The organism is Cupriavidus sp. USMAA2-4 (assembly GCF_001854305.1).
GTDB classification, from domain to species: Bacteria; Pseudomonadota; Gammaproteobacteria; order Burkholderiales; family Burkholderiaceae; genus Cupriavidus; species Cupriavidus malaysiensis.
The window spans coordinates 3,098,125-3,153,685 of sequence record NZ_CP017748.1 but is presented as its reverse complement, the minus strand read 5'-3'; the positions used below and the strand labels follow the sequence as shown (position 1 = coordinate 3,153,685).

General features: G+C 68.0%; 54 protein-coding genes (1 of these 54 cut by a window edge). 29 read left to right on the top strand and 25 right to left on the bottom strand.

Annotated features, from left to right (window positions below; genetic code table 11):
• From holA to BKK79_RS13945, 5 genes are all read right to left on the bottom strand, one after another.
• Positions 1–965 carry the 5' portion of a DNA polymerase III subunit delta gene (gene holA / locus BKK79_RS13965; protein ID WP_071037898.1) on the bottom strand. Its footprint begins 85 nt before the window's first position, so the window shows 965 of its 1,050 coding nt (coding positions 1–965); it begins with the start codon at positions 963–965; the stop codon falls past the left edge of the window.
• 28 nt (positions 966–993) lie between these two features.
• The gene (locus BKK79_RS13960) at positions 994–1,509 is read right to left on the bottom strand and encodes an LPS-assembly lipoprotein LptE (protein ID WP_071015408.1); all 516 of its coding nucleotides are present in this window, start codon (positions 1,507–1,509) and stop codon (positions 994–996) included.
• 35 nt (positions 1,510–1,544) lie between these two features.
• Positions 1,545–4,163 (bottom strand): leucine--tRNA ligase, encoded by a 2,619-nt coding sequence (leuS, locus tag BKK79_RS13955; protein WP_071037897.1) that lies wholly within the window; start codon positions 4,161–4,163, stop codon positions 1,545–1,547.
• A 184-nt stretch (positions 4,164–4,347) separates the two neighbouring features.
• Positions 4,348–5,145: a 4-hydroxy-tetrahydrodipicolinate reductase gene (gene dapB, locus BKK79_RS13950; protein WP_071037896.1), complete on the bottom strand. Its 798-nt coding sequence runs from the start codon at positions 5,143–5,145 to the stop codon at positions 4,348–4,350.
• A 113-nt stretch (positions 5,146–5,258) separates the two neighbouring features.
• Entirely contained in the window at positions 5,259–5,873 is a 615-nt protein-coding gene (locus BKK79_RS13945) for an outer membrane protein assembly factor BamE (RefSeq protein WP_071015416.1), read from the bottom strand.
• Between the two features lie 186 nt (positions 5,874–6,059).
• Here BKK79_RS13945 and fur point away from each other — a divergent pair, with 186 nt between their 5' ends.
• Positions 6,060–6,491 carry a ferric iron uptake transcriptional regulator gene (gene fur / locus BKK79_RS13940; RefSeq protein WP_071015419.1) on the top strand — a complete coding sequence of 144 codons (432 nt, stop codon included), beginning with the start codon at positions 6,060–6,062 and terminating at the stop codon, positions 6,489–6,491.
• A gap of 103 nt (positions 6,492–6,594) precedes the next feature.
• On the opposite strand, the gene BKK79_RS13935 is transcribed toward fur, so the two are convergent.
• A complete protein-coding gene (locus BKK79_RS13935; RefSeq protein ID WP_071015421.1) occupies positions 6,595–7,575 on the bottom strand; it encodes a LysR family transcriptional regulator in 981 nt (326 codons plus the stop codon).
• A gap of 298 nt (positions 7,576–7,873) precedes the next feature.
• On the opposite strand from BKK79_RS13935, the gene BKK79_RS13930 reads away from it, so the two are divergent.
• Complete coding sequence (locus tag BKK79_RS13930) at positions 7,874–8,476, top strand: flavin reductase family protein (protein ID WP_071015424.1); 603 nt, start codon at positions 7,874–7,876, stop codon at positions 8,474–8,476.
• A gap of 94 nt (positions 8,477–8,570) precedes the next feature.
• Here the strand turns inward: BKK79_RS13930 and gap are convergent, their stop codons facing one another.
• Together gap and tkt are read right to left on the bottom strand one after the other, a co-directional pair.
• Complete coding sequence (gap, locus tag BKK79_RS13925; RefSeq protein ID WP_071015427.1) at positions 8,571–9,569, bottom strand: type I glyceraldehyde-3-phosphate dehydrogenase; 999 nt, start codon at positions 9,567–9,569, stop codon at positions 8,571–8,573.
• A gap of 100 nt (positions 9,570–9,669) precedes the next feature.
• The gene (gene tkt, locus BKK79_RS13920; protein ID WP_083384145.1) at positions 9,670–11,703 is read right to left on the bottom strand and encodes a transketolase; all 2,034 of its coding nucleotides are present in this window, start codon (positions 11,701–11,703) and stop codon (positions 9,670–9,672) included.
• Positions 11,704–12,143: 440 nt separating this feature from the next.
• Between tkt and BKK79_RS13915 the strand changes: the two genes are divergently transcribed.
• The 3 genes from BKK79_RS13915 to BKK79_RS13905 are packed head-to-tail and all read left to right on the top strand — an operon-like array spanning position 12,144 to position 13,939.
• Positions 12,144–12,566, top strand: a complete 423-nt coding sequence (locus BKK79_RS13915) for a VOC family protein (RefSeq protein WP_071016579.1) — start codon at positions 12,144–12,146, stop codon at positions 12,564–12,566.
• Positions 12,566–13,306 (top strand): 16S rRNA (uracil(1498)-N(3))-methyltransferase, encoded by a 741-nt coding sequence (locus tag BKK79_RS13910; RefSeq protein WP_071037895.1) that lies wholly within the window; start codon positions 12,566–12,568, stop codon positions 13,304–13,306. Before BKK79_RS13915 ends, BKK79_RS13910 begins: the two co-directional genes overlap by 1 nt.
• A 42-nt stretch (positions 13,307–13,348) precedes the next feature.
• Positions 13,349–13,939, top strand: a complete 591-nt coding sequence (locus BKK79_RS13905; protein WP_071015434.1) for a YidB family protein — start codon at positions 13,349–13,351, stop codon at positions 13,937–13,939.
• A gap of 84 nt (positions 13,940–14,023) precedes the next feature.
• Here the strand turns inward: BKK79_RS13905 and BKK79_RS13900 are convergent, their stop codons facing one another.
• The 3 genes from BKK79_RS13900 to BKK79_RS13890 form a co-directional block, all read right to left on the bottom strand.
• A complete protein-coding gene (locus BKK79_RS13900; RefSeq protein ID WP_071037894.1) occupies positions 14,024–14,644 on the bottom strand; it encodes a barstar family protein in 621 nt (206 codons plus the stop codon).
• On the bottom strand, positions 14,641–15,021 hold the full coding sequence (locus tag BKK79_RS13895; RefSeq protein WP_071016581.1) for a ribonuclease domain-containing protein: 381 nt from the start codon (positions 15,019–15,021) through the stop codon (positions 14,641–14,643). The genes BKK79_RS13900 and BKK79_RS13895 overlap by 4 nt, the downstream gene beginning before the upstream one ends.
• A 329-nt stretch (positions 15,022–15,350) precedes the next feature.
• A complete protein-coding gene (locus BKK79_RS13890) occupies positions 15,351–17,675 on the bottom strand; it encodes an NADP-dependent malic enzyme (protein ID WP_071015439.1) in 2,325 nt (774 codons plus the stop codon).
• A gap of 396 nt (positions 17,676–18,071) precedes the next feature.
• Between BKK79_RS13890 and thiL the strand changes: the two genes are divergently transcribed.
• The 3 genes from thiL to BKK79_RS13875 all read left to right on the top strand — a co-directional run bounded on the left by thiL (position 18,072) and on the right by BKK79_RS13875 (position 20,338).
• Positions 18,072–19,052, top strand: coding sequence for a thiamine-phosphate kinase (thiL, locus tag BKK79_RS13885; RefSeq protein WP_071015441.1), 981 nt, complete (start codon positions 18,072–18,074; stop codon positions 19,050–19,052).
• A 130-nt stretch (positions 19,053–19,182) separates the two neighbouring features.
• Positions 19,183–19,749, top strand: coding sequence for a phosphatidylglycerophosphatase A family protein (locus BKK79_RS13880; protein ID WP_071037893.1), 567 nt, complete (start codon positions 19,183–19,185; stop codon positions 19,747–19,749).
• Between the two features lie 91 nt (positions 19,750–19,840).
• Positions 19,841–20,338, top strand: a complete 498-nt coding sequence (locus tag BKK79_RS13875) for a CinA family protein (RefSeq protein ID WP_071015446.1) — start codon at positions 19,841–19,843, stop codon at positions 20,336–20,338.
• 27 nt (positions 20,339–20,365) lie between these two features.
• Here the strand turns inward: BKK79_RS13875 and pyrF are convergent, their stop codons facing one another.
• On the bottom strand, positions 20,366–21,184 hold the full coding sequence (gene pyrF, locus BKK79_RS13870) for an orotidine-5'-phosphate decarboxylase (RefSeq protein WP_071016583.1): 819 nt from the start codon (positions 21,182–21,184) through the stop codon (positions 20,366–20,368).
• Between the two features lie 191 nt (positions 21,185–21,375).
• Here pyrF and BKK79_RS13865 point away from each other — a divergent pair, with 191 nt between their 5' ends.
• Both BKK79_RS13865 and corA read left to right on the top strand, forming a co-directional pair.
• Positions 21,376–22,260, top strand: coding sequence for a DMT family transporter (locus BKK79_RS13865; protein ID WP_071015449.1), 885 nt, complete (start codon positions 21,376–21,378; stop codon positions 22,258–22,260).
• Positions 22,261–22,699: 439 nt separating this feature from the next.
• Complete coding sequence (corA, locus tag BKK79_RS13860; protein ID WP_071015451.1) at positions 22,700–23,662, top strand: magnesium/cobalt transporter CorA; 963 nt, start codon at positions 22,700–22,702, stop codon at positions 23,660–23,662.
• Between the two features lie 21 nt (positions 23,663–23,683).
• Here corA and mtgA read toward each other — a convergent pair whose 3' ends face one another.
• From mtgA to mpl, 8 genes are all read right to left on the bottom strand, one after another.
• Positions 23,684–24,385 carry a monofunctional biosynthetic peptidoglycan transglycosylase gene (gene mtgA / locus BKK79_RS13855; RefSeq protein WP_071016585.1) on the bottom strand — a complete coding sequence of 234 codons (702 nt, stop codon included), beginning with the start codon at positions 24,383–24,385 and terminating at the stop codon, positions 23,684–23,686.
• Between the two features lie 71 nt (positions 24,386–24,456).
• Positions 24,457–25,356 (bottom strand): shikimate dehydrogenase, encoded by a 900-nt coding sequence (gene aroE / locus BKK79_RS13850; protein WP_071015453.1) that lies wholly within the window; start codon positions 25,354–25,356, stop codon positions 24,457–24,459.
• Entirely contained in the window at positions 25,356–26,225 is an 870-nt protein-coding gene (locus BKK79_RS13845) for an energy transducer TonB (protein ID WP_071015457.1), read from the bottom strand. The genes aroE and BKK79_RS13845 overlap by 1 nt, the downstream gene beginning before the upstream one ends.
• 251 nt (positions 26,226–26,476) lie before the next feature.
• Positions 26,477–28,591: a ribonuclease catalytic domain-containing protein gene (locus BKK79_RS13840; protein ID WP_071037892.1), complete on the bottom strand. Its 2,115-nt coding sequence runs from the start codon at positions 28,589–28,591 to the stop codon at positions 26,477–26,479.
• 197 nt (positions 28,592–28,788) lie between these two features.
• The gene (fabG, locus tag BKK79_RS13835; protein WP_071015461.1) at positions 28,789–29,529 is read right to left on the bottom strand and encodes a 3-oxoacyl-ACP reductase FabG; all 741 of its coding nucleotides are present in this window, start codon (positions 29,527–29,529) and stop codon (positions 28,789–28,791) included.
• Between the two features lie 31 nt (positions 29,530–29,560).
• Entirely contained in the window at positions 29,561–30,166 is a 606-nt protein-coding gene (locus tag BKK79_RS13830) for a chorismate--pyruvate lyase family protein (RefSeq protein ID WP_071037891.1), read from the bottom strand.
• A complete protein-coding gene (locus tag BKK79_RS13825; RefSeq protein WP_071037890.1) occupies positions 30,163–30,768 on the bottom strand; it encodes a YqiA/YcfP family alpha/beta fold hydrolase in 606 nt (201 codons plus the stop codon). The genes BKK79_RS13830 and BKK79_RS13825 overlap by 4 nt, the downstream gene beginning before the upstream one ends.
• Positions 30,769–30,784: 16 nt before the next feature.
• The gene (gene mpl / locus BKK79_RS13820; RefSeq protein ID WP_418235866.1) at positions 30,785–32,251 is read right to left on the bottom strand and encodes a UDP-N-acetylmuramate:L-alanyl-gamma-D-glutamyl-meso-diaminopimelate ligase; all 1,467 of its coding nucleotides are present in this window, start codon (positions 32,249–32,251) and stop codon (positions 30,785–30,787) included.
• A gap of 70 nt (positions 32,252–32,321) precedes the next feature.
• Between mpl and BKK79_RS13815 the strand changes: the two genes are divergently transcribed.
• The 10 genes from BKK79_RS13815 to BKK79_RS13770 all read left to right on the top strand — a co-directional run bounded on the left by BKK79_RS13815 (position 32,322) and on the right by BKK79_RS13770 (position 40,959).
• Entirely contained in the window at positions 32,322–33,029 is a 708-nt protein-coding gene (locus tag BKK79_RS13815; protein ID WP_071037888.1) for a UDP-N-acetylmuramate--alanine ligase, read from the top strand.
• A gap of 40 nt (positions 33,030–33,069) precedes the next feature.
• On the top strand, positions 33,070–33,612 hold the full coding sequence (locus BKK79_RS13810; protein ID WP_071037887.1) for a TlpA family protein disulfide reductase: 543 nt from the start codon (positions 33,070–33,072) through the stop codon (positions 33,610–33,612).
• A 206-nt stretch (positions 33,613–33,818) separates the two neighbouring features.
• Positions 33,819–34,304: a type II 3-dehydroquinate dehydratase gene (gene aroQ / locus BKK79_RS13805; protein WP_071037886.1), complete on the top strand. Its 486-nt coding sequence runs from the start codon at positions 33,819–33,821 to the stop codon at positions 34,302–34,304.
• A gap of 148 nt (positions 34,305–34,452) precedes the next feature.
• Positions 34,453–34,908 (top strand): acetyl-CoA carboxylase biotin carboxyl carrier protein, encoded by a 456-nt coding sequence (gene accB / locus BKK79_RS13800; RefSeq protein ID WP_071015478.1) that lies wholly within the window; start codon positions 34,453–34,455, stop codon positions 34,906–34,908.
• A gap of 168 nt (positions 34,909–35,076) precedes the next feature.
• Positions 35,077–36,444, top strand: coding sequence for an acetyl-CoA carboxylase biotin carboxylase subunit (gene accC, locus BKK79_RS13795; RefSeq protein WP_071015481.1), 1,368 nt, complete (start codon positions 35,077–35,079; stop codon positions 36,442–36,444).
• Positions 36,445–36,638: 194 nt separating this feature from the next.
• Complete coding sequence (gene prmA / locus BKK79_RS13790) at positions 36,639–37,532, top strand: 50S ribosomal protein L11 methyltransferase (RefSeq protein WP_071015483.1); 894 nt, start codon at positions 36,639–36,641, stop codon at positions 37,530–37,532.
• Positions 37,533–37,542: 10 nt separating this feature from the next.
• Positions 37,543–38,880, top strand: coding sequence for a DUF3426 domain-containing protein (locus BKK79_RS13785; protein WP_071037885.1), 1,338 nt, complete (start codon positions 37,543–37,545; stop codon positions 38,878–38,880).
• A 69-nt stretch (positions 38,881–38,949) separates the two neighbouring features.
• Entirely contained in the window at positions 38,950–39,450 is a 501-nt protein-coding gene (gene tpx / locus BKK79_RS13780; protein WP_071015488.1) for a thiol peroxidase, read from the top strand.
• A 73-nt stretch (positions 39,451–39,523) separates the two neighbouring features.
• Complete coding sequence (locus tag BKK79_RS13775) at positions 39,524–40,471, top strand: carbohydrate kinase family protein (protein WP_071015491.1); 948 nt, start codon at positions 39,524–39,526, stop codon at positions 40,469–40,471.
• A 20-nt stretch (positions 40,472–40,491) separates the two neighbouring features.
• Positions 40,492–40,959: a hypothetical protein gene (locus BKK79_RS13770; protein WP_071015493.1), complete on the top strand. Its 468-nt coding sequence runs from the start codon at positions 40,492–40,494 to the stop codon at positions 40,957–40,959.
• Positions 40,960–41,243: 284 nt separating this feature from the next.
• On the opposite strand, the gene BKK79_RS13765 is transcribed toward BKK79_RS13770, so the two are convergent.
• Together BKK79_RS13765 and BKK79_RS41540 are read right to left on the bottom strand one after the other, a co-directional pair.
• On the bottom strand, positions 41,244–41,945 hold the full coding sequence (locus tag BKK79_RS13765) for a histone H1-like DNA-binding protein (RefSeq protein WP_071037884.1): 702 nt from the start codon (positions 41,943–41,945) through the stop codon (positions 41,244–41,246).
• Between the two features lie 1,282 nt (positions 41,946–43,227).
• Entirely contained in the window at positions 43,228–43,614 is a 387-nt protein-coding gene (locus tag BKK79_RS41540) for a hypothetical protein (protein WP_157128427.1), read from the bottom strand.
• Positions 43,615–43,928: 314 nt separating this feature from the next.
• Between BKK79_RS41540 and BKK79_RS13755 the strand changes: the two genes are divergently transcribed.
• The 3 genes from BKK79_RS13755 (at position 43,929) to BKK79_RS13745 (ending at position 46,142) form a co-directional block, all read left to right on the top strand.
• Positions 43,929–44,399 carry a DUF2147 domain-containing protein gene (locus BKK79_RS13755; protein WP_071015496.1) on the top strand — a complete coding sequence of 157 codons (471 nt, stop codon included), beginning with the start codon at positions 43,929–43,931 and terminating at the stop codon, positions 44,397–44,399.
• 193 nt (positions 44,400–44,592) lie between these two features.
• Positions 44,593–45,576 carry a Bug family tripartite tricarboxylate transporter substrate binding protein gene (locus BKK79_RS13750; RefSeq protein ID WP_071015498.1) on the top strand — a complete coding sequence of 328 codons (984 nt, stop codon included), beginning with the start codon at positions 44,593–44,595 and terminating at the stop codon, positions 45,574–45,576.
• Between the two features lie 371 nt (positions 45,577–45,947).
• A complete protein-coding gene (locus BKK79_RS13745; RefSeq protein ID WP_071037882.1) occupies positions 45,948–46,142 on the top strand; it encodes a hypothetical protein in 195 nt (64 codons plus the stop codon).
• On the opposite strand, the gene BKK79_RS13740 is transcribed toward BKK79_RS13745, so the two are convergent.
• Positions 46,139–47,325, bottom strand: a protein-coding gene (locus tag BKK79_RS13740; protein ID WP_085960481.1) for an IS3-like element ISRme13 family transposase whose coding sequence is annotated in 2 segments (ribosomal slippage) — positions 46,139–47,070 and positions 47,070–47,325 — 1,188 coding nt in all. Because the reading frame shifts where the segments join, the coding sequence is not laid out codon by codon here. The two genes, BKK79_RS13745 and BKK79_RS13740, sit on opposite strands and share 4 nt — an antisense overlap.
• Before the next feature lie 63 nt (positions 47,326–47,388).
• On the opposite strand from BKK79_RS13740, the gene BKK79_RS13735 reads away from it, so the two are divergent.
• Together BKK79_RS13735 and BKK79_RS13730 are read left to right on the top strand one after the other, a co-directional pair.
• Positions 47,389–49,506 carry a TonB-dependent receptor gene (locus BKK79_RS13735; RefSeq protein ID WP_198173280.1) on the top strand — a complete coding sequence of 706 codons (2,118 nt, stop codon included), beginning with the start codon at positions 47,389–47,391 and terminating at the stop codon, positions 49,504–49,506.
• 86 nt (positions 49,507–49,592) lie between these two features.
• Positions 49,593–50,279, top strand: coding sequence for a Fe2+-dependent dioxygenase (locus BKK79_RS13730; RefSeq protein ID WP_071015502.1), 687 nt, complete (start codon positions 49,593–49,595; stop codon positions 50,277–50,279).
• A 58-nt stretch (positions 50,280–50,337) separates the two neighbouring features.
• On the opposite strand, the gene BKK79_RS13725 is transcribed toward BKK79_RS13730, so the two are convergent.
• Positions 50,338–51,249: a LysR family transcriptional regulator gene (locus BKK79_RS13725; RefSeq protein WP_071037881.1), complete on the bottom strand. Its 912-nt coding sequence runs from the start codon at positions 51,247–51,249 to the stop codon at positions 50,338–50,340.
• A 133-nt stretch (positions 51,250–51,382) separates the two neighbouring features.
• Here BKK79_RS13725 and BKK79_RS13720 point away from each other — a divergent pair, with 133 nt between their 5' ends.
• Both BKK79_RS13720 and BKK79_RS13715 read left to right on the top strand, forming a co-directional pair.
• A complete protein-coding gene (locus BKK79_RS13720) occupies positions 51,383–51,775 on the top strand; it encodes a tautomerase family protein (protein WP_071015506.1) in 393 nt (130 codons plus the stop codon).
• Positions 51,776–51,876: 101 nt separating this feature from the next.
• Positions 51,877–52,710 (top strand): aldo/keto reductase, encoded by an 834-nt coding sequence (locus BKK79_RS13715; protein ID WP_071037880.1) that lies wholly within the window; start codon positions 51,877–51,879, stop codon positions 52,708–52,710.
• 71 nt (positions 52,711–52,781) lie between these two features.
• Here BKK79_RS13715 and BKK79_RS13710 read toward each other — a convergent pair whose 3' ends face one another.
• Positions 52,782–53,189, bottom strand: a complete 408-nt coding sequence (locus BKK79_RS13710; protein WP_071015510.1) for a hypothetical protein — start codon at positions 53,187–53,189, stop codon at positions 52,782–52,784.
• 428 nt (positions 53,190–53,617) lie between these two features.
• Between BKK79_RS13710 and BKK79_RS13705 the strand changes: the two genes are divergently transcribed.
• Together BKK79_RS13705 and BKK79_RS13700 are read left to right on the top strand one after the other, a co-directional pair.
• Positions 53,618–54,202 (top strand): BPSL1445 family SYLF domain-containing lipoprotein, encoded by a 585-nt coding sequence (locus tag BKK79_RS13705; protein ID WP_071015512.1) that lies wholly within the window; start codon positions 53,618–53,620, stop codon positions 54,200–54,202.
• A gap of 107 nt (positions 54,203–54,309) precedes the next feature.
• Entirely contained in the window at positions 54,310–55,209 is a 900-nt protein-coding gene (locus tag BKK79_RS13700) for a recombination-associated protein RdgC (RefSeq protein ID WP_071015514.1), read from the top strand.
• Positions 55,210–55,561 lie beyond the last annotated feature (352 nt).

Below are 55,561 nucleotides of genomic sequence, written 5' to 3'. Positions count from 1 at the left end.
TTGACCTGGCGGTCCAGCCGCGCGGCCAGCGCCAGCGCCGCCTCCAGCCGGGCCATCGATAACCGTTGTGCGGCCTGCGGCGCGAGCTTCTCGCGCGCACCCCAGATGCGCAGCTCGCGTGCCAGCACGGCGGCGGGCTTGCCTGCCGCCAGTCCTTGCCGGAGCTTGGATAATACGCGAATTTCCTCGGCCAGCGCCCATAGCACCAGCACCGTCGCCTCGCCCTCGCCGCGCAGCCCTTCGAGCATGCGCACCAGGCGCGGCACATCGCCGGCCAGCATGGCCTCGGACAACTTGAAGACGTCGTAGCGCGCCACATTGAGCACGGCGTCGTGGACCTGCTCGAAGCTCAGCTCACCGGCCGGATAGAGCAGGCCCAGCTTCTGGATCTCCTGGTGGGCCGCCAGCAGGTTGCCTTCGACCTTGTCGGCGATGAACTGCAGCGCGCGCCGGCCGGGTTCGCCGCCCTCCACCCGCTGCTGCTGCAAGGCCAGCCGTTCACCGATCCAGGCCGGCAGGCGCGCGCGGTCCACCATGTCGACCTTGACCGAGACGCCGGCGCCTTCGAGCGCCTGGAACCAGGCCGACTTGGCCGCGGCGAAATCCAGGCGCGGCAGCGTCACCAGCAGCAGCACATCCGGCGACGACTGGGCCGCGACCGCGCGCAAGGCCTCGCCACCGTCCTTGCCCGGCTTGCCGGACGGGATGCGCAGCTCGACCACCTTGCGGTCGCCGAACAGCGACATCGACTGCTGCGCCTCGGTCAGCTGGCTCCAGTGGAAACCGCGCTCGGCCACCAGCACGTCGCGCTCGGTGAAGCCGCTCTCGCGCGCAGCGCGGCGCAGCCGGTCCACGGCCTCGAGCACCAGCAGGTGCTCGTCGCCGTGCACCACGTAGAGCGGGGCCAGCCCCTTGCTCTTGGCCTGGCGCAGGTGCGCTTCGAGGGCGTCTGGCTTGATCTGCATGCCTTGCGTGCGCCGCGGACGGCCCCGCTCAGAGCGACTTGACCGACGCCAGGCGGCGGATCAGCTGCTGCACGATATCGCTCTGCATGTCGCGGTAGAGCTGCTGCTCCTCGTAGTCCTTGGCCAGCGTGTTCGCCTCGTTGTAGGTCAGGTCGCGCGTCAACATCATCTGCGAGGGCGCGATCAGTTCCTTGCCGTCGGCGCCGCGCAGGCGGAAGGTGAAGCGCTGCGTCAGGCGGTATTCGCGCACCACGCCGGCGGTGGTCAGCGACAGCACGGTCTTGACGCGCGAGTCCTGCAGCACGTCGAGCAGGGCGTCGGCCTGCTTCGGATCGTCGACGACGACGGTGTCGGAGCCACCGCGGATGGTGCGACGCAGCTCTGCGCCCATCGGCGAATTGGCCGGAATCCCTACGTACAGCCGCTTGAAGGCGAAATCGCTCTGGCCGCGCAGGTGGAAGCCGCAGCCGCCCAGCAGGCCGGCAGCAGCGCCGGCGAGGATCAGGGCGAGCGCCTTGCGGCGGGACGGGCTCGGGCTATCCATGTCGTTGACGTTCCTTGGAAGATAGGCGGCGCCGCTTACAGCACCACGTTGACCAGGCGGCCCGGCACCACGACGATCTTCTTCGGCGCGGCACCGGCGGCGAACTTCGCCACCGTCTCGCTGGCTGCCGCGGCCGCCTCGATGGCGGCGCGATCGGCACCTGCCGGCACCACGATGCTGCCGCGGACCTTGCCGTTGACCTGCAGGACCAGTTCGATCTCGCTCAGCACCAGCGCCGACTCGTCGACCTGCGGCCAGGGTGCATCGAGCAGGTCGCCGGCGGACGCGGCGTAGCCCAGTTCCTGCCACAGCACATGGGTGACGTGGGGCACCACCGGATAGAGCGCGCGCAGCAGGATGCCGAAGCACTCGCGGCGCGCCGCGGGCGAAGCCACCTTGGCGTCCTCCAGTGCGTTCAGCATCTTCATGGTGGCGGACACCACGGTGTTGTACTGGATGCGCTGGTAATCGTAGTTGGCCTGCTTGAGCACGCTGTGGATCTCGCGGCGCAGCGCGCGGTCGGCTTCCGCCGTCTCCCTGCCGCCGGCGCGGATGGCCTCGGCATGCGCATGGCCGTAGGCCCAGACGCGGCGCAGGAAGCGCGATGCGCCTTCCACGCCGGAGCCGCTCCATTCGAGCTGCTGCTCGGGAGGTGCGGCGAACATCACGAACAGGCGCGCGGTATCGGCGCCATACTGGTCGATCAGTGCCTGCGGGTCGATGCCGTTGTTCTTCGACTTCGACATCTTCTCCACGCCACCGATCACCACCGGCTGGCCGTCGGCCTTCAGCGTGGCGCCGAGCGGGCGACCGCGCTCGTCGGTCTGCAGGTCGACGTCGGCGGGGTTGTACCAGGTCTTCTTGCCGGACGCATCCTCGCGGTAGAAGGTCTCGTTGAGCACCATGCCCTGGGTCAGCAGGTTGGTGAACGGCTCGTCGAACTTGACCAGGCCCAGGTCACGCATGACCTTGGTCCAGAAGCGCGCGTACAGCAGGTGCAGGATCGCGTGCTCGATGCCGCCGATGTACTGGTCCATCGGCATCCAGTAATCGTTGCGCGCGTCGACCATGGTGGCTGCGTCCGGGCAGGTGTAGCGCATGTAGTACCAGCACGAGTCGATGAAGGTGTCCATCGTGTCGGTCTCGCGCCGCGCCGGCTTGCCGCAGGACGGGCAACTGCAGTTGAGGAAGCGCGGGTCCTTGGCCAGCGGATTGCCGCTGCCGTCCGGCACCAGGTCTTCCGGCAGCACCACCGGCAGGTCCTGCTCGGGCACCGGCACCACGCCGCAGCTCTCGCAGTGGATCAGCGGGATCGGCGTGCCCCAGTAGCGCTGGCGCGAGATGCCCCAGTCGCGCAGGCGCCAGGTGATCTTCTTCTCGCCCAGGCCCTGCGCCGCCAGGTCGGCCGCGATGGCGTCGACGGCGGCTTCGTAGCCCAGGCCGTCGTACTTGCCGCTGTGGATGCAGCGGCCATGTTCCTTGTCGCCGTACCACTCGGCCCAGGCCTCGGTCGAATACGCCTGGGCCTTGACGTCGATCACCTGCTTGATCGGCAGGCCGTACTTGCGCGCGAAGGCGAAATCGCGCTCATCGTGCGCCGGCACGCCCATCACGGCACCGTCGCCATAGCTCATCAGCACGTAGTTGCCGACCCAGACGTCGACCGGCTCGCCGGTCAGCGGGTGGGTGACCTGCAGGCCGGTCGGCATGCCCTTCTTTTCCATGGTCGCCATGTCGGCTTCCATCACCGAGCCGCGCTTGCACTCCTCGATGAACGCCGCCAGCTCGGGATTGCCCGCGGCGGCATGGGTCGCCAGCGGGTGCTCAGCGGCCACCGCGCAGAAGGTCACGCCCATGATGGTGTCGGCGCGCGTGGTGAACACGTACAACTTGCCGTCATTGATAGGCTTGCCGTCGTCGCCGGGGATGCTGTGCGGGAAGGCAAAGCGCACGCCGGAGCTCTTGCCGATCCAGTTCTGCTGCATCAGCTTGACGCGCTCGGGCCAGCCCAGGTCGTCCAGGTCGCTCAGCAGTTCCTGCGCGTAGTCGGTGATGCGCAGGTAGTACATGGGGATCTCGCGCTTCTCCACCAGCGCGCCCGAACGCCAGCCGCGCCCGTCGATGACCTGCTCGTTGGCCAGCACGGTCTGGTCGATCGGGTCCCAGTTGACGGTGCCGGTCTTGCGGTAGGCAATGCCCTTTTCCAGCATCTTCAGGAACAGCCACTGGTTCCAGCGGTAGTAGTCCGGGCTGCAGGTGGCAACCTCGCGCGACCAGTCGATGGCCAGGCCCATCGACTGCATCTGCTTCTTCATGTACGCGATGTTGTCATAGGTCCAGGCAGCCGGCGCCACGCCGTTGTTCAGGGCGGCGTTCTCGGCGGGCATGCCGAAGGCATCCCATCCCATCGGCATCAGCACGTTATGGCCGTTCATGCGCAGGTAGCGCGCCATCACGTCGTTGATGGTGTAGTTGCGCACGTGGCCCATGTGCAGCTTGCCCGACGGATACGGCAGCATCGAGCAGGCGTAGAACTTCGACTTCTCCTTGCCGTCGGCGCCCTTCGCATGCTCCGAGACGCGGTAGGCGTCGATGGCTTGCCAGTGCTGCTGGGCGGCTTGTTCAACGGCGGAGGGAAGATATTTGTCTTGCATGGTCAGGACGGCGATCTGGGCGGCGCCCGGCTGCGGGCCGGCGCTGGCGTGCGCGCATGGTGGAAACGTAAGCGGCGGGCGGCCTGGCGGCGCCCGCCTCGATCTGGTGCTGCGAATGCTGCGAATGCGAAAGGCCGATTATAACCGTCGGCCAAGCCACAGCGGCCGGCCGGGGTCCCGCGCCTTACTTCAGGCCCAGCACGTCCTGCATGTCGAACATGCCGCTGGCCTTGTCGGCCAGGAAACGCGCCGCGCGCACCGCACCGTCCGCGTAGGACTGGCGGCTCGACGACTTGTGGCTGATCTCGATGCGCTCGCCGATGCCGGCGAACATGACGGTATGATCGCCGACGATGTCGCCGCCGCGCACGGTGGCGAAACCGATCGAGTCCGGATCGCGCTCGCCGGTGTGGCCTTCGCGCGCGAACACGCCGCAGGTCTTGAGGTCGCGCCCGAGCGCCTTGGCCACCACTTCGCCCATGGCCAGCGCCGTGCCGGAGGGCGCATCGACCTTGAAGCGGTGATGGGCCTCGATGATCTCGATGTCGTAACCGGTCGACAGCAGCCTGGCCGCCACGTCGAGCAGCTTGAAGGTGGCGTTCACGCCCACGCTCATATTGGCGGAAAAGACGATGCCGACGACCTTGGCGGCCTCGGCCAGCGCGGCCTTGCCGGACTCGTCGAAACCTGTCGTGCCCACCACCATCTTGACGCCCAGGCGCTTGGCCACTTCGAGGTGGGCCAGAGTGCCTTCAGGACGGGTGAAATCGATCAGGCAGTCGGCACGCGACAGCACCGCCTCGATGTCGGAGGCGATCTGCACGCCGGTCTGGCGGCCCAGGAAAAGGCCGGCATCCTGGCCCAGCGCGGCCGCGCCCGGCACGTCCAGCGCGCCGGCCAGTTCGACCCCGTCGGTGTTCAGCACATGTTCGATCAGCATGCGGCCCATGCGGCCGGACGCCCCAGCGATAGCGATTTGCATAGCGATATCAGGATGCAAGGAAGATGCCGTCACGCCCCCGCCGCGAAGCGCGCGGCGGACGGGTGGCGGGAAATGGGCGGTGCGGCAGCGCGCCCGCGCCCAGGGAAGACGGCTCAGTTGGCCGGTTTGCCGGCGGCGGCGTCGGCCGACAGCGCGGAAGCGGCGGAGGCGTCCGCCTGCGGCTGTGCCGCGGCAGGTGCAGCCGCCGGGGCGCTGGCGGCGGTCTGCGGCGCGGCCGCCGCCGGCGCGGAAGCGGCGGCTTCGGTACTTTGGCTGAAACTGATCTTGCCGGGGGTCTGCTCCTTCAGTGCCTTCTTCATGCCGTCGATCTCCGCGATCAGCTCGTACTCGGAGGGCAGGTCGTCACCCCCGAACTTGACCAGCTTGTCGCCGTCGAAGAACACCGTGTAGCGGCGCTGCTGCACCACCGGCGTGTTGCCGCGGCGGAACGAGAAGACATAGTCCCAGCGGTCCGTGTGGAAGACATCGGTCAGCAGTGGCGTGCCGAGCAGGAACTTGACCTGGTCGCGCGTCATGCCTTCGTGCAATTGCGCCGCCGCCTCGCGCGAAACGAAGTTGCCCTGGACGATGTTGATCCGGTACGGCGTGATCAGGTTGGTCAGCTTGCGGGAAGTCGTGTCGTAGGTCGAGCAGGCGGCAAGCAGCATCGAGGCCAGCAGCGTGATGGCCAGCGTCGGGCGAACGGCAGACGGAGGGAAAGAACGCATGTGTCTCGCTTCGGGTAACAGGGAAATGTGCCGAATCCGGCGTGCCAGGCCGTCCGGGACGGCCACGTGTGCCGTGGCGCGCATTGCCGCACGGCCAGGGCTGGCGCGGGTACGCCAGGGCGACTTTTGTCGCCAAAACCCTTATGATTCAAGAATCCACACATTGTACTCTAGGGAGTCCAGCCTATGCCGAGTCCGGCGGACCTCAAAAACATCGGCCTCAAAGCAACCGTCCCCCGCCTCAAGATCCTGGAGATCTTCCAGACCAGCGAGGAACGCCACCTGAGCGCGGAAGACGTCTATCGCATCCTGCTGAGCGAGCACATGGACATCGGCCTGGCAACCGTGTACCGGGTGCTGACGCAGTTCGAGCAGGCAGGCCTGCTGTCGCGCAACAACTTCGAGTCCGGCAAGGCCATCTTCGAGTTGAACGAAGGCAAGCACCACGACCATCTGGTGTGCCTGGACTGCGGTCGCGTCGAGGAATTCTTCGACTCGGAAATCGAGCAGCGCCAGCAGAGCATCGCGCGCGAACGGGGCTTCGCGCTGCAGGAACACGCGCTGTCCCTGTACGGCAACTGCACCAAGACCGATTGCCCGCACCGTACCAAGCGCTGACCTTCCCAAGGTAGGAGCGCGGTGCTGGCGGCCGCGCGGATCGCAAGAAAAAACCGGCGCATGACGCCGGTTTTTTCTTAGCCAAGCCAGACGGGCAACCCCTTCAGAGGTCCTGCTCGGCAACCGCCGGCGTGCCCTGCTGCGGCGCCGGCAGGCTCTCGAACTCGCCCACCACCTGGCGGAACAGGCCGCGCGCCCAGACCAGCATCGGATGCGTGTTGCGGCTGCGGTGCCAGAACATATTGAGGCCCAGCGTGGTGTTGATCTCCGCCGGCAGCGGGAAGGCCTTCAGGCCGTAGGTCTCGCAGGCCATGTCCTTGGTCAGGGCGTTGACCGTGAAGATCATGTCCGTCTGCGCTGCCAGTTCTGCCTGCGCACGCCAGGAATGCACAGTCAGCGTGGCATTGCGCTTGAGGCCGCGCTGCTGCAGTGCATAGTCGAGCGGGATCAGCGAGGGCGCGGCACGGCCGGTCGAACCGGATGGCGCCATGAATATGTGGCTGCAATCCAGATACTGGTCGAGCGTGCAGCCGCCCTTCAGCACCGGATGCTGGCTGCGCGCGCAGACCCACAGGTTCAGCGAACTGACCATCTCCTCGACGATTTCCGGATGGCGCGTCGGATACGGCGAGAAAGCCAGGTCCAGCTCGTTCGCTCGCATCGCGGCGATGTCGGCCTCCCAGGAATGGGACTCCACCAGGCGCAGGTGCAGGTCCGGCGCGAGTTGCTTGACGCGCAGCACGAAGCGATTGAAAACCGTGTCGCCAAGTTCGGCGGAAAAACCGATATGCAGCGTACCGGTGGCGATGCCCGGATCGAAATTGTCGGCGTCACCCTCGTTGATCGAGGTCCACAGGTCCAGCATGTCGCGGATTTTCGGCCCCAGTTCCAGGGCGCGTGGCGTCGGCGTGAGGCCGTGCGGCACACGGATGAAAAGCGGATCGTCGAAGATTTCGCGCAGACGACCCAGCGAATGCGAAACCGCTGGCGCCGTCATATGCATCTTTTCGGCGACATAGGTTGCGTTCCGCTTGCTCAGCAGCTCGGTGAAAATCACCAGCAGCTTGGTGTCAACGTTCACCATGGTTGTGCCCGGCTCGGTTCCCTTTTTCCAGATGGCGGCCTCATTTACACGAGCTGCACATCAGATATCAATAAATCAATGTAAACACTGGCAGTGTAAGTTGAATTTTCCACTCCGGAAAGCGGATTTCGCATTCTGAACGTCGAGAAAACCCTGCTTTGGTAGGGATAATATCTTTTCTGTTACGGACATAAGTCTGGAACGGCACCCCGACGCCTGCCGGCGCTGCGCAATATAATGCGCGAAGCGCGGCACGCCAGCCCGGACCGGCAGCCGCCCTCCCTGCCCGACGACCACCATGCCCAGCCACCGCCACCCCGTTGAACTCGCCAAGGCCTACCGACTGTTGAACCATGGCCCCACGGTGCTGGTCAGTGCTGCAGCCGGAGGCCGTCGCAATATCATGGCCGCCGCCTGGGCCATGCCACTCGACTTCGCCCCGCCCAAGGTCGCCGTGGTGCTCGACAAGAGCACGTGGACGCGGGAGCTGCTGGAGGACAGCGGTGAGTTCGCCCTCCAGGTCCCCACGCGCGCCCAGGTCGACCTGACCCAGGCACTCGGTTCGAGCAGCGGGCGCGAACTGGTCGAGCGCGACGGCGCCGACAAGTTCGAAACCTATGGCCTGGCAAGCTTCGCCGTGGCGGAAACCAGCGCGCCGCTGCTGGAGGGCTGCGCGGCCTGGCTGGCCTGCCGCCTGCTGCCCGAGCCCGCCATCCAGCAGCGCTACGACCTGTTCCTGGGGGAAGTCGTGGCGGCCTGGGCGGATGCCCGCGTATTCAGCAAGGGCCGCTGGCATTTCGAAGGGCATGATGCGCTGCGCACCATCCATCATGTGGCCGGCGGACATTTCCTGCTCGACGGTGATGCGATCGATGCGCGTCCCCTGCCCGGCCGGACATGAGTCACGTGCCAGGCACGTCCAACGAAAAACGCGCCCGAGGGCGCGTTTTTCGTTGGACGGCGGCCGCGATGGGCCGCCCCGGGGGCGATGATGCTTACTTCGCCACCACGCGGACCATCTCCAGCACCTTGTTGGAGTAGCCCCACTCATTGTCGTACCAGCTCACGACCTTGATGAAGGTGCCGTCCAGCGCGATACCGGCCTCGGCGTCGAAAATCGAGGTACGGGCGTCACCGCGGAAGTCGGTGGCAACCACCTTGTCCTCGGTGTAGCCCAGCACGCCCTTCAGCGCGCCCTGGCTCTGGGCCTTCATTTCGGCGCAGATCTCGGCGTAGGTCGCGGCCTTGTCCAGCTCGACGGTCAGGTCGACCACCGAGACGTCGGAGGTCGGCACACGGAACGACATGCCGGTCAGCTTCTTGTTCAGCTCGGGGATCACCACGCCAACGGCCTTGGCTGCGCCGGTCGACGACGGGATGATGTTCTCCAGGATGCCGCGGCCGCCGCGCCAGTCCTTGTTGGACGGGCCGTCGACGGTCTTCTGGGTGGCGGTGGCAGCGTGCACGGTGGTCATCAGGCCACGCTTGATGCCCCACTTGTCGTTCAGCACCTTGGCGACCGGCGCCAGGCAGTTGGTGGTGCAGGAGGCGTTCGAGATGATCGCCTCGCCCTTGTAGGTCTTGTCGTTGACGCCGAAGACGAACATCGGGGTGTCGTCCTTCGACGGTGCCGACATGATCACCTTCTTGGCACCCGCATCGATGTGCTTCTGCGCGCCTTCCTTGGTCAGGAAGATGCCGGTGGATTCGACCACCACGTCGGCGCCGATCTCGTCCCACTTCAGTTCAGCCGGATCCTTGACCGCGGTCAGGCGGATCTTCTTGCCATTGACGACCAGGGTGTTGCCCTCGACCGACACCTCGCCGTCGAAGCGGCCGTGCACCGAGTCGTACTTCAGCATGTACGCCAGGTAGTCGGGTTCCAGCAGGTCATTGATGCCGACGACTTCGATGTCGTTGAAGTTGGCGACGGCGGCACGGAACACCATGCGCCCGATACGGCCGAAGCCGTTGATGCCGATCTTGATGGTCATTGTCACTCTCCTGAAATACCTGATCGATGAATGCGACGTGGCCGCCGCGCCTGCCCGGCGGGCGGCGCAGCGGCCGCCCCGGAGGCTCTGCGGCCGCTGATTACGCGAGCGTGGCGCGCACCGTGTCGGCCACGTTTTCCGCCGTGAAACCGAAGTGCTTGAACAGCACGCCGGCCGGCGCGGACTCGCCGAAGGTGTCGATGCCGACCACGGCCTGCACCTGATACTTCCACCAGAAATCGCTCACGCCCGCCTCCACGGCCACGCGCGGCACGCCCGCGGGCAGCACCGAAGCCTTGTAGGCGGCGTCCTGCTTGTCGAACACCGTGGTGGCCGGCACCGACACCACGCGCACGTGCACGCCGTCGATGGCCAGCTGATCGGCGGCGGCGACCGCCAGCGCGACTTCCGAACCCGTGGCCAGGATCACGGCGTCGGGCCGCTTGCTCTTCGGGTTCACGCTGTCGCGCAGCACGTAGCCGCCGCGCGCGATCTGGGCGCGGGTGGCGTCGTCGCGGCGCTGGAACGGCAGGTTCTGGCGACTGAAGATCAGGCAGCTCGGGCCGTCCTCGCGGCGCACCGCGTGAGCCCAGGCCACCGCGGTCTCGGTGGTGTCGGCCGGACGCCAGACATCCATATTGGGGATCAGGCGCAGGCTGGCGACGTGCTCGACCGACTGGTGCGTCGGACCGTCCTCGCCCAGGCCGATGGAATCGTGGGTGAATACGAACAGTGTGCGGATGCGCATCAGCGCCGCCATGCGCAGCGCGTTGCGGCTGTAGTCCGAGAAGGTCAGGAAGGTGCCGCCGTAGGGGATGTAGCCGCCATGCAGCGTGATGCCGTTCATGATCGCGCTCATGCCGAACTCGCGCACACCGTAGTTGATGTGGTTGCCCCAGGCGTCGGCGCGCACGGCCTTGCTGCCGCTCCAGTTGGTCAGGTTCGAGCCGGTCAGGTCGGCAGAGCCGCCGAGGAACTCGGGCAGCACCGGGCCGAAGGCCTCGATGGTGTTCTGGCTGGCCTTGCGGCTGGCAATGGTCTCGGCCTTGTCCTCGCACTTGGCGATGAAGGCTTCCACGGCCGCCTCGAAGGCACCGGGCAGTTCGCCGCGCATGCGGCGCTGGAACTCGCCGGCCTCGTAGGGGAAGCGCTCGGCATAGGCCGCGAACAGGGCGTTCCAGGCCTTCTCCAGCGCCTGGCCGTTGGCCTTGGCGTCCCAGGCCGAATAGACCTCGGCGGGCAGTTCGAACGGCTCGTGGGCCCAGCCCAGCGCCTCGCGCGTAGCCTGGATCTCGGCGCCGCCCAGCGGCGCGCCGTGCACGTCGTGGCCGCCTTCCTTATTGGGCGCGCCCTTGCCGATCACGGTGCGGCAGCAGATCAGGGTCGGCCGGTCGCTGGCCTTGGCCTGGGCGATGGCGGCGTCCACCGCGTCGGTGTCATGGCCGTCGACGGCGCGGATCACGTTCCAGCCATAGGCCTCGAAGCGCTTCGGCGTGTCGTCGGCGAACCAGTGCACGACGTCGCCGTCGATCGAGATGCCGTTGTCGTCCCACAGCGCGATCAGCTTGTTCAGCTTCAGAGTACCCGCCAGCGAGCAAGCCTCGTGGCTGATGCCTTCCATCAGGCAGCCATCGCCAAGGAAGACGAAGGTATGGTGGTTGACGATGTCGAAGCCCGGGCGGTTGAACTCCTCGCCCAGCAGACGTTCGGCCAGCGCCATGCCCACCGCATTGGTGATGCCCTGGCCCAGCGGGCCGGTAGTGGTTTCCACGCCCGGGGTGATCGCATACTCCGGATGGCCGGGGGTCTTGCTGTGCAGCTGGCGGAAGTTCTTCAGTTCCGCGACCGGCAGGTCGTAGCCGGTCAGGTGCAGCAGCGCATACAGCAGCATCGAGCCATGTCCGTTCGACAGCACGAAACGGTCGCGGTCGGCCCACTTCGGATTCGTCGGGTTGTGCTTCAGATGGCGCGCCCACAGCGCTACGGCGATGTCTGCCATCCCCATCGGCATGCCGGGATGGCCGGAATTGGCCTGCTGGACGGCGTCCATGGCGAGCACGCGGATTGCGCTGGCCATCAGCTTGGCGGGCTGAGAAGCGTAGGGACTTGTGGCGGGATGTGCGAGGGCAGACATGCGACGGGAACCTGGCGGGAAAAGCGCGATTTTACCAGAAGGCCGAGGCATTTCCGGGCCTGCCGGGAGCGTTCCCGCCTGCGGCACACCCTGGATGGAATGGCCGGCGCCGGGCCTTGCCGGCGCGCCGGGCGGCGCCACGCGGCCGGCAGCGGCGTGCTCGCCGCACCGCCAGGCGGAAATACCGCAAAGAGCACATTTCAACCGCGTCTCCCGCCTGGGCGGATATGCCGAGCGCAGCAGGTCCCGGACATCCGCACGGATGGCCCCACTGCCGATGGCCGCGCCACGCCGCGCCGCGCCGCCCTGCCGCCCGCGGGCCTGCTTCGACAGCGGCGACGCCAGCGCGTAAGATGCCCACTCGCACCGCGCAAGACGCCCGCCCCGTTCCGGCGTCCGCGCCCGGTTTCCGCTGCACGGAAACGACCACGGAGATGCTCATGACCCGACCGGCCAACACGCCCTGGCTCACCCCCTACCTGACCGTGGCCAATGCCCGCGCTGCCCTGGACTTCTACTCCCGCGCCTTCGGTTTCGCCGCCGGCGACGTGGTCGACGAGAACGGGGTGCCGATCCATGCGGAAATGCGCTACCAGGACGAACTGGTGCTTATGTTCGCGCCGGAAGGCGCCTGGGGCAGCACGGCCCGCTCGCCCCGCTCGCTGGGCGTGGAATGCCCGCAGACCTTCTATGTCTACTGCGACGACGTCGATGCCATGCACGCGCGCGCGGTGGCGGCCGGCGCCACCAGCCTGATGGCGCCGGCCGACCAGTTCTGGGGCGACCGCTACTGCATGGTGGTCGACCCCGACGGCTATCGCTGGGGCTTCGGCAAGCCGCTCGCCAAAGCGGGTGCTGCCTGATGCCGCCCCGCTTCTTCGTCGCCGAGCCGCTGGCGGCCGGCGCCGACCTCGCCTTGCCGGAATCCGTGGTGCGCCACGTCCAGGTGCTGCGCCTCAACCCGGGCGACCCCATCACCCTGTTCGACGGCCGCGGCGGCAGCTACGCGGCCGTACTGCAGGACCTGGGCAAGCGCCAGGCAGTTGCGCGCGTCGGCGCACAGACGCACGACGAGGCCGAGCCCCCGCTGCACGTGACGCTGGCGCAGGGCCTGGCAGGCGGCGACAAGATGGACTGGTTGATCGAAAAGGCGGTCGAACTCGGCGTAGCAGCCGTGCAGCCGCTGCAGGCAGCCCGCAGCGTGGTGCGCCTGGCCGGCGAGCGCGCCGACAAGCGGCGCGCGCACTGGCAGGCCCTGGTCGAGGCGGCGTGCGAGCAGTGTGGACGCAACCGCGTGCCGGCCGTTGCCCCGATCGTGCCGTTCGAGGCCTGGCTGGCCCGGGCCGGCACCGGCGAGCGCCTGCTGCTGACGCCGCGCGCCAGCCAGCCGCTGGTGACGCTGGCCGCACAGCGACGCGAGACCTGGCTGGCCGACGGGCTGACGTTGCTGATCGGCCCGGAAGGCGGGCTCAGCCCGGAAGAAGAGGATGCCGCCCTGCGCGCCGGATTCACCGGCGTGTCACTCGGGCCGCGCATCCTGCGCACCGAAACGGCCGGGCTCGCCTGCCTGGCCGCCTTGAACGCCGTGCTTGGCGGATTCTGACGGCCGCAGGCGGGCCGTCGCTCTCAGTGGAAGGAGTCGATCATGGGACTACTCGATAGCGTGCTGGGCGGAGTGCTGGGGCAACGTGACGCGGCGCAGGCCGGCGGCGGCAATCCCAAGCTGATGCTGGCGCTGGGCTTGCTGGCGATGCTGGCCGCGCGCCACCAGGGCGCCGGCGAGGCGCAGGCCGGCCAGGCGGAAAGCCAGGGCGGGGGCCTGCTCGGCAGCCTGGGGGGCCTGCTGGGCGGCCTGACCGGCGGCAACGGTGCCGCGGCTGGCGGCGCTGGCGCGGGCGGCCTGGGGGATCTCGGCTCACTGCTGGGCGGGCTGCTCGGCGGCCAGGCCGGCGGCGCACCGAGCGAAAGCGCGGCAGCGGGCGGCATCGGCGTGTTGCAGCAGGTGCTCGCGCAGGCCGGCCTCGGTCAGCAGGTGGCGTCCTGGATCGGCACCGGCGCCAACCAGCCCGTCAGCGCTTCCGACCTGAGCAGCGCGCTGGGCCACACCGGCGCACTCGCCTCGCTGGCACAGGCCACCGGCATGTCGACGGACGATGTCGCTGCTCATCTCAGCGAAGGCCTGCCGGAACTGATCGACAAGCTGACGCCGAACGGCCAGGTACCCCCGGCGGCCTGACGGCGGCTCGCCGCCCGCATGCATGAAAACGGCCCGCAGATGCGGGCCGTTCTTCCTTCCGGCTTGCGCCGGTTCAGGCAAAGATCAGGCGAAGGAATAGAAGACGCGGAACTGGACCTTGCGCTCGCCCCAGAATTCGGCCGCGTCGCGGAACACGTCGAGCAGGACCTCGCGTGCTTCCTTGTCGAACTTCTGCGCCACCGGCAAGCCCTCCAGCACGATCACGAAGCCGGGCTGCTGGCCTGCCTTGTAGATCATGTCGGTCAGGCAGTCGGCCAGCGCATCGAAGTTCTTGCCGAAATGCTTGGGGAACAGGAAGGCGGTGGCGATCGTCTCCAGCACTTCCGCCTTGCTCGCGCAGTGCGCGCAGTTGGCATAGAGGAAATGCTGGCCCAGGTCCGCCGCCGCCCTGGCGAGTTCGGGCACGCGGAAGGCTCGGATCGACTGGACGATGTTCGGACGCACCGTCTTGAACAGGTTCATGGCATCCTCGTTGGCGCCCTCGGCGCCGGCCACGGCGCCCGCGGAGGCGGGCGCTGCCGGGGCAGCAGGGGGGAGGTTGTGCGAGAGCTCGGGACGCGGCATCGCCAGCACGTTGTCGTAAAGATTTCGGGCCTGGTTCTGCGCCCGCTGCCAGCCATCTCCGGCGCCGCGCTCTTCGCGGGCGGCAAGGGCGTCGCCCAATCCGAAAATGTCAGTCATCATTTGCTTATCCGTTTGAAGCTGTTGTAGTGGTCTTCCGTGTAGTAGCAATCGTTGGCGGCACGCTGGTCGCCGCCGCAGACGATGCGTTTGGCACCCCGGTTGCGCCCGCCGCTCTTGACCGTGTACTCGCGGTAATAGCCACGCGGCTGCGCCGGCAGGACACGCTCGTAGTTACCGAAGCGGGAGCCGTCCTTGTCATACGGGAACGGTCCACCGGCCTCGATCCGCTCCAGGGTACGCTGTGCTTCCTTGGGCAGTTCCTGCGCGGCGATGGTTCCCACCGCCGTGTCCGGCTGCTGTCGCGCCAGCACCGGCTGGACCAGCAGGCAGGCGGCCAGGGCCAGGCTGCCCGCGAGGCATGCCGCCCGTTTCGCCAGGGACTGCGGTGTCGCGCGCTGCGTCAGAGAATTCTGGGAACCCACTTGGTAGTCTTGGTTGAACCGGCAACCTGCCTGAGGCCCGGACATCGGGGACAGACCGCTCGCCCTGGCCGAGCTTGCAGCAACATCGAGACGCGCATCACGATGCGTATGCATCGAAGGCGTAAGGTTACGCGCATGCGTCCAAATAATCAATCCCTGCGCCAGATGCGGCAGGAATTATTCAATCGTATCAAGATGTTAAATGAAGGTGTGCGCATACTAACCTCCCAAGCGCAGAAACAAAAAAAGCCGGGCGGGCCCGGCTTCGGAAAAGTCAGCGCGACCTAGCGCTTGGCCGCGGCATCGGCCACCACCAGGGCCGTCATGTTGACGATGCGGCGCACCGTCGCCGACGGCGTCAGGATGTGGGCCGGCGCCTTGACACCAAGCAGGATGGGGCCGATCGCCACATTGTTGCCCGCCGCCACCTTCAGCAGGTTGTAGGCGATATTGGCCGAGTCGATGTTCGGGCAGACCAGCAGGTTGGCCTCATCCTTCAGCACGCCGTCCGGCACCAGCGTATTGCGCAGCTTCTCGTCGAGCGCGCAATCGCCGTGCATCTCGCCATCGACCTCCAGGTCCGGCGCGCGCTCGCGCAGGATCGCCAGCGTCTGCCGCATCTTCTGCGCGGACGGGGCCTCGGAGGTGCCGAAGTTGGAATGCGACAGCAGCGCCACCTTGGGCACGATGCCGAAGCGTTTCAGCTCATCGGCCGCCATCAGCGTGATCTCGGCCAGTTCACTGGCGCTCGGATCGATGTTGACGTGCGTGTCGACCAGGAAGATCTGGCGCCCCGGCAGCACCAGTCCGTTCATCGCGGCATAGACCGTATTGGAGCAGCCGAGCACCTGGTCGATGTAGCGCAGGTGGGCGGCGGTGCTGCTGACGGTGCCGCACACCATGCCGTCGGCCTCGCCATTCTTGATCAGCATGGCGCCGATCAGCGTGGTACGGCGGCGCATCTCCAGCTTGGCGTACTGGGGCGTGACGCCCTGGCGCGCCATCATCCGGTAGTAGGACTCGGAATACTCGCGGAAACGCGGATCGTTCTCGGGATTGACGACGGTGAAGTCGATTCCCTCGCGCAGGCGCAGGCCGAAGCGCTCGATGCGATGGGCCAGCACGGCGGGACGGCCGACCAGGATCGGGTTGGCCAGCCGCTCATCGACGATCACCTGCACCGCGCGCAGCACGCGCTCCTCCTCGCCCTCGGCGAAGACGATGCGCTTCTTCTCCGCTTCCAGCTTGCGCGCCGCCGCGTAGATCGGCTTCATCAGCGTACCGGAGTGGTAGACGAACTGCTGCAGTTGCTGGCGGTAGGCATCCATGTCCTCGATCGGGCGCCGGGCGACGCCGGACTGCATGGCCGCCTCGGCCACCGCCGGCGCGATCTTGACGATCAGGCGCGGATCGAAGGGCTTGGGGATCAGGTATTCCGGCCCGAACGACAGGTCCTGGATGCCGTAGGCCGAAGCGACGATGTCGCTCTGCTCCTGGCGCGCCAGGTCGGCCACCGCGTGCGCGACCGCGATTTCCATCTCGCGCGTGATAGTGGTGGCGCCGCAATCGAGTGCGCCGCGGAAGATGAAGGGGAAACACAGGACGTTGTTGACCTGGTTCGGATAGTCGGTGCGGCCGGTGGCGATCACCGCGTCGGGACGCACCTCCTTGACCAGTTCCGGCATGATTTCCGGATTGGGGTTGGCCAGTGCCAGCACCAGCGGCTTGTCGGCCATGCGCTGCACCATGTCCTGCTTGAGCACGCCGGCCGCCGACAGGCCCAGGAAGATGTCGGCCCCGTCGATGACCTCGCCCAGCTTGCGCTTGTCGGTCTTCTGCGCGAAGCGGGCCTTCTCGGGGTCCATCAGCTCGGTACGGCCCGCGTAGACCACGCCGGCCAGATCTGTCACCCAGATGTTCTCGACCGGCAGGCCCAGGTCGACCAGCAGGTCCAGGCAGGCCAGCGCCGCCGCGCCGGCGCCGGAGGCCACCAGCTTGACCTTGGCGATGTCCTTGCCGACCACCTTCAGGCCGTTGATCACCGCGGCGCCGACCACGATGGCAGTGCCGTGCTGGTCGTCGTGGAAGACGGGGATCTTCATGCGCTCGCGCAGCGTACGCTCCACGTAGAAGCACTCCGGCGCCTTGATGTCTTCCAGGTTGATGCCGCCGAAGGTCGGCTCCAGCGAGGCGATGATGTCGACCAGCTTTTCAGGGTCCTTCTCGTCGATCTCGATGTCGAAGACGTCGATGCCGGCGAACTTCTTGAACAGCCCGGCCTTGCCTTCCATCACCGGCTTGGAGGCGGTCGGGCCGATATCGCCCAGGCCCAGCACGGCGGTACCGTTGGTCACCACGCCGACCAGGTTGCCGCGCGCGGTGTAGCGGAAGGAATTGGCGGGATCGGCGACGATCTCCTCGCAGGCGGCGGCCACGCCGGGCGAATAGGCCAGCGCCAGGTCGCGCTGGTTGGATAGCGGCTTGGTCGGCGTGACCGAGATCTTGCCCGGGGTGGGAAACTCGTGGTACTCGAGCGCGGCTTTGCGCAGCGCCTCGCGTTGCTGCTGCTTGAGCTCGTCTTGGGACGTGGGCTGCTGGGAACTGGTCATCGGCGCGTCTTCCGGTCAGCGGAGCCTGGATGGTGAGGACGAGGCGACGGGCCGGCTCCACCCGCCCGCGCCTCCTGCCCGTGCCTGCCACCGGGCCGCCGGCCGCCGCTGCGCATGGTCTGCCAGGGCGCCCGCTTCGCTTGAATCGGAGCGGGAATTTTATATTGTGAAATATTATTTCACAATCAGCATTTCCCACGAGTCGCCATTGCGATTCGGTACAATCTGGCCACCTGCCATGTGGCATGCGCCAGGCGCCGCGGGCGCCCCTGGCGCGTAGCATGGCTGCCTGCCGACGATAGTCCTTTTTAGTCCTTTTGCGGCTGTCGCGCTGCGATTTCCGCTGCGGCGCGCCCCTCTCGCCGGCCGCCTTCCCACCACCGGTCCAGATCCACCATGTCCGACGCCGCCAGCGCCCCGCTCTCCGAATTCGAGCTGATCCGACGCTATTTCACCCGCCCCGCGCAGAAGGCGGCACTGGGCGTCGGCGACGACTGCGCCCTGCTCGAGGCACGGCCGGGCCATCTGCTCGCGATCAGTACGGACATGCTGGTCAGCGGGCGGCATTTCTTCCCCGACGTGTCGCCTGAGGCCCTGGGCCACAAGGCGCTGGCGGTCAACCTGTCCGACCTCGCCGCCATGGGCGCCGAGCCGCGCGCCTTCACCCTGGCGCTGGCGCTGCCCGAGGCCGACCCCGACTGGCTGGCCGGGCTGGCGCGCGGCATGCTGGCCCTGGCCGACGCCCACGGCTGCGAGCTGATCGGCGGCGACACCACGCGCGGGCCGCTCAACCTGTGCCTGACCGTGTTCGGCGACGTACCGCCCCAGGCAGCGCTGCGCCGCGACGCTGCCCGCGCCGGCGACGACATCTGGGTGTCCGGCACGCTCGGCGACGCGCGCCTGGCCCTGGGCGACTGCCGCGGCGAATGGCTGCTGCCCGAGCCGGAATTCACGCAGGTGCGCGAGCGCATGGAACGGCCCACGCCGCGCGTCGCGCTCGGCCTGGCGCTGCGCGGTGTCGCCCATGCCGCACTCGATATTTCCGACGGATTGCTGGGTGACCTCGGCCACATCCTCGAGCGCTCGCAAGTGGGCGCCCTGGTCGATGTCGATGCACTGCCCCGTTCCACGGTACTGGCGCAGCAGCCGGCCGACCTGCAGCTCGAATGCCTGCTGGCCGGCGGCGACGACTACGAGCTCTGCTTCACCGCCCCGGCCGGCGCGCGCGACGCGGTGCGCGCCATCGGCAGGCGCCTCGAGCTGCCCCTGGCGCGCGCCGGCTCGATCACCGCCGAGCCCGGACTGCGCCTGGTCAACCGCTGGGGCAGCCCGATCGCTTATGCGGGCAGGAGCTTCGATCATTTCGCGCCGGGCTGAAGCCCGGCATGCGGCGCCCGGCCAACTGGCACGCGGACGGCCGCCGTGCCATGATGCGGGACGTGCCGCCGGTGGCGGCGCCAGCTGCCGCAAGACACCATAAGACAAGAACCAGACGAGCCAAGCCTTGATGTCCGCCAATCCGTCAGGACCCGCGCCCCGCGATCCTGCCATGACCCTCGACGCCGGCCAGACCGCCAAAGTGATGCGTCCGACCGCCCGCTTCATGCTGTCCCACCCCGCCCACCTGATCGCGATGGGCTTCGGTTCGGGACTGTCCCCGGTCAGCCCGGGCACCGTGGGCACGCTGTACGGATGGCTGTCCTACGTCGTCATTTCGATGTGGGTCCAGCCCTTCACCTGGCTGTGGCTGATTGCCGGCGGCTTCGTGCTGGGCCTGTGGGCCTGCAACCGCACGGCCCGGGACATGGGCGTGCACGACCACGGCAGCATGGTCTGGGACGAGATCGTCGCCATCTGGCTGGTGCTGGCCTTCGTCACGCCGACCAGCTTCTGGGGCCAGTTCGCCGCCTTCCTGTGGTTCCGCCTGTTCGACATCGCCAAACCCGCCCCGATCGGCCACTACGACCGCAGCCTCAAGGGTCCCGGCCTGCGCGGCGCCTTCGGCGTCATGTTCGACGACGTGCTGGCTGCCTTCTATACGCTGCTGGTGTTCGCCATCTGGCGCTCGATCTAGAGGATCCACACGCGCGACGCCCCCCTGCTACCGGCCGCCAAGCCCAGCCAACGCCTCTCTACGCTACTCAACGCCTTCCCGTCTTCCGACCATGCCCGTCAGCCGCCTGCTCGAACAACTCGCCATCCAGGCAGGAACCGTCCTCGCCGATCGCTCGCTGATGCTCGCCACCGCCGAGTCCTGCACCGGCGGCCTGGTGGCGGCGGCCGTCACAGACATCTCCGGCTCGTCGGGCTGGTTTGAGCGCGGCTTCGTCACCTACTCGAACGAGGCCAAGACGACCATGCTGGGCGTGCCGGCCAAGCTGATCCGCGAACACGGCGCGGTCAGCGAGGAAGTCGCGCGGGCGATGGTGGACGGGGCGCTGCTCAACAGCCGTGCCCAGGTGGCCCTGTCGATTACCGGCGTGGCCGGGCCGAACGGCGGCACGCCGGAAAAGCCGGTGGGCATGGTCTGCTTCGGCTGGAGCAACCGCGTCACCACCATCGTGGAAACCCAGCGCTTGCGCGGCGACCGGGCCCAGGTACGCCGCCAGGCCGCCGAGCACGCGCTGCGCGGCCTGATCGAGCTGGTGCGCAGCGAGGCCTGAGCCGCGCCGGCCGGGCCGGCGCGGCCCTCAGCCGTGGCGGTAGCGGTTGATGGTATCGCGCGTCTGCTGCGCGACCGCACGCGCGGCGCTGGCGAAGTCCTTCTCGCGGCTGGCATACAGGATGGCGCGCGAAGAATTGATCATCATGCCGGTACCGTCGGCGGTGCGGCCCGCCTTGACGGTGGCCTCGATATCGCCGCCCTGGGCGCCGATGCCCGGAATCAGCAGCGGCATATCGCCCACGATCTCACGCACCTTGGCGATCTCGTTGGGGAAGGTGGCGCCTACCACCAGGCCCATCTGACCATTGGTATTCCAACGCTCGCGCGCGGACTCGGCCACGATCTGGTAGACCGGCTTGCCGTCCACCTGCAGGAACTGCACGTCGGAGCCGCCGGCATTGGAGGTGCGGCACAGCACGATCACGCCGCGCTCCGGGTAGGCCAGGTAGGGCTGCATCGAATCGAAGCCCATGTAGGGACTGACCGTGACCGCATCAGCCTGGTAGCGCTCGAAGGCCTCGCTGGCGTAGTGTTCGGCGGTGGAGCCGATGTCGCCGCGCTTGGCATCGAGGACCACCGGGATGCCGGGGTGGGCGTCATGGATATAGTGGATCAGCTGCTCGAGCTGGTCCTCGGCGCGCTGGGAATGGAAGTAGGCGATCTGCGGCTTGAAGGCACAGACCAGGTCGGCCGTGGCGTCGACGATCTCGCGGCAGAAGGCGAAGATGGCGCCACCGGTGCCGGTCAGGGAAAGCGGCAGCTTGCCCGGATCCGGATCGAGGCCGACGCACAGCAGGGAATCATTGCGCCGCCACGCTGCGGCGAGCTGCTCGGTGAAGGTCATGGAATGCTCGGTGTCCTGGTTGGCCGGCGGCTGCGCCGGCCGGTTGGCCGCTGGGCGGCGCCGGGGCGCGCCCGTTCCTGCGGCATCGATGCTCATGGCGGGATTTTACCCGCTGCGTGCTATCGTTTCGCGTCTCCTCGCATACAAAGCGTAGCGCGCGCCGGCCTGCTGCGCATCCCCCCTTTGCGCTCATGACCCTCGACCGCCGCGGCCTCGTCCTGCTCGTCCTGCTCACCGTCGCCTGGGGCGTCAACTGGCCGGTCATGAAACTGGGCGTGGCGCATTTCCCGCCGCTGGCCTTCCGCCTGCTGTGCATGGCCGGCGGCGTGGTGGCACTGGGCCTGGCCCTGCGGCTGCGCGGGGAGTCCCTGCGGCTGCCGCGGCGGGACTGGGGCCCGGTGCTGCGCCTGGCCCTGCCCAATATGGTGATCTGGCACCTGTTCGCGATCTGCGCGGTCAAGCTGCTGTCGTCCGGGCGCGCCGCCATCCTCGGCTACACCATGCCGATCTGGGCGGTGCTGTGGGGCCTGCTGCTGTTCCGCGACCGTCTGGCCGCCCCGGCCTGGGCCGGCATTGCCTGCGCGCTGTCGGGCATCGCCCTGCTGCTGTCGGGCGAGCTGGCCACGCTGACGGGCAGCCCGGCCGGCACCCTGCTGATGCTGCTCGCCGCGGCCGGCTGGGGCTACGGCACCCAACTGATGAAGCGCAGCACCCTGGCGCTGCCGGTCGGCGTGCTGACCTTCTGGATGCTGGTCTGCACCCTGCCCTTCCTGCTCGCCGGCACCCTGCTGCTCGAGAGCGGCTGGCGCCTGCCCGATGCCGTCGAATGGGCCGCCATCGCCTACAACGCGGTGGTCGTGTTCGCCTATTGCCACCTCGTCTGGTTTTCGCTGGCGCGCTCGCTGCCGCCCGCCGTGTCCAGCCTGTCGGTGATGTTCATCCCCGTGGTCGGCGTCTTCTCCGGCATGTGGATGCTGGGCGAGCAGCCGCACTGGCAGGACTACGCCGCCGTGGCGCTGATGCTGGCCGCGCTGGCCTCGGTACTGCTGGTGCCGCTGCTCGGCACGCGTCGCTGAAGCCGGCTCCGACGCCACCGCCTACGCACCAAGATTTCACTTAACAAGCCCCCATGCGTTGGGCTACACTCGCGCCCATCCATAATCCCGGAGAGATTACGTGGGCAGTAGCATCGGGTGTTCGAGCCGTCGTGGCAAGGCCGCGGCAGGCACGGATGCCATGTCACTGCGGGCTGCGTAACGACCGTCGCCGGAGCGCGCGCTCCGCCCGGTCGCCCTTGGCCCGCAGCACGCTGCGGGCGAGCGGCATCCGTCCCCGGCAGGCCTCGCACAGGTGCGACGCCGCCCCGGGACCTCACCTCCCCCCGACCGCCGGCCTGACCGGCAAACGCCATCGCCTTGCGCGATGCCGGCGCCGCCGGCATGCACAGCGCGATCACGCTTGCCAGCCGAATCTGCTCGCGCCTGTCTTGGCCGAACGCAACGAGGAACCCCAGGGATGATCAATCTGTTCGTCCTGCAGAAAGGCCGGCTCGCACAGGAGCAGGTCGACGACCGCAACGAACTGCTGCAGCACAAGCCCATCTGGATCGATGTCGTCAATCCGGACGACGAGGAACTCGCCTGGATCAAGGAAGCCTACGGCGTGGCCCTGCCCGAGCTCGAGGATCTCGGCGACCTGGAAGCCTCGGCACGCTACTTCGAAGGCGAGGACGGCCACCTGCATATCCGTACCGACTTCCTGCTCGACGAGGAAGATGCCTCGCACAACGTGCGCGTGGCCTTCGTGCTGACGCGCGACGTCCTCTTCTCCATCCATGACGAGGACCTGCCGGTGTTCCGCCTGGTGCGCCTGCGCGCCCGCATGCGCCCGGGCTCGGTGCGCAATGCCAAGGACGTGCTGATGGACCTGTACGCGACCGACGCCGAGTACTCGGCCGACTCGATCGAGGAGGTCTACGAGCGGCTGGAAGAGGCCAGCCGGCGCGTGCTGGCGGAGAACGTGACCGATGCCGCCGCCGCCGACGTGCTGGAAACCATTGCGCGCGAGGAAGACCTGAACGGGCGCATCCGCCGCAACGTGATGGACACCCGCCGCGCCGTCTCCTTCCTGATGCGCAGCCAGCTGCTGTCGGCCGAGCAGCAGGACGAGGCGCGCCAGATCCTGCGCGACATCGACTCCATCGAGAACCACACGGCCTTCCTGTTCGACAAGATCAACTTCCTGCTGGATGCCACCGTCGGCTTCATCAATATCAACCAGAACAAGATCATCAAGCTGTTCTCGGTGGTGTCGGTGGCACTGATGCCGCCCACCCTGATCGCCAGCATCTATGGCATGAACTTCAAGATCATGCCGGAGATCGACTGGTCGCTCGGCTATCCCTGGGCCATCGCCCTGATGGCCGTGTCCGCCGCGGTGCCGCTGGTGTATTTCCGCCGCAAGGGCTGGCTGAGCTGAACGGCACGCCCGGCGCGGCGCTCAGTCCGGCAGCGTGGCGGCGCCCATGCGGCGCGCGATGATGCCGGCCTTGGCCTTGAAGTTGACGCGCACATTGGCGCAGTATTGCGTCTTGTCGAAGCACTTGGGCGCCGGCAGCGCCGCCGCCAGCCGGGCGGCCTGGCCCACGCTCAGCCGCGCCGCGCTGGTCTTGAAGTAGTGCTGGGCCGCGGCCTCGGCGCCGAACACCCCCTCGCCCCACTCCACCGAGTTCAGGTAGATCTCGAAGATGCGCTGCTTGTCGAGCCAGAACTCGAGCATCCAGGCGATGGCCAGTTCCTGGCCCTTGCGCAGGTAGTGCTGCTCCGGCGACAGGAACAGGTTCTTGGCCAGTTGCTGGGTGATGGTGGAGCCGCCGCGCACGATGTGGCCGCGCTGCTTGTTGCGCTCCCAGGCATTGAGCATGGCGTCGAGCTCGTAGCCGGGATGGTTGACGAAGTCGGCGTCCTCGCTGGCGATCACCGCGCGCTTGAGGTTGCGCGAGATATCGTCGTAGGACACCCAGCGGCGCTCGATGCCACAGCCCCACAGCCTGGCGCCGCAGAGCCGCCAGCGCTCGGCGCGCATGAAGCTGGTGCTCGACGGATTGAGAACCTGCCAGGCCGCGATCTGGCAGAAGAAATAGAGCTGCATGACCAGCACGCCGGCCAGCAGGCAGCCGGCCAGGTAAGCCAGCCAGCGCAGCGGATGCATGGGGTGCCGGCCGGCGGCCGGCGGGCGGGCGCGGCGCAAGGCCACGGCGGGCTCCGGTCCGCTCAGCGGCCGGCTTCGGCGCGCAGCGCCGCGCGCAGCTCGGCCAGCACCGGCGCGGTGCGCGGGCGCACGCCGCGCCAGTTGTAGAAGGCCTCGGCAGCCTGCTCGACCAGCATGCCCAGGCCGTCGCTGACACGTGCCCCGCAGCGCTCGGCAAAGCGCAGGAAGACCGTGGGTTCGGCGCCGTACATCATGTCGTAGGCCAGCACGCCCTCGCCCAGCATCCACTCGGGCACCGGCGGCACCTCGCCGTGCAGGCTGCTGGACGAGGCGTTGATGACGATCTCGCAACCCTCGTCCTCGGCCAGCGCTTCCAGCGCATCCAGGCCGCCGCCCCACAGCTCGACGCCGTACTGGTCCGCCGCCTCGACGAATTCTTCCAGCATGTCGCTGGCCCGCGCCGCGGTACGGTTGGCCACCACGATGCGCGACGGCCGGCACTCGATCAGCGGCAGCATGGCGCCCATGGCCGCGCCGCCGGCGCCCAGCAGCAGCACGCGCCGGCCTTCGAGCAGCACGTCGAGGTTGTCCTGGATATCGCGCACCAGGCCCACGCCGTCGGTGTTGTCGCCATGCAGCAGGCCGTCTTCCTGCCACATGGTGTTGACCGCGCCGGCGGCTTCGGCGCGCTCCGTCAGGCGGTCGGCCAGGTCGTAGGCCTCGAGCTTGAAGGGCACGGTCACATTGAAGCCGTGGCCGCCCTGGGCGAGAAAATCGCGCACGGTCGCGGCGAAGCCGTCCAGCGGGGCTTCGAGCCGGTCGTAGGCGATCGCCTCGCCGGTCTGCCGGGCAAAGGCGGCATGGATGGCGGGCGAGCGGCTGTGCGCGACGGGGTTGCCGATCACCACATAGCGATCGGGGGTCTGGCCGGATGCGGCCGGATCTTGCGGGGAGCTTGTCATCAGCGTGCCTGCAGCCGGGTTTCCAGCCCGCTGCGCGAAAACTTGAAGGTGGAAATGACTTCCAGGATGTCCTGGCGCGCCTGCATCTGCGGCGTGAAGGCGCCGAACGGCGCGGCGGCGCGCACGATGGCCACGGCCTGGCGGTCCAGCGCTGGATCGCCCGAGCTCTTGACCACGTCGACCGCCTCGACATTGTAGCCGTCGCGGTTGTAGCCGAGCCGGCCGGCCCGGTTGACGTTGATCACCAGGATCAGCTGCCCGTACAGCGGCTTGCCGTTGCGCTGGGGAAAGTCTGCAGTACCGCGCGCCTCGATCCTGTGGCGCAGCCGGTCATAGTATTGCGCGTAATCGACCTCCTGCGCGCTGGTGGCGGTCAGCTGGAAGCGCTTGGGCCGCTTGGCGTAGTGGTCGAGGTTGCGGCCGATCTCGGCCTCGAGCTTGGCCATCTCGTCCAGCGAGGTGCGCTCGTCCTGGCCGCGCAGGGTATCGTCGGCCGGATTGTCGCCCGGCTTCAGCGGCTGGCTGCGCAGCGCGGGCGCGGGCTGGCGCGACTGCGTCATCAAGCGCCGCTGTTCGTCTTCGAGCTGCGTCACGCGCCGCTGCATCTGCCGCAGCAGGTCGCCGTCGCGCGCCTCGGTCTGCGACGGCAGCGGCGTGGTGGCGCGCTGGGTCTCGTGCTCGCCGCCGCCATCGAGGTTGGCCTGCGCCAGCACGGTGGGCTTGTGCGGCCGCTCGGCCGACTTGGCGTTGACCAGCACCACGTCCAGCGCGGCATCGGCACGCTTGATCTCGAATACGTCCGGCGCCGCCACGCGCACGGTCAGCAGCAGCGCGTGCGCGGCCAGCGAGATGGCCAGCGCTCGCGTCATCGCGCTGCTGGCGTTCCACCACTGGCGGGGAGCGAGGACGGCTTTCACGATGGCAGGCGAGGCAGCGGTGCGGAAACGAGGCGAAGACGCAGTGGATACGGCGGCAAGGAACAGCCGCGGAAACGGGAGCGAAGACAGGGCAGCGATGCAGGGCGGCCATCCGGTGCCCTGCATGCGGTGGCGCCGACATCACGCGCCATCCGCTTCGATCCGTCCGGCATTGTAAGGGAGTGCCGGACCTTTGCCATGCCTCAGGCGCCGCTGCCGGCGCCGGTGTCGCGCGCGCCCGACGCCTCGCCGGCCGGAGCCCCGTCGGCATCCGCCGACGGTTGCGCAGACGGCTCCGCCACCTGCTCTGCCGCCTGTTCTGCTGCGTCCTCGGCCGCGGCTTCGGCAGCCGCCTCGGCCGACACTTCCGAGGCCTCCTCGTCGAGCTCCAGCATCTCGTCGGTCAGGTCGACATCGCCGGCGAAGACCTCCTGCACACGGCACGACACCTCGAGCGACAGTTCGTCGGTGGAAGCGATCTCCAGCATCACCTGGGTGCCGCGCGCCGCCTGCATCAGCTCGGGTACGCGCGCCACCAGCGGGATGTCGGCGAAGCGGACCGCGCCATCCTTCAGCACCGAAGCCATCATGCGCTGGCGCTTCTCCTGCTCCAGCCAGCGCAGGCACCAGTAGCGCTCCATGGTCGACTGGTGGTCGGCGTAGGCGGCGTAGGTCCCTTCGAAGTCCGCCACGGCGGCCAGCAGGTCGGCATCCTTGGGCTTGAACGGCGCCACCAGCTTGGCGACACCGCCGTGCTGTGCCACCGCGATGATCTGCCACTGGTTGACCAGGTCGACATAGCGGCGCAGCGGCGAGGTGCTCCAGGCGTACTGGGCCACACCCAGGCCCTCGTGCGGCGCCGGATAGGTCTGCATGCGGGTGCGATGCATGCCCCAGGCCTTCTGCGTGCGGTAGATGCCCGGCACGCCGTGGTCGGCCAGCAGCTTGCCCCAGGTGCTGTTGGCCAGGATCATCAGCTCGGCCACGATCTTGTCCAGGGGCGAGCCGCGCCGGCGCTGCTCGATGCGCACGCGTTCGCCGCCACCTTCGAGCTGGTCGATATAGAAGCTGTAGTCGGCGCGGTTGTGCACCTCCGGGCGCAGGCCGCTGGCCAGGCGTGCCTTCTGGCGCTCGTCGTACAGGTAGCCGGCGAACTGCCACAGCTTGGCCAGTTCGTCACGGAAGGGATAGTCGCCGGAACCCTCGGCCAGCGCCTGTTCGGTCACCACGTCTTCGAGCAGGTTGTGGCGCAGATTGGCCGCGATCGGCACCAGCTCGGCGCGCGTCTCGCTGCCCAGGATCATCGGCAGGCTCGGATCGACGGTCACGTACAGCGACAGGGCCGGGCACTGCCGGCCTTCCTGCAGCGTGTAGCGCTCGACCACCGCGTCCGGCAGCATGGTGATCTTGTCACCGGGGAAATAGACCGTGGACAGGCGCTGGCGCGCGATCGCGTCGAGCGCGTCGCCCCGGCGGATGCCCAGGCCTGGCGCGGCGATGTGGATGCCCACGCGCAGCTTGCCGTCCGGCAGCGTGACCACCGACAGCGCGTCGTCGATCTCGGTGGTGGTGACGTCGTCGATCGAGAAGGCCTGCACGTCGGCCACCGGCAGGTCGGCCGGCGGCTCGGACACGTCGACGGCGGGAAAGCCGATGCCCTTGGGGAAGCATTCCGCCAGGAACTTGGCCTCGTGCAGCGCACGCGCGCTCTCCACGCCGCCGCATTCCAGCATCAGGCGCATCGGCGTCATGCCCAGCGCGGTGCAGGCGGCGTCCATCGCCTTGTATTCCAGGCTGTTCTTGTCCGGCTTGAACAGCAAGCCCATCACCTTGCCGCGGAAGGCCTCCGGCAACTGGCGCGCCTTCAGCTGCGCCTCGTACTCGGCCTGCACCAGTGCCTGCTGGCGCTTGCGCTCGAGCGCCGCCAGCGCCGCCTTGAGCTGGTCTTCCGGGGCGCGCAGGTAGCGGCCGCGGCCCTTGCGGCGGAAATAGACGGGACTGCCGTGCAGCGCCATGGCCAGCGCGGCCTGCTGCACCGGACCGGCCTCCGCCCCGTAGTACTCGGCCGCCAGCTCGGCGAAGCCGAATTCCTCTTCCGGTGCGCATTCCCACAGGAAATCGAGGTCGGTCTCGGCCACCAGCGCCTCGGTCTGGCGCATCAGTTCGGCGGCCGACGGCTGGGCGAACTGCAGCAGCACATCGCGGGACTTGACCTTGGTGCGCTTGCCGGCAGGCAGCTCCACCTGGTAGGCCTCGCCCTGCTGGCTCAGTACGGTGCCGGCGCGGATCTCGCCGCCTTCTTCGAACAGCAACTGCATGGATACGGGTCTTTCTGAAATGCCGGGCGCTCCGCCGCTGGCGCCGCAACTGGGCGGCACCCGCGAAGCCGGTCCTGCGGGAGGGAATGGGGCCGGTCGGCGCGCCGCCCGGTCAGAGACGCGATGATACCGCACCGGCGCGGGGCGTCGGCCGGGGCAGGATTGCCGCCCCGGGCAAGGCGCGCCCGCAGTGGCGCTCAGAGCGACATGCCGCCGCTGGCCTCGATCGCGGTGCCGTTGATGTAGCTGGCGTCGTCGCTGGCGAGGAAGGCATAGACGCTGGCGATCTCGGCCGGCTGTGCCAGGCGGCGCAGCCAGCACGACTCCTGCATGCCGTCGAGCACCTTCTGCGGCACGGTCTGCAGGATCTCGGTGGCGACGAAGCCCGGGCACACCGCATTGACCCGCACGCCCTTCGGGCCCAGTTCGCGCGCCCAGGTCTTGGTGAAGCCGATTACGCCGAACTTGCTGGCGGCATAGTTGGTCTGGCCGAAGTTGCCATACAGGCCGACCACGCTGGATGCGTTGAGAATCACTCCGCGGCCCTGCTCGGCCATGATCGACGCCACCGCCTGCGAGCAGTTGAAGACGCCCTTCAGGTTGACGTCGATGACGGCGTCGAACTGGGCCTCGGTCATCTTGGCCAGGCGCGCATCCTTGGTAATGCCGGCGTTGTTGACGAGGACGTCGATGCGGCTATGCTTGGCCAGCGTGGCGGCGACCATGGCATCGACCTCGTCGCGCCGTGTCACGTCCACCTTGAAGGCGTCCACCGTGGCACCGGTGGCGGCCAGGCTGGCAGCCGCCTCGCGCACACGCGCCTCTTGCACGTCGCACAGGATGACGATGGCGCCCTCGGCGGCAAAGCGCTGCGCCGTGGCAAAACCGATGCCGGCCGCCGCGCCGGTGATGATCGCTACACGTCCCTGCAGTTTCATGGGTGTCTTCTCTTTCTCTTGGCTGGTATGGTCAGGATGGAGGGAGGGGCCGCAGTCTGGTGCCGCGATCCCCGGGAGCCGCTCGCCGCAGCAGGTCCGGCAGGAAGACCTCGGTGACGAGCATGACGCCGCCGCCGCGCCGGAACACGGAGCGGCGCGCGGGCAGCATGGTGCCGGCCGCGAGCGCCGGCAACGCCTGGCGCAGGCGCCGCCACAGCGGATGGTGGGGCAGCAGCCGGGCGAACTGGAAGGGCTCGCGCAGCACGCGCGGATCGGTGAACAGCGCGCCGCCCAACGGACGCTCGCCCAGGCCACGCAGGAAAGGCCAGTCGCGCGGCGCATGGCGGGCCTGCACCACGGTATGTGCGAACACGGCCGGCGCATCGTCGCACACCAGCACCACGTCGCGCTCGAGCACCGGCAGCGGTCGTACCGCGCCCAGCGCCCGCCATTCGTCGGCCAGCGGCAGCGCCATGCGCTGCGCCAGCCGGCGCACGCGGAATTCATGGCTGGCGGCCACCAGGCGCGCGGTCAGCGAGCCGCCGCCGCAGACCCAGCGCCGCAGATTGGCGGGAATGGCCTCGTCGGCCGGCAGCACCGTGCTCCAGCCGCAGCGGCGCAGGTGCGGGGTGCTCATGCGCCGGGCCGGACGCCGCCGGGCCCGTAGCCGCAGAACTCCAGCACCTCGTCGAGATAGTCGGCGAACTCGCTGATGCCGTGGTCGCTGCCCTGGATCAGGCGCGTACGCGCACCGGGGAAGGCGGCCAGCATGTCGCGGTAGTCCAGCACTTCGTCGCCGGTGGCGGCCAGCAGCAGGTAGCGCTCGGGCTGGCTGATGGCGTCGACGCGCAGGTCGAGCAGCTCCTGCAGATGGCGGCGCTCGACCAGGATCTCGCCGCCGCCGTGCCACAGCGGCTGCGCGCCCAGGTAGGCCTCCAGGTCGGTCCAAGGATGGACGGCGGGATTGAGCAGCACCGTGCGGCAGCCATGGCGCTCGCCCAGCCAGCGCGCATAGAAGCCGCCCAGCGACGAACCGACGATGGTGAGCGGCTGGCCGGGGTCGCCGCCACGCGCTGCGGCGATGGCCGTCTCGGCCTGCGCGATCGCGCGCGCGGGCGAGACGTCGAGTTGCGGGCAGGCGTAGTAGCGCGCCACGCCCCACTCGCGCATGCGCTGCTGGATCAGCTGCGCCTTGAACGATTGCGGCGAGGAACGGAAGCCGTGCAGGTAGAGCAGCATGGCGCCGGCGGCTGGATCAGGCGGCCCGCAGGGCGAGGGCGTCCAGCAGCTTCTGGTGGACACCGCCGAAGCCGCCGTTGCTCATCACCAGCACATGGTCGCCCGGACGGGTGGCGGCGCTGACCGCCGCCACCAGGGCATCGAGATCGTCGAAGGCGCTCGCGCGGGCGCCCAGCGGCGCCAGCGCCCCGGCCAGGTCCCAGCCCAGCGCATCCTTGCCGCCCGGCGCGCCATAGCCGAACACCAGGTCGGCGCCGGCCAGGCTGGCCGGCAGCTGCGCCTTCATCACGCCCAGCTTCATGGTGTTGGAGCGCGGCTCCAGCACGGCCAGGATGCGCGCCTGGCCCACCCGCTTGCGCAGGCCGTCGATGGTGGTCTGGATGGCGGTGGGATGGTGGGCGAAGTCGTCGTAGACGGTCACGCCGGCGGCTTCGCCGCGCACTTCCATGCGCCGCTTGACGTTGGCGAAGCGGGCCAGCGAAGCGATCGCCTGCGCCGGCGGCACCCCCACGTGGCGCGCGGCGGCGATCGCGGCCAGCGCGTTCATGCGGTTGTGCATGCCTTGCAGGGACCACGCCACGCGGCCCTGCACGGACTCGTCGAGCAGCACGTCGAAGGCTTCGCCATGCGCGTGCGCGGCCGCGGCGTCGCGCTCGGTCCAGTTGCCCGTGCCGAAGGTCTCGACCTCGCTCCAGCATCCGCGCTCGAGCACGCGCGCGAGGCTGTCCTCCATGCCGTTGACCACCAGCCGGCCCTGCCCCGGCACGGTGCGCACGAGGTGGTGGAACTGAGTCTCGATCGCGGCCAGATCGGGGAAGATGTCGGCGTGATCGTATTCCAGGTTGTTCAGGATGGCGGTGCGCGGCCGGTAGTGGACGAACTTGCTGCGCTTGTCGAAGAAGGCCGTGTCGTACTCATCGGCCTCGATGACGAAGAAGTCGGAATCGGTCAGGCGCGCCGAGATACCGAAGTTCTGCGGCACGCCGCCGACCAGGAAGCCGGGCTGGTAGCCGGCATCCTCCAGGATCCAGGCCAGCATCGAGGTGGTGGTGGTCTTGCCGTGCGTGCCGGCCACGGCCAGTACCCAGCGCCCGGCCAGCACATGCTCGCCCAACCATTGGGGCCCAGATATATAGGGCAGGTTGCGGTCGAGGATCGCTTCCATCAGCGGATTGCCTCGCGAGACCACGTTGCCGATCACGAACAGGTCCGGCTGGAGGGCGATCTGCGCCGGGTCGAAGCCTTCGATCAGTTCGATGCCCTGGGCCTGCAGTTGCGTGCTCATGGGCGGGTAGACGTTGGCGTCGCAGCCGGTCACGCGGTGGCCGGCCTGCCTGGCCAGCACGGCCAGGCCACCCATGAAGGTGCCGCAGATGCCGAGGATGTGGATATGCATGGAATCCGGTATCGCTTGGGCCGGCGCAGGCGCCGGACGGTCAGCCATTGTACCCGAGCGCCTGCGCGCTTCGCTGCACTGCGGCATCCGGATCGATCCCGATGGACCGCCCCCATGACAGCACGGCCGCCGCGGCCGGCTCCGGTATCATCGAGGCATGCCAAGACACCTTCCCTCCGACCCCGCCCACCTGCGCGAAGAGATCGCCCAGGCCGCCGCCCGCATGATCGCGGAGGACGGCGCCGACTACGCCACCGCCAAGCGCAAGGCCGTGCGGCAGCTGCTGGGCGACGTACGCGTGGCCGGCGAGTGGCTGCCCGACAACGATATGGTGGAAGAGGAAGTGCGCGCCTACCAGGCGCTCTTCCACAGCGACAGCCAACCGCGCATCCTGGCGCTGCTGCGCCGCCTGGCCGTGCTGGCCATGGCCGAGCTGGCGGGCTTCCGCCCCTACCTGGTCGGGGCCGCCCTCAACGGCACGGCCACCGAGCACTCCGACGTCTACCTGCAGTGCTTCTGCGACAGCCCGAAGGATGTCGCGCTGCACCTGCTCAACGCAGGCGTCGACTTCGAGACCAGCGAGACCCGCCATTTCGCCGGCCGCGGCGAGGTCGAGACTCTCAGCTTCCTGTGGCGCGGCCAGTGGCCGGCGAGCCGCGAGACGCGCGAGCTGTCGGCCGAGGTGCGCGCGGAGCTCGGCACGCCGGTCGGCATCCATATAGCACTGTATGATGCGGACGATGAGCGCGGCGCCGTGCGCGCCGATGCCAGCGGCCGGATCGCCCGGGCCGACCTGAACGCCGTGCGCGCCCTGCTGGCCACGGCTGCCGACTCCGGCCAGGCCGCCACGGCGCCCCGGGATTGACGCGCCCGCCGCGGGCGCTCCAACCACCTAGCTGCAAGACATGACCCTGACCCCCGCCCCGCGGCGCTCGCGCCTGTGGATCTGGCTGCCGGCCATCCTGCTGGCCACGGTGGCCGGCATCCTGGCCGGCCGCCATGTGTTTTCTCCCAAGCCGGCCGCCGACCATGCCGTGGAAACCTTCTTCCAGGCCAAGCTGCCGGATCCGAACGGCGCCAGCCTCGACCTGGCGGCGCTGCGCGGCAAGACCCTGGTGGTCAACTTCTGGGCGCCCTGGTGCGGACCGTGCGTGGAGGAAATGCCCGAACTGACCGCCCTGCACCGCGAATACGCTGGCAAGCCGGTCGAATTCGTCGGCATCGGCATCGATTCGCCCAGCAATATCCAGCAGTTCCTGAAGAAGGTGCCGGTCGACTATCCGCTGGCCGTGGCCGGCTTCACCGGCACCGAACTGGTGCGCAACTTCGGCAATAGCGCCGGCGGCCTCCCTTATACGGTGATCATCTCGCCCGATGGTGCCGTGCAGTTCCGCAAGCTGGGCCGGGTGACGGCCGACGAGTTGCGGGCCGCCCTGCCCAAGACATGAGCGAATCTCGCACAATTGCACCGATTTTTATCGAAACCGAGCCGATCTTTTCGCAATTTTCACAAAGATGCCAAAAAGCGTCGCATTCGGCACGATTCGATAGGGGACAACCCTCGGAATTACCCGAGGCCTTGTATCGCGCGCTAGACAAATCCCTCTAAGCTACGGTAACCTCCGCGCAATTTCGTTGAAATGGTCGAGCTGCCGTGACCGCTACCCGCTCCAACCGACGCTCAGCTGGCTACCGCAAGGTCCTGGTCCTGCACGGACCGAACCTGAACCTGCTGGGAACCCGGGAACCGGAGACCTACGGGCACACGACCCTGGCCGATATCGACGCCGCGCTGGCACAGCGTGCCACGCAGGGTGGCCTGGCGCTGAGCAGCTTCCAGTCGAACCACGAAGGCGCGCTGGTCGACCGCATCCATGCGGCGCGCGGCGAGGGCGTAGACTTCATCATCATCAACCCGGCTGCCTACACGCATACCAGCGTAGCGATCCGGGATGCGCTGGCCGGTGTCGCCATTCCCTTCGTGGAGGTGCACCTGTCCAATGTGCATCGCCGTGAAAGCTTCCGCCATCACTCCTATTTCTCCGACCTGGCGGTCGGCGTGATCTGCGGACTTGGCTGGCAAGGCTACCTGCTGGCGCTGGACTACGCGCTATGGCAGGAAGCGCCCCCGGGAACCTGAACACCCGCTGTTCGCAGCAATAGACGAAAGATGGCGCCCCGAGCGCCTGGTGCCGCCGTGCGCGGCGAGGTCGGAAACGGCCGCAAACAATTTTTTCCGTCGCCGCCATGCCTGGCGGCGGCCGGACAACCGATTGGAGGAAAAGAAGATGGACCTGCGCAAGCTGAAGACGCTGATCGACCTGGTGGCCGAATCCGGCATCTCCGAACTGGAAGTGACCGAAGGCGAAGGCAAGGTACGCATCGTCAAGGCCCCGCCGCAGATCGTGGCCGCGCCGCAAATCCTGCCCCAGATGCAGGCGATCGCCGCCGCACCGGTGGCCCCCGCCGTGGCAGCCCCGGTCGAGCCGGGCGCTCCCCAGTTGCCGGCCGGCCACATCATCACCTCGCCGATGGTGGGTACCTTCTATCGCGCGCCGTCGCCCGGCGCCGCACCCTTCATCAATGTCGGCGACACGGTCAAGGAAGGCCAGACCGTCTGCATCATCGAAGCGATGAAGCTGCTCAACGAAATCGAGGCCGACAAGGCCGGCGTCATCAAGGAAGTCCTGGTCGAGAACGGCCAGGCGGTCGAGTACGGCCAGCCCCTGTTCGTCATCGGCTGATCCTGGCCGGCATGTCCGGGCAGCCGCTCCGCGCGCATTGCCCGGCCCCGCAAACGGGGCTCCGACACGCGGTCGTGCCGAGCCGGCAGCGGGCCCCTGCCAGGGCCGCCGGCCTGGCGGTCCGCCGTGCCATGCGGCTTCGCCGCCCAGTTCTCGCAGAGAGATACCATGTTTGAAAAAATCCTGATCGCGAACCGCGGCGAAATCGCCCTTCGCATCCAGCGCGCCTGCCGCGAACTCGGCATCAAGACCGTCGTGGTCTACTCCGAAGCCGACAAGGAGGCCAAGTACGTCAAGCTGGCCGACGAAGCCGTCTGTATCGGCCCCGCGCCGTCGCCGCAGTCCTACCTGAACATGCCGGCCATCATCTCGGCCGCCGAGGTCACCGACGCCCAGGCCATCCACCCCGGCTACGGCTTCCTGTCGGAGAACGCCGACTTCGCCGAGCGCGTGGAGAAATCCGGCTTCGTCTTCATCGGCCCGACCGCCGACAGCATCCGCCTGATGGGCGACAAGGTCTCGGCCAAGCAGGCCATGATCAAGTCCGGCGTGCCCTGCGTGCCGGGCTCCGAAGGCGCACTGCCCGATGATCCGAAGGAAGTCATGGCCACCGCCCGCCGCGTCGGCTATCCGGTGATCATCAAGGCCGCCGGCGGCGGCGGCGGCCGCGGCATGCGCGTCGTGCACACCGAGGCCGCGCTGATCAATGCCGTCAACATGACGCGTGAGGAAGCCGGCCGGGCCTTCGGCAATCCCGAGGTCTACATGGAGAAGTTCCTGGAGAACCCGCGCCACGTGGAGATCCAGATCCTCGCAGACCAGCACCGGCAGGCCATCTGGCTGGGCGAGCGTGACTGCTCGATGCAGCGCCGCCACCAGAAGGTGATCGAGGAAGCGCCCGCGCCTCACATTCCGCGCCGCCTGATCGAGCGCATCGGCGACCGCTGCGCCGAAGCCTGCAAGAAGATCGGCTACCGCGGCGCCGGTACCTTCGAGTTCCTGTACGAGAACAACGAGTTCTACTTCATCGAGATGAACACGCGCGTGCAGGTCGAGCACCCGGTCACCGAGATGATCACCGGCATCGACATCGTGCAGGAGCAGATCCGCATCGCCTTCGGCGAGAAGCTGCGCTTCCGCCAGAAGGACGTGCAACTGCGCGGCCACGCGATCGAGTGCCGCGTCAATGCCGAGGACCCGTTCAAGTTCACGCCTTCGCCGGGCCGCATCACCGCCTGGCACATGCCGGGCGGCCCCGGTGTGCGCGTCGACTCGCACGCCTACGACGGCTACTTCGTGCCGCCCAACTACGACTCGATGATCGGCAAGATCATCACCTACGGCGCCACCCGCGAGCAGGCCATCGCCCGCATGCGTATCGCGCTGTCGGAAATGGTGGTGGATGGCATCCTGACCAACGTGCCGCTGCATCGCGAACTGATGCTCGACGCCAACTTCGTCGAGGGCGGCACCAGCATCCACTACCTGGAGCACCGCCTGCAGCAGAAGGAAGTCGCCAAGGGCGACAAGTCCTGACATGCTGCTGGCGCACTGACGCGCAGACGTCCCGATGTCCTGAAGCGTCAGCTGGCCGGGCCGGTCGTTTCCCCGGCCCTCCCTCCCGCCGCCATGTCATACTGGCGGCTACGGCCGGCCCGGCAGTGCCCGGGCCGCCATCCGACACAGGCGCCACGCCGCGCGCCGCTCACCGGTTTGAAGAAGGATCATCCGTGGCATTCCAGGAATGTGTGATCGAGATCGCCGAAGAACAGGCGGAAGCCTGGTCCGACGCGCTGTTCGATCTGGGTGCGCTGTCGGTCTCGGTAGAAGATGCCGATGCCGACACGCCCGACGAGCAACCGCTGTTCGGCGAGCCGGGGCTGGAGCCCACGCGCCTGGCCTGGAACCGCTCGCGCGTGGTCGCGCTGTTCGACGACGGCGCGGATCCCGCCCTGGTCGTGGCAGCGGCCGCCAATGCGCTTGGCGTCACGCCCGTCCCCTCCTACCTGCTGCGCAGCGTCGAGGACCAGGACTGGGTGCGCCTGACGCAATCGCAGTTCGAGCCGATCCGCATCGGCGAGCGCATCTGGGTGGTACCGTCCTGGCATGACGCCCCGGAACCCGATGCCGTGGTGCTGGAGCTGGATCCCGGCCTGGCCTTCGGCACCGGCAGCCATCCGACCACGCGCCTGTGCATGCAGTGGCTGGAGCAGAATCTGCGGCCGGGCGAGACCGTGCTCGACTACGGCTGCGGCTCCGGCATCCTGGCCATCGTCGCCAAGAAGCTGGGCGCAGGCAACACCCTCGGCATCGACATCGACCCCAATGCGGTCGAGGCCTCGCGCTACAACGCCGAGCGCAACCGTGTCGAAGCCACCTTCGCGCTGCCGGAAACCGTCTCCGAAGCCACCCACGACCTGGTGGTGGCCAATATCCTTTCCAACCCGCTCAAGCTGATGGCAGCCATGCTCAGCGCGCGCGTGCGCCCTGGCGGCCGCCTGGTGCTGTCGGGCGTGCTCGAACGGCAGGCCGACGAGGTCGCGGCAGCCTATGCGCGCTGGATCGCGCTGAGCGTCTGGCGCAGCGAGGAAGGCTGGGTCTGTCTGCACGGTACCCGCACCTGACATCCCGACGATGGCCGCCGTCAAGCTCGTCACGCGCTGCCCCGCATGCCGCACGGCCTTCCGGCTGGTGGCGGACCAGTTGCGGCTGCGGCAGGGACTGGTGCGCTGCGGCCGCTGCGATACGGTCTTCGATGCCCGCCAGCACCTGATCGAGATTCCCGCCCCGGCCACCGCGCCGGCGCAAGGTGTGCGCGACGCGGCACAGACCGCCACGGCACCGGCGGCCCCCGCGGGTCCTGCCGACGATACCAGCCAGGGTGCTGCGGCAGAGCCGTACCGCGCGCCACCGTTCGACCCGGGCTATGACCCCGGCTATGATGTGCCGGCGCTGGACGCGCCGACCATGATGATGGGCTCACCCGGCTCCACCACCGCTGAAGCCGAGCCCGCGCAATCATCGGTGCCACCGCCGGAAGCGCGGCATGCCGGCGCCCCCGTTGGTTCGCCCGGGCAAGCCGCCACGGCGGAAGGAACACCTCGCCAGCAGGCGCCCGCTGCCTCCGCGCAGGCGCCTGCCCCCACCTGGCCCGCAATCGATGCAGCCGGGCTCGATGAGCCTGGCACCGGCACGACGCCGCGGGACGCTCCACCAGCGGAAGCGCCGCCTGCTGCCGAGGCTGCGGCGGAAGACGTCTCCGCCGGAGCGCCCGGGAAGCCCGGCGTCACGATGGCGGCTCCTCCGGAAGACAACGCCCGGCAGCCGAACGAAGGCATCCCGGATGCCTTCGCCGGCACCCCCACCGCGATCGCCAGCGAGCACGCCACGCGGCGCTGGGCCGCGCGGCAGGACGAAGCGCCCGCCGCTGCGTACGCCCCGGATTTCCTGCGCCATGCGCGCGCACACGAAACACCGCGCGCGCGTGGAGCAGGTCGGCGTGCCTGGCTGCTGGCCGGCGTGGTGGTACTCGCCATCGGCGCCGCCGCGCAGGCCACCTACCTGGCCCGCTCGCAGCTCGCCGGCCGCTTCCCGGCGCTGCGTCCAGCGCTGGAATGGGCCTGTGCGCCACTGGGCTGCACGGTGGCGCCCTGGCGCGACCTCGATGCCCTGCGCATCGACAGCTCGCAGCTGCAGAAGCAGGAAGAAGGCGGCGATACCTATGTGCTCAGCGTCACCCTGCGCAACCAGGGACGCGCCACCACCGCTCTGCCCGCCATCGAACTGGTGATGACGGATCTGCAGGACCAGCTCCTGCTGCGGCGCGTGCTGCAGCCCGCCGAATATCTCTCCCCGGCACAACGCGCCTTCGCCCAGTACGGCATGCGGGCCGGCACCGAGCTGTCGGTTCGGGTACGATTCCGTTCGCAGCAGGCGGCGGCCAACTACCGCGTGCTGCTTTTCTATCCCTGATTTCTGCAGACCCGCCGCACGCCGCCCTGCGCGCGCAGGCGGGCCCGCGCATCCACACAGGAGCCAAACATGAGCAACGTGACCCTCGGCGGTAACCCGATCGAAGTCGGCGGCAAGTTTCCCCAGCCCGGCGACCATGCCGCTTCCTTCTCGCTGGTCGGCAAGGACCTGAAGGACGTCAAGCTGGAAGACTTCGCCGGCAAGCGCAAGATCCTGAACATCGTGCCCAGCCTCGACACGCCCGTGTGCCAGGCTTCCGCGCGCCGCTTCAATGAAGCCGCCGGCAAGCTCGCCAACACCGTGGTGCTGACCATCTCGGCCGACCTGCCCTTCGCCATGGGCCGCTTCTGCACCACCGAAGGCCTCGACCACGTGGTGCCCCTTTCGCTGATGCGCGGTGCCGAGTTCAAGTCCAGCTACGGCGTCGACATCCAGACCGGCCCGCTGGCCGGCCTGACCGCGCGCGCGGTCGTGGTGCTGGACGAGAACAACGTCGTCAAGTACAGCCAGCTGGTGCCCGAGATCAAGACCGAGCCGAGCTACGACGCCGCGCTCGCCGCCCTGCTGTAATCCTCATCCGCCCGGCGCGCCTGCGCGTGCCGGGCCTGCCCCGCCACACCTCAACGCATTCCCTGGAGAAAGCATGGCCAGCCTGATTTGCGGCTCCGTTGCCTACGACACCATCATGACCTTCGAAGGACGGTTCCGCGAACACATCCTTCCGGACCAGATCCACATGCTCAACGTATCCTTCCTGGTCCCGGGCATGCGTCGTGAGTTCGGAGGCTGCGCGGGCAACATCGCCTACACGCTCAAGCTGCTGGGCGGCGATCCACTGGTGATGGCCACGGTGGGCGCCGACGCCGAGCCCTATCTGCAGTACCTGCGCCAGCTGGGCATCCCCACCACCTATATCCGCACGTTGCCCGACACCTTCACGGCCCAGGCAATGATCACGACCGACCTGGACAACAACCAGATCACGGCCTTCCACCCGGGTGCGATGAGCCAGTCGCAACTGTCCAGCGTGCAGGAAGCGATGCAGGGCGACACGCGGCCGGCGCTGGGGATCGTCGCGCCGGACAGCCGCGAGGGCATGCTGCACCATGCCCGCCAGTTCGCCGAAGCGGACGTGCCCTTCATCTTCGACCTGGGCCAGGCCATGCCGCTGTTCAACGGCGACGACCTGCGCCAGTTCGTTGAACTCGCCAGTTACGTGACGGTCAATGACTACGAGGCGCAGGTCCTGCTCTCCCGCACCGGCTGGAGCCACGAGGATGTCGCCGCCCAGGTGCGCGCGTTCATCGTCACGCACGGCGAGCACGGTGCCAGCATCCATGCCGACGGGCGCAAGTATGCGATCCCCGCCGTGCCGGCAGAACGTGTGGTCGACCCCACCGGCTGCGGCGACGCGTTCCGCGGCGGCCTGCTGTACGGCATCGAACACGGCCTCGACTGGGAAACCACGGGGCGCCTCGCCAGCCTGATGGGCTCGCTCAAGATCGCGCATCAGGGACCACAGAACCACAAGCCATCGCGTGACGAAATCCGTGACCGTTTCCAGGCGGCCTTCGGATTCCACTACGCGTAGTCTTCTTTTCGGGACATACCATGAACCAGAAGCTCCGTATCGGCGGCGCCGCCGTCCTCGCAGCCGCCACCCTGCTGGCCGGCTGTGCCGCACAGTCGAACTCGAACAGCGTCTACACCCCCGGCCAGGCTCAGCGCGAGCAGACGGTACGCTACGGCGTGGTCGAATCGGTACGCGAGGTTCTGATCCAGGGTAACCAGACGGGGGCCGGCACCATCGCCGGCGGTGCCATCGGCGGCGTGGCGGCCGGCAGCCTGATCGGCAGCGGCAACGGCTCGGTGGCAGCGGGCATCCTCGGCGCAGTGCTGGGCGGAATCGCCGGCAGCGCCACCGAGAACAAGATCAACCAGCGCCGCGGCCTGGAGATCACCGTGCGGCTGGAGAACGGCGACCTGCGCGCGATCACGCAGGATGCGGACGAGACGTTCCGCCCGGGCGAGCGCGTGCGGCTGCTGTCCTCCGGCGGCGTGACACGCATCACGCACTGAACCGAAGCCCTGCCGCAGCGCAGACCAGGGCGCCGTGTCCCGCAAGGGGCACGGCGCCCTTTTTCATGACGGGATAGCGAGGCCCGGCAGCCCACACGAGGCCGGCAGCGCACAGGACGAAGCGCAAGCGCCGCCCCAAAAGGAAAAGCCCGCCGGGCGCAAGCCTTCGGCGGGCTGGCAAGACGCTGGTCTTGCTGACCGGATACGCAGTATCCGGTCATGATGGCACGCGATGCGTGCCAGGCGGCCTCCGGTGACCGTAAACGGACGCCGGCAAGGCGCGCTTACGGACGGTTGCCCGTCGGAAACGGCCAGGCCGCGGCCGGGTTCAGGGTCGTCTTGGCAGCGGCAGCGGGAGCCACTGCGGGAGCAGCGGCAGGAGCAGCCGGGGCGGCAGCCTTCTTGGCAGCAGCCTTCTTCGGGGCGGCAGCCTTCTTCGGCGCAGCAGCCTTGGGGGCAGCGGCCTTCTTCGGTGCGGCAGCCTTCTTCGCTGCAGCGGCCTTCGGTGCAGCAGCCTTCTTCGGCGCAGCGGCCTTCGGCGCAGCAGCCTTCTTCGGCGCAGCGGCCTTCTTCGGTGCGGCGGCCTTCTTGGCCGGTGCAGCTGCCTTCTTCGCGACGGCAGCCTTCTTGGCCGGTGCAGCCTTCTTGGCAGCAACCTTCTTCACTGCGGCCTTCTTGGCCGGTGCAGCGGCCTTCTTGGCGACAACCTTCTTCGCCGCGACCTTCTTCACTGCAGCCTTCTTGGCCGGTGCTGCCTTCTTGGCGGCAACCTTCTTCACAGCGGCCTTCTTGGCCGGCGCAGCAGCCTTCTTGGCGACAACCTTCTTCGCCGCGACCTTCTTCACTGCAGCCTTCTTGGCCGGTGCTGCCTTCTTGGCGGCAACCTTCTTCACAGCGGCCTTCTTGGCCGGTGCAGCGGCCTTCTTGGCGGCGGGCTTGGCAGCGGCCTTCTTGGCCGCCGGTTTCTTCTTAGCAGTCGTTGCCATGGATAACTCCTTCACTAGCTAGTGAATATCGAATGACCTAGATTGGCGACCCGACCGACCCGAGGCCCGCCGCCTTGCGGCAGCCCCAGTCGAGCGAGCGATTCATCGGCGCGCTGCCGGACCGCAGCCGCACGCTTATGAATTCGGTGTCAGGCGTGCCGGCCCATCCGGCACGATTGCGGCAACAGGAAGCCCGCACCCGGACTTCCGACGCATGCCGCGTCCTGGAAGATTCGATTTGCCTGCGCCGCTCTTCGAGTCGGCGCCCGGCGGGGAATGAGGAGATATCGGTCGGCGTGCCTGTCGTGCGGGCTTGGCCTCGCGCACGGCAGACGGCATTCATTCGGGGGTAGCTGACCCAACCCGTTTCCGGGTCACAGGAGACTGCACGCATTTTGATAAGCCTTCCCGGCCCGGTCTGCGTCAATGTTCTCGTGCTCCTCTGCTACCTGCATCGCTGCATCATCAAGACGCATCGCCTATGTCATTCAATCCTGCGTCTTGCTTCCTTGCAATGAAGTGAGACTCTTGTCAAGGCGAATCATAATTCGTTTGCTCGATGATGTTAAGAAAAAAGTGCAAAAAAACTTGCACGCGAAGACCAGGCAATCTATCTCGCCTTTGCTTCGATACGACGCACGCATCGAGGCACGCGAGCGAGACGAAGTGCCGATGGAAATCCGCATCGCAACCACGCGCTCGCCGATGCCGGAGCACGTCGATGCAGCCTCCTGCTCGACGTGCATCGAGAGGCAAAGCCACACCGCTCACGACGTCATCGCGCATCGCGCGCGCGCCTGCGGAAGAGCGCTCCGCCGACTTGGCCTGTGCGCCGGAAACCCGCATGAATAAAGGCTTTGCGGCTGGCGATGGAATTCGCTCGACGCGCTCGCGTCGATGCCTGCGGCACCGTTCTCGCACGTCGTCGCAGCGCGCACACCGCGTGTGTCGGCACACACAGCGCACGGCTTTCGTCCCGTGCGCGATGCCACGAGGCGGAGCACGCCGGCCTGATGCCGGACCTGGCGCGGGCAAGCGACGCGCGTCGATGAGAGTGATGCATCCACGCAACGGTTTGCACCTCGTCGAACGAGACAGACACGACCGCGCGAGCATGCTCGCGCTCGCTGCCGATCGAGCGCGAGACGATTGGCAAGCTGCGACCCCGCGACAAGGGCAAGCGACAGGGCAGGCGACAGAGCGGGCAACGCAGTCGCGATGTACCGGAACCGCGACGAGTCGATGCGCATGCCATCGCTTCGCTGCGATGGCGCGACGCGGATCACGGCGACGGGCGTGGCGCGCAGATGCCGTGCGCGGACTCCGGGTTTCGCCTGACAAGAGACACGGCAGCCCGCCCCCTCCTCTCCCTCCTCTCCCTCCTCTCCCTCCTCTCCCTCCTCTCCCTCCTCTCCCTCCTCTCCCTCCTCTCCCTCCTCTCCCTCCTCTCCCTCCTCTCCCTCCTCTCCCTCCTCTCCCTCCTCTCCCTCCTCTCCCTCCTCTCCCTCCTCTCCCTCCTCTCCCTCCTCCCCCTCCTCTCCCTCCTCTCCTCGCTCTCTTGCCAAGCTCGCGTCGTGCCGTGGGTGCCGCCGCCCGTGCGGTACCGATGCCCCGGCCGGCAGTCAACTCGCATCTGGGCAAAGCCATGCGACGCGCGCGAAGCCGCCACGGGTGAGCTCCGACGCGGGCGGGGACGCACCGGCGCAACAGCGGCCCCTCGCTTAGAGGGATGCCTCCAGTGCGCAACCGGCTCGGCTTTGCTGCACCACGAGAAGCCCGGAAGCCGCGCCGCACGGCCGTTCCGGGCCAGCGGGTGAAGACCGGGCAGTGCGTTTGCATACGGCGGCCCAGATTGCAGTCCTGCGCCCCCGCCAGTAGATTGGCGAGCGCGCCCCTTCCCGCGCGCCTTGCCAGGCAGGCGAGGCCCGATGGAACGCGGCGCCGGGCCGCGCGCCGGCCATGCAACCAGAACAGGAGATCCCGATGCGTCATCACCCTTCCCATGGCATCACCCGCGGCATGCGCGCCGCGATGTTCGTCGCAGCGCTGCTCGGCAGCGCCGCCGCCTTTGCGCAGTCCAACCCGGCCGGGATCTGGAAGACCATCGACGACAGCACCGGCAAGCCGCGTGGGCTGGTGGAGATCAGCGAGAAGGAAGGCGTCTACAGCGGCAAGGTGATCAAGAGCTTCGTCGAGGACGAGGTGAAGTCGAAGGTGTGCGACAAGTGCACCGACGCGCGCAAGGACCAGCCCATCATCGGCATGACGATCCTGACCGGCCTGCGCAAGTCCGGAGACAACGAATGGAGCGGCGGCGAGATCCTCGACCCGGAGAACGGCAAGGTCTACAAGAGCAAGATGTCGCTCGCCGACAATGGCAGCAAGCTGAACGTGCGCGGCTTCATCGGCATCAGCCTGCTCGGCCGCACCCAGACCTGGGTGCGCGAACGCTGAACGGGGCGCGGCCCGCCGATGCGCCCGCACGCCGCCGCATCGGCAGCGCCGGCCGGTCCGGCCTGGCCGTCCGGGCATTCAGCGGATTGACAGCTTCGCTGGGTAAGATCCCTCGGTCCCGCGCGCGAGCCGCTTCCTGCCCCTCCGGCAATCCTCGCGCGCGGTCATCCCAGAACAGTCCAAGGAGACCCTGATGCGCCTTTCCGCCACCGGCCGTGCCCTGGCCCTCGCCACCCCCATCTTCGCCGCCGCCTTCGTGCCGGGCACCACCGCCCACGCCAGCGATGCCTGGCCGGCGCACGTCGTGAAGTTCGTCGTGCCGTTCACACCCGGTGGCGCCAACGACCTGGTCGCACGCGCGGCGGCGGACGCGGTCAGCAAACGCCTCGGCCAGACCGTGATCATCGAGAACCGTCCGGGCGCCGGCGGCATCGTCGGCGCCGACTATGTCGCCAAGAGCAAGCCGGACGGCTACACCTTCCTGGTCGGCGCGGTCGGCACCGTGACCAACGAACTGATCCGCAGCAAGATGCCGTATGCCTCGGATGACCTGGTGCCGGTGTCGCTGATCGCCGTGAGCCCGTCGGTCATCGTCGCCGCACCGTCGCTGCCGGCCAACAACCTGAAGGAGCTGGTGGCCTACTCGAAGAAACAGCCCGGCGGCGTCAACTTCGCCACCGCCGGCAGCGGCAGCACGCCCCACTTCGTCGAGGAGATGCTCAAGGAGAAGGGCGCGGCGCTGACGCCGGTGCCTTACAAGAGCGGTTCGGAGAGCATCACCGCAGTGATCGGCGGCCAGGTCGCGGCGACGTCCGAAGCCAGCGTGGTGGTACTCCCGCAGATCAAGGCCGGCAAGCTGAAGGCGCTCGGCGCAACCTGGGACAAGCGCATGAGCGCCGCGCCCAATATCCCGACCACCGCCGAGCAGGGCATGCCCGAGGTCCGCATCGGACACTGGGCCGGCATCTTCGCGCCCAAGGGGACCGATCCGGCCATCGTCAAGAAGCTGAATGCCGAGATGACTGCAGCCATGCAGACGCAGGAAACGCGGGAGCGCCTGCTGCCGAACGGTATCGAGCCGGCGGGCGGCTCGGTGGAGAGCTTCGTGGCGTTCATCAAATCCGAACGCGAGCGCCTCGGCCGCATTGCCAAGAATGCGAACATGAGCGCCGATTAATCCGCACCCGAAGCGGCCACAATATGTGGCCCTTGTCTGCACGAGGCCCGCTCCCGAGCGGGCCTTTTCTTTGCCAGCCCGGGCCTGGTGCGGCATGGGAGCAACTCATGGGCCACTTCCAAAAAGCTGCGCTCCCATTTTTGTATCGATATTGACGTCAAATGACCATACATAGATACATTCAAGCACGGATTATATTGTCTGTCTCGTCACCGCAACGCAAATTGCAACGAAAATCATTCGCATTTATATTGCGCTTCGCCGCTTTTGCATACTCCGCCGTTTCCGCCCGCAGCCCGGATCCGTGAGCGCCGCGGGATCGCGATGATCCCGTCGGTCTCGTTCATGACCGGGCAGACGAGACCACCGACATGAACCGCCGCACACCGATCGCCACCGCGCTGCTCGCCCTCTTCGCCGCCCCCGTCGCCGTTCACGCCCAGCAGGACCCATCCACACGGCCGCCCCAAGCGGCGCAGGCCCAGCAGGCGCCCGCCGCAGCCGGTGGCACGCTGAAGGAAGTGACCTTGCCCCTGTTCCACGAATCCCATAACCGAGGGAATTAGGCAGCCCGGTGTTGCTGAGCTGCGGACCAGTTTTTCTCGAACGTCATGGGGCTGACGTAGCCCAGCGTCGAGTGGAGTCGGCTGGCATTATAAAAGCCAAGCCAGTCAATTACCTCGTCCATTGCGGCGCGGCGGGTAGCGAACTGGCGACCGTGCAGGCGAGCGACCTTCAACGACCCCCACAGACTCTCAGTCGGCGCGTTGTCCCAGCAATCGCCCCTGCGGCTCATTGACGAGCGCATGCCATACGCCTTCAGGGCGTCTTGAAACAGATGGCTGCAATACTGGCTTCCCCGGTCGGTGTGCACAATCACACCGGCTTCCGGGCGGCGCCGGAACCAGGCCATGCGCAGCGCGTCCGTGACCAATTCGGCCTTCATGTGTGGTTGCATCGACCAGCCAACCACCTGCCGGCTGAACAGGTCGATGATGACCACCAGGTAGAGCCAGCCTTCGGCGGTCGCCACATAGGTTATGTCGCTCGTCCAGACTTGATTGGGTGCTGCTGGGCTAAAGTCGCGTTGCAGCAGATTGGGGGCCACCGGCAAATCGTGGTTCGAGTTGGTTGTCGCGATGTACTTGCGCTTGTGGCGGGCACGGATGCCGTGCAGCGCCATCAGCTTGCGAACACGCTCCTTGCCCACCCGCACCCCACGCGCCAGCAGTTCCTTCCACATGCGCGGCCAGCCGTACTCCCCCTTGACCCCGGCGTGAATCGCCTTGATGTGGGCCAACAAGGCATCGTCACTGAGTCGGCCTCTATCTGGCCTGTCGGTGCTTACTGTGCGTTGCTTGCGCTGGTGATAGCCGCTGGGGCTGACCCCTAACAGCTCACACAGGACCGAGACCGGCCAGTAACGTCGGTTTCGCTCGATGAACGCATACCTCACACCGACTCCTTCGCAAAGTATGCTGCGGCTTTTTTTAAAATATCGCGCTCCATCTTCAAGCGCGCCACCTCCGCCCGAAGCCGGGCCAGCTCCATCTGCTCCGGGCTGACCGGCTTCATACCCGCACCAGTCAGCTTGCCTTCCCGCTCCGCCTTGACCCAGTTATGCAGCGTCTGCGCTCTGATGCCCAGGGTCGCGCTAACCACTGCCATGCTCTGCCCGCTCTTCACCAGCCGTACCGCTTCCAGCTTGAATTCCAGCGTGTACTGCGCCCGCTTTGTCTTGCTTGTCATCACATCTCTCCTTGCTTCAGTTTAACCTCAGCAAGGGATTCGTTTTGCGGGGGCAAGCTCAAAGTGGTCGTGCAGGGCAGCGGCAGCCGCGACGACTACAACGCCGTCCACAACAGCATCTCCAAGCTGCCCGAGGACCTGCACGACGTGCCGCAGTCGGTCACGGTGGTGAACCAGGCGCTGATGCAGGCACAGGGCGCGAGCTCGCTGGCCGACGCCCTGCGCAACGTGCCCGGCATCACCATCGGTGCCGCAGAAGGCGGCCAGATCGGCAACAACATCAACCTGAACGGCTTCACCGCCCGCACCGACATCTACCTGGACGGCTTCCGCGACCGCGGCCAATACTATCGCGACACCTTCGCGCTGGAAGAAGTGGAAGTGCTGATGGGCCCCTCCTCGATGCTGTTCGGCCGCGGCTCCACCGGCGGCGTGATCAACCAGGTCAGCAAGAAGCCCTCGCTGAAGGCCGCCACCGAAGTCAGCGGCTCGGTCACCACCAACGGCCTGGTGCGCGCCACCGCCGACTACAACACGCCGACCTCGGACACCTCGGCCTTCCGCATCTCGGCCATGGCGCAGAACGGCAAACCCAGCACGCGCGACGAGATGACCGTGCAGGACTTCGGCATCGCCCCGTCCTGGCGCGCAGGCATCGGCACCTCGACCGAGATCACGCTGTCGGCACTGCTGCAGCACAATCACGACATGCCGGACTACGGCCTGCCGAACCTGAACGGACATCCGGTCAACGTCAATCGCAACGCCTTCTACGGCTATACCGATGACCGCACCAACCAGGACATCGCCTCGCTCAGCGCCGGCATCACCCACAAGATCTCGCCCAACCTGAAGCTGCGCAACCAGACGCAGTTCAACTATGTGGAGACGGATGCCCGCGAGACCGCGCCCAATGCGGTCGGCACGGTCGGCACGCGCGGCTTCACTGCACTGACCAGCAGTTCCCTGCCGCTGGACCGGCTGTTCGTGCGCCTGCAGAGCCACGACCGCAAGATCCGCGACTACTCGATCTTCAACCAGACCGAGCTGACCGCCAACTTCGACACCGGACCGGTCAAGCACACGCTGCTGCTCGGCACCGAGTTCGGCCACGACGGCTACAACAACCAGAACTACTACCGCGACGGCAGTTGCAACGGCGTGCCGCTGGTCAGCGGCACCACCGCCGCCACCACCGGCTACGCCGCCTGCGAGCCGCTGGCCAGTCCGGGCTACTCGGCCTCGCCGTCCAGCGTGGCCAGCACGCCCGGCAACCTGCAGGGCGGCTCGTCCAACACCATCGCGGCCTACGTCAACGACTCGATCGAGTTCAACAAGCACTGGAAGGCGGTGGCCGGCCTGCGCTACGACCGCTTCATCGCCAGCGTCACCAACTCGATCAACTCCGGCAACAGCGCGGGCGCGCCTTACTTCAGCACGGCGCTGGCCAACGCCCAGCAGACGGTCAACTTCACCAGCGTGCGCCTGGGCGGCATCTGGCAACCGACCGAGGCACAGTCCTACTATGTCTCCTACGGCACTTCGTTCAACCCGTCGCTGGAGCAACTGACCGCGACCGTCGGCCAGCAGAACCTCGATCCCGAGAAGAACAAGGCCTACGAGGTCGGCGGCAAGTGGGACCTGATGGGCGGCGACCTGTCGCTCAACTCGGCACTGTTCCAGATCACCAAGGACAATGCGCGCACGCAGATCGACTCCACCACCTACGCGCTGACCGGCACGATCCGCGTGCGTGGCTTCCGCGCCGGGGCCACCGGCCGCATCACCAGCAAGTGGCAGGTGTTCGCCGGCTACACCTATCTCGACGCTCAGATCACCAATGGCATCGGCGCGGGTACCCAGGGCATGGTGCCGGCCAACACGCCCAAGCACACGGCGACGGTGTGGAGCAGTTACCGCGTGCTGCCCGACTGGGAGGTCGGCGGCGGCGCATACTATATGTCGCAGCGCTTCGCCAACAATACCGATACCGTGCAGGTGGGCGGCTACGTGCGCTGGGACGCCATGGTGGCGTACCACCAGCCGAAGTACGACGTGCGCCTGAACCTGTTCAATGTGTTCGACAAGAAGTATTACGATGCGCTGATCCCGTCGGACGGCGGGCGCGCGGTGCCAGGCACCGGCCGCACCGCCATGCTGTCCTTCGTCTACCGCATGTAAGCAAGCGCCGCGGCGGGCCGCCACGGCCCGTCCGGCGCCTGCCCGGCCCTCGAGGCCGGAACGCAGCAGAACCCGCGAGAATCCGCATGTTGCTCCGCATTCCCAAAGTGCTCGACGCCGAACAGCTGGCGGCGCTGCGCGGCCGGCTCGACCAGGCCGGCGCGGCCTGGGTCGATGGCCGTGTCTCGGCAGGCTACTCCGGCGCGCCGGTCAAATCCAACCAGCAGATCGACGAGCGCACGGAAGTGGCGCAGGACTGCCAGCGCCTGATCCTCGGCGTGCTCGAGCGGCACCCCTTGTTCATCAGCGCCACGCTGCCGAATATCGTCTACCCGCCGATGTTCAACCGCTACGGCGAGGGCATGACCTTCGGCCCGCACGTGGACGGCGGCGTGCGCATCCACCCGCACGACGGCCGCAAGCTGCGCACCGATATTTCCGCCACGCTGTTCCTGTCCGACGCGGCCAGCTACGACGGTGGCGAATTGCAGGTGGAGGACACCTACGGCATGCACAGCGTCAAGCTCGATGCCGGCGACCTGGTGGTCTACCCGGCCACGAGCCTGCACCAGGTCACGCCGGTCACACGCGGTGTGCGCGTGGCGAGCTTCTTCTGGATCCAGAGCCTGGTGCGCGACGACATGCAGCGCAGCCTGCTGTTCGACCTCGACAATGCCATCCAACGGCTCAATGCCAGCGATGCCGATGCGGTCGCCCGCCGCACCCTGGTGGGCTGCTACCACAACCTGCTGCGCCAGTGGAGCGAGACCTGAGCGAGACCCGGTCAAGGCCTGAGCGTCAGCGCCACGGCGTACCGGCCTGCGCCGGCGTCTAGCCGAGCTGTTCCGCCAGCGCCGCGCGCACCTGCCCGACCAGTGGCGCCTCGCCAGCGCGTGCCGGCAGCAGGAAGAACTCCGCCGGCGGCAAGGGCGGCAGGCGCAGACGCGCCTGCGTGCGCGCATCCAGCGTGGCGATGCCCGGTCCGATCGCCGAGGCATTGAGGCAGGACAGGCCGAGGCCGGCCGCCAGCGCCAGTTGCAGGCCGGCGACACCGGAAGCCGAGTGCATCACCACATACTCGAGCCGGCGCCGCCGCAACAACTGCACCACATACTGGTGCAGGGAGCAGGTGTCCGGCAGCAGCACCAGCGGCAAGGGCACGCCCAATGCCTCGCTATCGCCTGGCGCCGCGACCCAGGCCAGGGTCTCGCGCCGCAGCACCGTGCCCGCCCCGGCCTTGCCCGTGCGACGGCTGCCATCGCGCGGGCGGGCGCGCCCTTGCGCCGCCGGTGCCAGCCGCATCGACAAGCCGATGTCGAAGCTGCCGCCATCCACCTCGGCTTCGATCATCGCGCTTTTCATCACCGTCACGTGCAGCCGCAACTGCGGGTAGCGCTCGCGCAGGCCGCGCAGCATGGCCGCGATCTCGCCGGGCCGGAAGTAGTCGGTGACCGCCAGGCGCAGCTCGCCTTCCAGCCCCTGCCCGCGCAGGTCCTGCAGCGCCATCTCGCTGAGGGCGAGGATACGCCGTGCATGCTCGAGCAGGCGCCGGCCCGCCGGCGTGGGGACTGCGCCCTGCTTGCCGCGCGTCAGCAGCGGCACGCCGGCGCGCGCTTCCAGCTTGCGCAGCTGCTCGCTCACCGAGGACTGCGAAAGGTACAGCCTCGGTGCGGCAGCCGACAGGCTGCCTGCCTCCGCGACCGTGACGAAGGTACGCAACTGGTCGAGATCGAACCCACGCATCGCAGCCCCCATGATCCAGATTCTCCGATAGATGTTATCGCATCTTCCCGCTTTTCCGATGGATATGGCCTCCCTAGAATGAACCCATCCCAACCCACTGCCCGCCAGCGGGCACGCCACCGGAGCCATCACCATGCCGCACATCGACCTGCAGATCTCGGGCACGCCGGACGCCACGCTCACGCGCCGCAGCGCAGCCACAGTGGCCGATCTCACCCAGCGCGTACTCGGCAAGAAGCCCGAGGTGATCGCCATCACGGTCCGCTACGTCGCGCACGCCGACTGGATCATCGGCGGCCGCTCTCTGGCGGAGCAGGACCGTAACGCCTTCCATCTCGACATCAGCGTGACCGACGAGACCAACACCAAGGCCGAGAAGGCCGAGTTCCTGCGCAAGGCGTTCGCGGCCCTGTCCGAGTTGATCGGCAAGGTCCATCCCTGCTCCTACATCCACGTCATCGACGCGCGCGCCGCGGCCTACGGCTACGGCGGGCTCACGCAGGAATACCGCCACCAGCACGGCTGACCCGGCGCGGCGCGCGATCTCGCATCCGACTACCATGTGGGAATGTGCGGCGTGGGCGCGGTGGGCGCGCACGCGCTGCACCGACCTGACAGGAAACCCGTATGCAGACAGTCATCCTGCCCGGAGGGGAGGCGGTGCCCGCGCTCGGCATGGGCACCTGGAACATGGGCGAAGACCCCGGCGCACGCACCGAAGAGCTCGCGGCACTGCGCCTCGGCCTGGACCTGGGCATGACCCTGATCGACACCGCCGAGATGTACGGCGAGGGCCGCTCCGAGCAACTGGTCGGCGAGGCCGTCGCCGGACGCCGGGACGGTGTCTTCCTGGTCAGCAAGGTCTACCCGCACCACGCCGGCCGGCGCGAGGCGGTGGCCGCCTGCGAACGCAGCCTGCGGCGCCTGGGCACCGACCGCATCGATCTCTACCTGCTGCACTGGCGCGGCCAGGTACCGCTGGCCGAGACCATGGAAGCCTTCCTGGCGCTGCGCGCGGCCGGCAAGATCCGCCACTTCGGCGTCAGCAACCTGGGCCTGGACGATATGCAGGAACTATGGGCAGTCCCGGGCGGACGGGACGTCGCCGCCAACCAGTTGCTGTACAACCTGGGTCGACGGGGCATCGAATGGGACCTGCTGCCCTGGCTGCGCGAGCATCAGGTGCCGCTGATGGCCTATTCCCCGCTGGAGCAGGCCCGGCTGCTGCGCCGCCCGGCGCTGGCGGGATTCGCGACGCGGCACGGGATCACCCCCGCGCAGGCGGCACTGGCATGGCTGCTGGCACGCCCGGGCGTGATCGCCATCCCGAAATCGGCCAATCGCGCGAGGGTGCGCGACAACGCCGGCGCGCTGGCGCTCCGGCTGGACGCGGCCCAACTGGCCGAACTCGATACCTTGTTCGTGCCGCCCGCCGGCCCGTCCGCGCTCGCCATGATTTAGAGGCCTGGCCTTGGGTGTTGGGTCTTGAATACATGGACCAGCCCGGCGGGCACAGGGCTCCTCAGGGCTCTTCAGCGCGCGGTACGGGACCGCTCGCTCTCGATATAGCGCACCAGATAGGCACGCGTCTTGGCTTCGGTATCGCGGCCGACCTGGTTGGCGGCCTGGCGTGCCGAATCGCGGCCGTGCGAAGACACCATCTGTGCATCCAGGTAATCGCGGAAGGCGACGCGGACTGCCTCCAGCTGGGCGCGGCAGGCCTTCAGCGCATCGTCGGCCAGTGCCTGGGCCGTGCCGCTGCGCGGGAGTTCGGCATCCGCCTGCCGCCGGGCACAGTCGGTGTAGTCACCGCGCAACGCCTGCCAATGCGCATTGGCGGACTCATTGGCAGACTGTGGAGCCTGCCCATCGACCGGCGGGCGCGACGCGCAGGCGGTCGCCAGCAAGCCGGCGGCGAGGAGTATGGGAGCGAGTTTCATGCTCCATCGACCGGTGCACCGGGGCAGGGTTCCCTGACGGTACAAAGTCTTACCGATCAGGCCCGCGCCGCAGCGCGGCTGGCGCTACCCCACGGGCGTAGGACGCATCCGCGGCCAATTCCAGACACTGTCCTACAGCGCGCCGGCGCACGGCTTTGTAGACTGCGAAGGGCAGATCCGGCCACCGCGGCGGCCGCCCCCTGTCCTGGATCAAACCCAGCCGCCACCGCGGGAACCGGGCCGCGCGAAATGCTGGATACTGGAACCCGTCGCGCTGTGTGGCGGCCCAGGCTCTCGCCATCGCTTCGGGACGCAGGCAGGCCCGGGGCCGGCAGCGTGCCGAAGACATGCAGGAATCAGCGGGGAGCGCGCCGGTGCGCTGGCGGCGGCGCGGCGTGGATTGTGGTTCCATCAACAGGAGAATGACAATGCAACGGAGATCGTTTCTGGCAATCGGCACCGGACTGGCGGTGGCGGCATCCGGCATGCTGCTCGGCGCCTGCACCACCACCTCGAACAGCGCGTCCACGGACAAGGTGGCCAAGCGCCGCGAGATCAATGCCGCCGTCGACGGCTCGCTCGACAAGCTGTATGGCAGCGTGAGCGGCTCGCGCGAACTGGCGGCACGCTCGCGCGGCATCCTGGTCTTCCCCAACGCGGTTTCCGCCGGCTTCATCGTCGGCGGCCAGTACGGCGACGGTGCCTTGCGCGTGGGCGGCAGCACGCGCGGCTACTACAACATCGTGGCCGGCTCGGTGGGCTGGCAGATCGGCGCGCAGTCCAAGGCCATCATCCTGATGTTCATGACCCAGGAGGCGCTCGACAAGTTCGTCGCCAGCCAGGGCTGGACCGCCGGCGTCGACGCCACGGTCGCGCTGGCCAAGGTCGGCGCCAACGGCGTGCTCGACACCAACACCGCGCAGCAGCCGGTGGTGGGCTTCGTCGTCACCAACGCCGGCCTGATGGCTGGCCTGAACCTCGAAGGCAGCAAGATCTCCAAGATGGACCTGTAGCCGGGCCTCCCTCCGTCCCATGCGCGGGACGTTCGCGCGGCGCGGCAAGCACATTGCCGCGCCCGCCGCGCGAACGGATAGAATTCGTCCCTTTGGCCGAATTCTCTATGTGGTTCAAGAACCTGCAGTTGCACCGCCTGAGCGCGCCTTGGTCCCTCAGCGCGGATGACGTCGAAGCCTGCCTGTCGAAGCATGCCTTCTATCCGGGCACCAGCCTGGAGATGCAGACGCAGGGCTGGGCATCGCCGCGCGAGAACGGTGCCCTCGTGCACCAGGTGGGCAAGCAGATGCTGCTGACCATGCGCGCCGAGAAGAAGCTGCTGCCCGCCACCGTCGTCAACCAGGTGACCAAGGCGCGCGCCGCCGAGATCGAGGAACAGCAAGGCTTCAAGCCTGGCCGCAAACAGTTGCGCGAGCTCAAGGACCAGGTCACCGAGGAACTGCTGCCGCGTGCCTTCAGCATCCGGCGCGACACGCGCGTGTGGATCGATCCCGTCAACGGCTGGCTGGCCATCGACGCCGCCGCGCCGGCCAAGGCGGACGAAGTGCGCGGGCTGCTGTTCAAGGCCATCGACGGCCTGGCCATGCAGACCCTGCAGGTCAACCAGTCGCCGGTGGCCGCCATGACCGACTGGCTGGCGACCGACACCGCGCCCGCCGGCTTCTCGGTGGACCAGGAAATCGAGCTGCAATCGAGCAATGAGAGCAAGGCCACGGTGCGCTACGTGCGCCATCCGCTCGACCCGGAAGACCTGCGCCGCCATATCGCCGCCGGCAAGCGCTGCACGCGCCTGGCGATGACCTGGAACGACCGCGTTTCCTTCGTGCTGACCGAGTCGCTGGCGGTCAAGCGCGTGGCACCGCTGGACATCATCAAGGAACAGGCCGACAGCGGCGCCCAGGACGAGGACGAGCGTTTCGACGCCGACTTCACGCTGATGGCCGGCGAACTGTCCGGCCTGCTGGGCGACCTGGTCGGGGCACTGGGCGGCGAGCGCAGCGCCTGAAGTCTGACGCGCGCCGGGGCGTCTGCCCCGGGGGTACTACTACGGGTAGTACCCCGGCCCGCGCTCCACGCGGTTGCTGCGCGGGCCGCCAGCCCTTTGCCCAGGCGGCCCGGCGGCAGCCGGCAGGCGGCCCATAGCCACCACCATCGACACTAGGGATAGTGGCAGAACATCCAGACCAGACTACGGATAGTGTTTATTTCCGCTTTTTTCCTTTTCCGTACCGGACCCCGATGCTAGAATCCCGGCATCCACTTCACGAGGGAGCAGCAATGCGACAAGCCATGCCGTGGTCCCATCCGAGCGCCTGCCACGACCCTCGCCGAAGTGACACCGACACAGGCCGTAGCGG

Excerpts from the sequence above, each read along its gene's own strand:
- BKK79_RS13960 (WP_071015408.1), bottom strand. The coding sequence starts at position 1,509 with ATGGATAGCCCGAGCCCGTCCCGCCGCAAGGCGCTCGCCCTGATCCTC.
- leuS (WP_071037897.1), bottom strand. The coding sequence starts at position 4,163 with ATGCAAGACAAATATCTTCCCTCCGCCGTTGAACAAGCCGCCCAGCAG.
- dapB (WP_071037896.1), bottom strand. The coding sequence starts at position 5,145 with ATGCAAATCGCTATCGCTGGGGCGTCCGGCCGCATGGGCCGCATGCTG.
- BKK79_RS13945 (WP_071015416.1), bottom strand. The coding sequence starts at position 5,873 with ATGCGTTCTTTCCCTCCGTCTGCCGTTCGCCCGACGCTGGCCATCACG.
- fur (WP_071015419.1), top strand. The coding sequence starts at position 6,060 with ATGCCGAGTCCGGCGGACCTCAAAAACATCGGCCTCAAAGCAACCGTC.
- BKK79_RS13935 (WP_071015421.1), bottom strand. The coding sequence starts at position 7,575 with ATGGTGAACGTTGACACCAAGCTGCTGGTGATTTTCACCGAGCTGCTG.
- BKK79_RS13930 (WP_071015424.1), top strand. The coding sequence starts at position 7,874 with ATGCCCAGCCACCGCCACCCCGTTGAACTCGCCAAGGCCTACCGACTG.
- gap (WP_071015427.1), bottom strand. The coding sequence starts at position 9,569 with ATGACCATCAAGATCGGCATCAACGGCTTCGGCCGTATCGGGCGCATG.
- tkt (WP_083384145.1), bottom strand. The coding sequence starts at position 11,703 with ATGTCTGCCCTCGCACATCCCGCCACAAGTCCCTACGCTTCTCAGCCC.
- BKK79_RS13915 (WP_071016579.1), top strand. The coding sequence starts at position 12,144 with ATGACCCGACCGGCCAACACGCCCTGGCTCACCCCCTACCTGACCGTG.
- BKK79_RS13910 (WP_071037895.1), top strand. The coding sequence starts at position 12,566 with ATGCCGCCCCGCTTCTTCGTCGCCGAGCCGCTGGCGGCCGGCGCCGAC.
- BKK79_RS13905 (WP_071015434.1), top strand. The coding sequence starts at position 13,349 with ATGGGACTACTCGATAGCGTGCTGGGCGGAGTGCTGGGGCAACGTGAC.
- BKK79_RS13900 (WP_071037894.1), bottom strand. The coding sequence starts at position 14,644 with ATGATGACTGACATTTTCGGATTGGGCGACGCCCTTGCCGCCCGCGAA.
- BKK79_RS13890 (WP_071015439.1), bottom strand. The coding sequence starts at position 17,675 with ATGACCAGTTCCCAGCAGCCCACGTCCCAAGACGAGCTCAAGCAGCAG.
- thiL (WP_071015441.1), top strand. The coding sequence starts at position 18,072 with ATGTCCGACGCCGCCAGCGCCCCGCTCTCCGAATTCGAGCTGATCCGA.
- BKK79_RS13880 (WP_071037893.1), top strand. The coding sequence starts at position 19,183 with ATGTCCGCCAATCCGTCAGGACCCGCGCCCCGCGATCCTGCCATGACC.
- BKK79_RS13875 (WP_071015446.1), top strand. The coding sequence starts at position 19,841 with ATGCCCGTCAGCCGCCTGCTCGAACAACTCGCCATCCAGGCAGGAACC.
- pyrF (WP_071016583.1), bottom strand. The coding sequence starts at position 21,184 with ATGACCTTCACCGAGCAGCTCGCCGCAGCGTGGCGGCGCAATGATTCC.
- BKK79_RS13865 (WP_071015449.1), top strand. The coding sequence starts at position 21,376 with ATGACCCTCGACCGCCGCGGCCTCGTCCTGCTCGTCCTGCTCACCGTC.
- corA (WP_071015451.1), top strand. The coding sequence starts at position 22,700 with ATGATCAATCTGTTCGTCCTGCAGAAAGGCCGGCTCGCACAGGAGCAG.
- aroE (WP_071015453.1), bottom strand. The coding sequence starts at position 25,356 with ATGACAAGCTCCCCGCAAGATCCGGCCGCATCCGGCCAGACCCCCGAT.
- BKK79_RS13845 (WP_071015457.1), bottom strand. The coding sequence starts at position 26,225 with ATGACGCGAGCGCTGGCCATCTCGCTGGCCGCGCACGCGCTGCTGCTG.
- BKK79_RS13840 (WP_071037892.1), bottom strand. The coding sequence starts at position 28,591 with ATGCAGTTGCTGTTCGAAGAAGGCGGCGAGATCCGCGCCGGCACCGTA.
- fabG (WP_071015461.1), bottom strand. The coding sequence starts at position 29,529 with ATGAAACTGCAGGGACGTGTAGCGATCATCACCGGCGCGGCGGCCGGC.
- BKK79_RS13830 (WP_071037891.1), bottom strand. The coding sequence starts at position 30,166 with ATGAGCACCCCGCACCTGCGCCGCTGCGGCTGGAGCACGGTGCTGCCG.
- BKK79_RS13825 (WP_071037890.1), bottom strand. The coding sequence starts at position 30,768 with ATGCTGCTCTACCTGCACGGCTTCCGTTCCTCGCCGCAATCGTTCAAG.
- mpl (WP_418235866.1), bottom strand. The coding sequence starts at position 32,251 with ATGCCGCAGTGCAGCGAAGCGCGCAGGCGCTCGGGTACAATGGCTGAC.
- BKK79_RS13815 (WP_071037888.1), top strand. The coding sequence starts at position 32,322 with ATGCCAAGACACCTTCCCTCCGACCCCGCCCACCTGCGCGAAGAGATC.
- BKK79_RS13810 (WP_071037887.1), top strand. The coding sequence starts at position 33,070 with ATGACCCTGACCCCCGCCCCGCGGCGCTCGCGCCTGTGGATCTGGCTG.
- accB (WP_071015478.1), top strand. The coding sequence starts at position 34,453 with ATGGACCTGCGCAAGCTGAAGACGCTGATCGACCTGGTGGCCGAATCC.
- accC (WP_071015481.1), top strand. The coding sequence starts at position 35,077 with ATGTTTGAAAAAATCCTGATCGCGAACCGCGGCGAAATCGCCCTTCGC.
- BKK79_RS13785 (WP_071037885.1), top strand. The coding sequence starts at position 37,543 with ATGGCCGCCGTCAAGCTCGTCACGCGCTGCCCCGCATGCCGCACGGCC.
- tpx (WP_071015488.1), top strand. The coding sequence starts at position 38,950 with ATGAGCAACGTGACCCTCGGCGGTAACCCGATCGAAGTCGGCGGCAAG.
- BKK79_RS13775 (WP_071015491.1), top strand. The coding sequence starts at position 39,524 with ATGGCCAGCCTGATTTGCGGCTCCGTTGCCTACGACACCATCATGACC.
- BKK79_RS13770 (WP_071015493.1), top strand. The coding sequence starts at position 40,492 with ATGAACCAGAAGCTCCGTATCGGCGGCGCCGCCGTCCTCGCAGCCGCC.
- BKK79_RS13765 (WP_071037884.1), bottom strand. The coding sequence starts at position 41,945 with ATGGCAACGACTGCTAAGAAGAAACCGGCGGCCAAGAAGGCCGCTGCC.
- BKK79_RS13755 (WP_071015496.1), top strand. The coding sequence starts at position 43,929 with ATGCGTCATCACCCTTCCCATGGCATCACCCGCGGCATGCGCGCCGCG.
- BKK79_RS13750 (WP_071015498.1), top strand. The coding sequence starts at position 44,593 with ATGCGCCTTTCCGCCACCGGCCGTGCCCTGGCCCTCGCCACCCCCATC.
- BKK79_RS13745 (WP_071037882.1), top strand. The coding sequence starts at position 45,948 with ATGAACCGCCGCACACCGATCGCCACCGCGCTGCTCGCCCTCTTCGCC.
- BKK79_RS13730 (WP_071015502.1), top strand. The coding sequence starts at position 49,593 with ATGTTGCTCCGCATTCCCAAAGTGCTCGACGCCGAACAGCTGGCGGCG.
- BKK79_RS13725 (WP_071037881.1), bottom strand. The coding sequence starts at position 51,249 with ATGCGTGGGTTCGATCTCGACCAGTTGCGTACCTTCGTCACGGTCGCG.
- BKK79_RS13720 (WP_071015506.1), top strand. The coding sequence starts at position 51,383 with ATGCCGCACATCGACCTGCAGATCTCGGGCACGCCGGACGCCACGCTC.
- BKK79_RS13715 (WP_071037880.1), top strand. The coding sequence starts at position 51,877 with ATGCAGACAGTCATCCTGCCCGGAGGGGAGGCGGTGCCCGCGCTCGGC.
- BKK79_RS13710 (WP_071015510.1), bottom strand. The coding sequence starts at position 53,189 with ATGAAACTCGCTCCCATACTCCTCGCCGCCGGCTTGCTGGCGACCGCC.
- BKK79_RS13705 (WP_071015512.1), top strand. The coding sequence starts at position 53,618 with ATGCAACGGAGATCGTTTCTGGCAATCGGCACCGGACTGGCGGTGGCG.
- BKK79_RS13700 (WP_071015514.1), top strand. The coding sequence starts at position 54,310 with ATGTGGTTCAAGAACCTGCAGTTGCACCGCCTGAGCGCGCCTTGGTCC.